This is a genomic window from uncultured Roseibium sp. (assembly GCF_947499295.1).
In the GTDB taxonomy this organism is placed as follows: domain Bacteria; phylum Pseudomonadota; class Alphaproteobacteria; order Rhizobiales; family Stappiaceae; genus Roseibium.
Genome location: NZ_CANMNP010000023.1, coordinates 1 through 57,671, shown reverse-complemented (window position 1 = coordinate 57,671; position 57,671 = coordinate 1). Strand labels below are relative to the sequence as shown.

The following is a 57,671-nucleotide window of genomic DNA, read 5'->3' as shown; positions in this document are numbered from 1 at the left end:
TTTGCGCAGCCATGCTGATTGCCCTCTACCAATATATGCAGCTCAGCCGCCGGCTTTCCCTTCAGGTGCCGTCCGGCCCGCGCAGGGTTGAGCTGAAGAACTGGATCCTGATCTCGTTGCCAATGTTGATGGTGGACGGATTTCTGCAGCTGATCACCAGTGCCGATGTCATCATGGTCAGCTTCTTCCAGGACCCTGACGAAGTCGCCATATATTTCGCAGCCTCAAGAACCCTGGCCCTGGTGCATTTTGTCTATTTCGCCGTCCGTGCCGCGTCGGCACACAGGTTCTCCGATTATACGCACAGGCAAGACCAGAAGGGCCTTGAAGACTATGTTCGCAAAGCCACGCATTGGACGTTCTGGCCTTCGCTTTTGGCTGGTGCAGGGCTTCTGCTCATCGCCCCGCTGCTGCTGGCCCTGTTCGGCAGCGGCTATGAAAGCGGCTATCAGCTGATTGCCATCTTGATGATCGGCGTGCTCGCACGTGCATCCGTAGGTCCTGCCGACGCGCTTTTGACCATGACCGGGCATCAGAAGAATTGCGCCGGTATTTATGCGGCAACATTTCTGCTCAATGTTCTTTTAAACCTCGCCCTCATCCCGCTTCTTGGCCTCGCCGGCGCTGCTGTCGCAACAAGTTGCGCAATTCTTTTTGAAGCATCAGCGCTTGCATTGGTTGCAAAACGTAAGCTGAATATCACGACATTTGTTCTTCCATTGCTTTTTCCGCCCAAGGACCGCCAGGTTGATCAGTGATCAAACAGCCGCACAGCAGTACGAGATCCTGGAGTTCGATCCGCTGAACGCAACAGTTCCGGTAGCGGATTGGCGGCAACTTGCTGGACTTTCAATCGATCCCAACCCGTTTTTCGGGCCTGAATTCCTAAAGCCATTTCTGGAGTACACGGACAACAGGTCAGTTCGCCTTGTCGTCGTCAGGGAGAAACAAAATCAACACTGGCTGGCAGCTGCACCAGTCGGGCGCCGCAGACTTGGCATCGCCTTTCCCGTCACTTCGACATGGGCCACCGAATATTCTCCGCTCGGAACACCGCTCTTGCACCCGGATGCCCCGCAAGACGTAATTGTGGCCTTTTTACACGCCATGAACGGCTCAAACGGCGTCCTCGCCTTCCCCTATCTCCCGTCCCGCTCTGCATCAGCCGACAGGCTGAAATCGGCAATGGCGGAACGCTATCGCTCGACAGCATGCGCGACCAGAGCAGCTCACGCACCCGGCGAGACCGGTAAGCAACAGCTTGAAGCAGCTTATAGCGGCAAACGGCGCAAGGAAATGCGCCGCCTCTTGCGCAGGCTTGACGACTTCGGCACGACACGTTTTTCCAGTTTGTCAGGTCACGAAGCCGTTCAGGGATTTGAGTCTTTTCTGCATCTTGAATCCAAGGGCTGGAAAGGTCGGGCGGGAACCGCACTTTTGAGCATACCTGAAACCGCAGCATTCGCGCGAGCGGCAATTGCGAACCGCGCGGCAGTAAATGGCGTTCGCATCGATCAGCTGTGGGCGGGCAATACACTTGTTGCCGCGCTTGTCCTCTTTGCGGAAGGCGGCGCTGTTTTTTCCTGGAAGATTGCTTTTGACGAGGAGTTTGGCAGGTATTCTCCAGGTGCTCAGATTGCGGTACATGCGTTTCGGGAAAACCTGAAATTGACTGGATTCAAAGGTGCAGATTCCCTTGCCATTCCAGGACACACCATGATTGAGCCGCTTTGGAGAGGGCGGCTTGAAACCTGCACTTTGCTTTTTTCAGGCGGTGCATTCAGCGCACAGCTTTGCGCTCTCTGTCAGGCGGATCTGGAACTGGAACAGCGGCTTCGACGCCTGATGAGGCAACTTAAGAAACGCGTGAAGTCCTGACCGATATCTCGTCGCGTGCCTGCTGACGTAATTTCCGGCGTATGACCTTTCCTGTGGTGGTCATCGGAAGTTCTTCCACAAATTCGATCTCACGCGGGTATTCGTGCGCAGACAACCTTTCGCGAACAAATCCGCGTATGTCGTCTTCAAGCTCCTCACCGCCTGCTGCGTCCGGTTTCAAAACGACATAGGCTTTGACGATCTCGGTGCGCAGCGGATCGGGCTTGCCAATAGCTGCCGCCAGCGCGATCGAAGGGTGCTTGATCAAACAATCCTCAATTTCCCCCGGGCCGATCCGGTAGCTTGCCGAGGTGATGATGTCATCGTCTCGCCCGACAAAATGAACATACCCTTCCCCATCCATCACACCCTGGTCACCGGTAATCATCCAGTCATCTATAAACTTGTCCCGGGTCGCCTCGGGCTTATTCCAATATTCGAGAAACATCACCGGATCAGGACGTTTGACGGCAATTTGCCCAAGCGATTCAGGCGGCAACTGCATGCCTTTGTCGTCGATAATGGCAACAGCGTGCCCGGGGATCGCCTTGCCGATGGCGCCGGAACGGCTGACACCGAGCTCTGCGACAGAGCCCAGAACCGCATTGCATTCGGTTTGTCCATAAAACTCGTTGACCGCAAACCCGAATTCTTCCTGAAACCAGTCATACGTTTCGCGACCAAGAGACTCGCCCGCAGAACCAACGCTTCGCCAGGCGAGGTTGAAGCGACGTTGTGGACTGTCAACGGCACGCAGCATTTTCAGTGCTGTTGGCGGAATGAAAGCATTGCGAACGCCTTCTCGTTCAAGCAGCTTAAACGCAAATTCGGGGTCGAATTTCCTGCTGGCATGAGACAGGACAGGAACGCCGAGTGTTAGTGCTGGAAACAACGCATTCAGCAAGCCACCGGCCCAGGCCCAATCCGCCGGTGTCCAAAGCAGATCGCCCTCGCGTCCCAGGAAATTCTGTGACAGCTCAATCCCTGGCATGTGCCCGAACAGGACCCGATGCCCATGCAACACACCTTTGGGCTGGCCGGTTGTTCCCGACGTATAGATCATCAGTGCGGGATCATTTGGTGTTGAGGCAACAGTTTCGAAGCGATCCGATGCCCTGGCCTGCAGATCGTCGAAACAACAGACCCCTGATTGTGGTCCGTCAGTGGAAACGACAAGGTCAAGCTCGGGAAGATCTTCACGGATTTGGGATAGTTTTTCGAGCCCTGCGGCATCGGTCACAAGCGCCTTTGCCCCGGCGTCCGACAAGCGGTATCGCAAGGCTTCCAAACCGAAAAGTGCTGCAAGCGGAACGGCAATTGCGCCGATCTTGTAGGCAGCAAGATGAGCGACTGCTGTTTCAGGAACCTGGGGCAATAGCAACGCCACCCTGTCGCCATGCCCGATACCCTTGGCGACAAGAGCATTGGCAAACCGGTTGGCGGCCTGATTGAGACGCTGGTGGCTCCAGTCCCGAACATCACCGTCTGCAAGCACTTGGCGAATGGCCAGACGCTCCGGATCTCTCTTGGCCCATGCGTCGCTGATGGCGGCAGCCATGTTGTAGGTTGCGGGCAAAGACCATTGAAAACGGGCGTTCAGCGTTTCGTAGTCGCCGGCAGGTTCCAGCATGCATGTTTTCCGGTGCTATTTTTTTAGGCAGCGGAGTGTAAGGCGATGAATGCTGCAGCGCAATAGAGCGAATTTCAACGGCGCGCCAACGGGTGTGCGCTCTCTACGAGTTCCCGCAGGCGCTCATCGAGGACGTGGGTATAAATCTGCGTCGTTGAGATATCGGCATGACCGAGAAGCTGTTGTACAACGCGCAGATCTGCACCGTTCTGCAGAAGATGTGAAGCAAAGGCATGACGCAGGACATGCGGGGAAACCTTTGCCGCCGGGAGACCGGCAGCAACCGCGAGGTCTTTGAGTTCCCTCGCGAAATGCTGACGTGTCAGGTGACCACTGTCACCGTGGGAGGGAAACAGCCAGGGACTTTTCTCGTAAGCGCCTTCTGCCGACCTCAAGGCCACATAGTCTTTCATGGCGGCCTGTGCGGCATGGGACAAGGGTACCAGACGCTCTTTGCCGCCTTTGCCGGTGATTTCGATGAGCCGCGCATCGCGAAGAGCTGCTGTTACCGGAAGCGAAACAAGTTCAGACACACGCAAACCAGTCGCGTAAAGAACTTCAATGAGCGTATAGAGGCGCTGTGCACGCAGACGGGCGGCCGAACTTTTCTGAGGCTTTGCAGCTCCCAGTTCGGCAGTTTCGATCAACCGGTCGACATCATCGACAGACAACACTTTGGGAAGGGTTGACCGTCGCTTGGGTGCTGACAACGTGCGGGTCGGATCGTCCTCACGAACACCTTCAGAATAGAGAAACTTGTAAAACTGCTTGAGGGCGGACAGTCTCCGCGCCTGTGATGTCTCGGCAAACCCTCGGCGGTTCAGGTCCCCAAGATAGGCTGAAATCTTGTCTGTGCCTGCGTCGGCAAGCTTCGTGCGGCCGAGAAAACCAGAGAAGTCTTCAAGGTCGCGGCGATAGCTTTCAAGCGTGTTTTCAGCCGCGCCACGCTCGGCTGCCAGCATTTCCAGAAACGTTTCGAGATCGAAACCGGTTGCCAAATCAGATCCTAACGGCCAAAGCCGTCCTTCTTGACGCGAACGGTGATTTCCCGCTCACGCGGGTCAACGAAATTCGCCAGCGCAAACACCGCGCCATAGCCGAGTGCACCCAGCAACAACAACACCAGCAGCAGGCGGGTCAGGGTTGGCACAAGCGGACTCCCGAGCAAAAAACGTGAATGCCATAGACGAATCGGTCACCGGATTGTTTCAAGAAGACATGGTTGAGCGCAAGTGATGACGCCAAGGTATCCGAAATGCGATCAGCCCGTGTCTTTTTTGGTGAATATGGTACAACGCCGCCATGACGAAGAATGACGAGACGCAGGACCCGGAAACGGGCCCTGAGTGGATAAACGCCAAAGACATCGATTTGGCCGGGCTCCTTCAAAAGCTCGGGCACCGCTCTATTGTTTTGGTTGGAATAATGGGCTGTGGCAAATCCACAGTTGGCAAGCGTCTTGCCCAGCGCCTTGGCCTTGAATTCATCGATGCTGATTCCGAAATAGAGCGTGCAGCAAACATGACGGTCTCAGAAATTTTTGCAGAACATGGCGAACCTTATTTCCGCAGTGGCGAAGAAAGGGTCATCGCGCGGATTTTGCGAGAAGGTCCCCAGGTTCTTGCCACCGGTGGCGGCGCTTTCATGAGCGATGCCACCCGCCAGGAAATTTCCGAACACGGGGTTTCGATCTGGCTGAAGGTAGACTTTGAGACGGTCATGGCGCGCGTTCGGCGCCGCTCAACGAGACCGCTGCTCCAAAATCCCGACCCTGAAGGCACCATGAGAGACCTTTTGGCGAAGCGCGAACCGGTTTATGCGCGCGCTGCGCTGACCGTCACATCCAAGGAAGTTCCGCACGAAACGGTGGTCGACCAGATCGTCATCACCTTGGCAGACTATCTTGATGTCGGCGACGCACAAAATGCCTCGGCAATGTCCTGAAACACAGAAATTCAAAGACAAAATGACAATGGAAGCAAACGTGGCTGAAGCAGCGGAAGCAGAGCGAACTCAAGTCAAAGTCGATCTTGGCGCCAGAAGCTACGATATCAAGATCGGTCGCGGCCTGTTGGATGCGGCCGGCTCTGAAATCGCAGCCGTCTTGCCCGGAGCTCGCCTCGCGGTGATTGTTGACGAGACCGTCGCGAAACTGCATCAGCCAGCGTTTTCCGAAAGCCTCAAGGCCGCAGGCCTTGAGCACACCGTGCTGACCGTGCCCAGCGGTGAAAGCAGCAAGTGCTTTCGGCAATTCGAACGCCTGTGTGACGAGGTCCTGGCGGCACGTCTGGAACGCGGCGATGGTATTGTCGCGCTCGGCGGCGGTGTCGTTGGCGACCTGACGGGCTTTGTTGCGTCTGCTGTCCGTCGCGGCATGACTTTCATCCAGGTACCCACGACGCTGCTGGCTCAGGTAGACAGCTCTGTCGGCGGCAAAACCGGCATAAACGCCCGCCATGGCAAAAACCTGATTGGCGCATTCCATCAACCCGCGTTGGTGCTTGCCGACACGGCTATTCTGGACACATTGCCGATCCGCGACTTTCGTGCAGGTTATGCGGAAGTCGCCAAATATGGCCTTCTCGGAGACGAACCTTTCTTTTGCTGGCTCGAAGCCAATTGGAAGGCGGTTTTTGCGGGGGGCCCCGAACGCGACGAAGCCGTCGCCCGGTCTTGCCAGGCCAAAGCCGATGTTGTGGCTGCTGATGAACTGGAAGCAGGACGGCGTGCGTTGCTCAATCTCGGCCACACTTTCGGCCACGCTCTGGAAGCCGCCGTTTCGTATGAAACCGAGCGTGTCGTTCACGGAGAAGGCGTCTCGATCGGCATGATGCTGGCGCACGAGTTTTCACAGAGGCTGCAGCTGATTGGCGAGGCCACTGTTGCGCGTGTCGAAAAACACCTGACCGATGTTGGGCTTCCGGTAACGTTGAAAGATGTTCCAGGCCAGCTGCCACCTGCAGAAACATTCATGGACATCATCGCTCAGGACAAAAAAGTCAGCCGCGGCGCACTCACGTTCATTCTGACCCGCGGTGTCGGTGAAGCCTTTGTTGAAAAAGGTGTCGATCCGGCACTGGTATCGGATTTTCTCAAGGAGAAACTTGAAACATGATGGAAACGTCTCTCTGGCTGGCGGTCGGCGCCATTCTGGTGCTTCTGTTCCTGTCCGGTTTCTTCTCCGGCTCCGAAACGGCGCTGACTGCGGCTTCGCGGGCGCGCATGCACCAGATCGAAAAGAACGGTGACTGGCGGGCCCGAGTGGCCAGCCGGCTGATTGCGAACAGGGAAAGGCTGATTGGCGCGCTGCTGCTTGGCAACAACCTGGTCAATATTCTGGCGTCCGCGCTCGCGACAAGTGTCTTCCTCTCGCTTTTCGGCGAAGCGGGCGTCGCTTTGGCGACCCTGGTCATGACGGCGCTGGTCCTTGTATTTGCAGAGGTTCTTCCGAAAACATGGGCCATCTCCAATCCGGAACGATTTGCCGTGATGGTTTCACCCATTGTGCGGGTGGTGGTTGCTGTCTTCGGACCTGTTGTTGCTGGCGTCGAGGTGATCGTCAGGATGATCTTGCGGGTTGTCGGCATCAATGTCGGAGCTGACACCTTCATCTTGTCCGCGCATGAAGAACTGCGTGGCGCCGTTGATCTTCAGCACATCGAAGGCGGCCTGGAAAAAGGCGAACGCGACCGGTTGGGCGGTCTCTTGGACCTAGCCGAACTGGAAGTGTCCGACGTCATGGTTCACAGGACCAACATGGCCGCCCTGAATGCTGACGAGGACCCTGCAAAGCTTGTCGAAGCCGCCCTAGCTTCGCCGTATACGAGGCTGCCTATCTGGCGCGGTGAAAGTGATAATTTTGTAGGCGTTCTTCATGCAAAGGATTTGCTGCGCGCATTGCACGCCACCGATAGCGGAACCGACGGCATCAACATTCTTGATATTGCCGCACCTGTATGGTTCGTGCCCGACACGACCAGCCTTCAGGATCAGTTGAACGCTTTCCTGCGGCACAAGTCGCACTTCTCTCTCGTCGTGGACGAGTATGGCGAGGTGATGGGCCTTGTGACCCTGGAAGACATTCTGGAAGAAATCGTTGGGGAAATCGCGGACGAACACGATGTGGAACTGGAAGGCTTGAGGCCTCAAGCTGACGGCTCGGTAATTGTCGACGGATCAGTGCCGATCCGTGACCTCAACCGTGCGGCTGACTGGAGCCTGCCTGACGATGAGGCGACCACGATCGCCGGTCTCGTCATTCATGAAGCGCGCATGATTCCGGAAGAACGTCAGATTTTCACGTTCCACGGTTTCAGGTTCACGGTCCTGCGCCGTGAGAAAAACCGGATCACACGCCTTCGCATCATGCCGCTTGGCCAGATACCTGGTATCAAGGCACCTGTTTCCGCACCAACGGCGCGGATCGAGGCATAGGTTGGACATGATTTTCGCAGTCGAATTGCCGCCCCATGGGCAGGCAGGCGGCTAAGGCTGGGCTGAGCGGCTAGCCGGCCACTCTTGCCGCACGCGGATCAGGTTCGCTGTCGGAACGGATCTCCAAAGCCAGAGCATGCACGCCGCTCGCCAGTTCATCTGCCAAAAGGTCATTTATTGCCCTGTGGCGCGCAACACGGTTCATGCCTTCGAAGGCGGCCGAGGCAATCTGAACCCTGAAGTGGGTTTCTCCGCCTTCACGCCACCCGCCATGGCCCTTGTGCTTGTCTGACTCGTCAATGACATTCAGAAATGAGGGGGAAAAGGCTGCCTGAAGCTTGTCGGCGATGATCTGTTTTGTACTCATATGCATTTATGTGACGCATGCGAATTCGAAGTTCAAGTCTTTGCTGGTTCGACCGGGCCTGATATGGTTTCGGGCTGCTCGACATCCGGGAACCAATGCAGGGAAAATAGCTTTGGATACCGGATCAATGAAACGACCGGCGGGTTGCCCGCCAACGCTCAGGCTTCAATATTTCGCACCATGAAACTGGATTCAAAAATTTTCGACGGTATCCGGGTCAAGCCGGACAAGGAGCGGGCGCAACAGGATCACCATCCGGCGTGCGACCACCCCGGCTGCAAGCGCCCCGGCACGCACCGGGCACCCAAGGGCCGCAATCGGGAGGGACAGTACTTTAATTTCTGTGTCGACCATGTCCGCGAGTACAACAAGTCCTACAATTATTTCAACGGCATGGGTGACGACGATGTCCGGAGCTATCAAAAGGATAGTCTGACGGGACATCGCCCGACCTGGAAAATGGGTGTGAATCGGCAGGCAGCAGATGGGCCGGACGGGTTCGACCCGAGGGAAGGCATGCGCTCCAACGCGCAACGCCGTGCAGAATCCATACGCCGTCCGCGCCAAAGAAAATTACTAACGCTTGAAAAACGCTCCCTGGATGTGCTCAATCTGCCATACACAGCCCGTGGCGATGAAATCAAAGCGCGCTATAAAGAGCTTGTTAAGTTGAACCATCCGGATGCCAATGGCGGTGACAGGTCTTCCGAAGACCGCCTGCGGGAGATCATTCAGGCCTACAACGTCCTGAAAAAAGCCGGTTTCCTTTAAGCCCGCAGGGTCCTGCAGGCTTTCCCCAAATGACCCTTCCCGACATTCGGGACAGCGGAGGACTGATGACTGAGACGACGACCGCGGCTATGGCCATGCCGGATACTGAAGTTTCCGTAAGTGAAGTTTTCGGCTTCAAGTCGAACCTCAAGGTACCGGCGTTTTCCGCTGCATCCGAGCATGTGCCCGAGCGCGATGAGGACTACCTGTTCGACCGGGCCACCACTTTGGCCATTCTGGCAGGCTTTGCACACAATCGGCGCGTCATGGTGACCGGCTATCACGGCACGGGCAAGTCAACCCATATCGAGCAGGTTGCAGCCCGTCTCAACTGGCCCTGTATCCGCGTCAACCTGGACAGCCACATCTCGCGTATCGACCTTGTCGGCAAGGATGCGATTGTCATCAAGGACGGTCTGCAGGTCACCGAGTTCAAGGACGGCATTCTGCCCTGGGCTTACCAGCATAATGTCGCGCTTGTGTTCGACGAATATGATGCCGGCCGCCCTGACGTGATGTTTGTGATTCAGCGAATTCTGGAATCGTCGGGCCGCTTGACCTTGCTCGATCAAAGCCGGGTTATCCGCCCGCACGCTGCCTTCCGTCTGTTTGCAACTGCAAATACTGTGGGTCTCGGTGACACCTCCGGCCTTTATCACGGCACCCAGCAGATCAACCAGGCTCAGATGGACCGGTGGTCCATTGTCACAACGCTGAACTACCTTCCGCATGACAATGAAGTCGACATCGTTCTGTCGAAGGCAAAGCATTTCCAGACAGACGAAGGCCGCACTATTGTCTCCAAAATGGTGCGTCTGGCGGACATGACCAGAAACGCATTCATCAATGGCGATCTGTCCACGGTGATGAGCCCGAGAACAGTCATCACCTGGGCGGAAAATGCCGAAATTTTCGGCGATGTCGGGTTTGCCTTCAGACTGACCTTCCTCAACAAATGCGACGACATGGAACAATCGCTGGTCGCGGAGTTCTATCAACGCTGTTTCGGTGAAGATCTGCCGGAATCTTCTGTAAATGTCGTCATGAGCTGAGGGTAGTATGGCGCCGAGGCCAGGACACAACACACTTCCGGGAAACAAGCCCGCACCAAGTACCGAACCGTTCAAGCAATCGGTCAGCGGCACCATGCGGGCCATTTCCGGTGAGTCGGAGCTGGAAGTCGTTTTTTCCGGTGACCGTCCGGGACTGTCCGGCATGTCCGCCCGGTTGCCGGAACCCTCTCGAAAGGTCAATGCCCACGAAGTGGCAGTAACGCGAGGCCTGTCGGATTCCATGGCATTGCGCATTGCCTGCCATGACAAGGCCGTTCACGCCAAGAACATGCCGCAGGGACCGGAAGCCCGGGCCATCTTCGAAGCCGTTGAGCAAGCACGCTGTGAGGCTGTTGGTGCGCGCCGGATGCAGGGTGTTGCCGACAACCTGGCAGTGATGCTGGATGACCGGTTCCGCAAATCAGGAGCCGCGGATGTTGCCAGCCGGGAAGATGCGCCGCTTCAAGACGCTCTGTCTCTCATCGTTCGCGAAAGGCTGACCGGTGCCAAGCCGCCGGAGAGCGCGGAAAAACTCGTCGATATGTGGCGCGGATGGGTTGAAGACAAAGCAGGCGGGGACTTGGATCGCCTGGAAGCGGAAGTCGAAGATCAGTCTCTCTTTGCCGCTCGTTTGCGGGACGTTTTGAAATCGCTCGATATGGCCGACGAGATTGGCGATACCGACGATGAAATGGACCCTGACCAAAACGAGGATGACGGCAACAACGACGAAGCCGAAACAGGAGACGACAGCGAGGAAAACACCGGCGAACAGGAATCCTCACCTCAGGACATGGACATGTCCAGCGAAGAGCAGGACAGCGGCGATACGGAAGCTGCCGAAGCCGACATGGACGACTTCGCCGAGCAGGATATGATCGAGGACTCCGAGGAGCCTGGAGAAAGCGAGAGGTCCGAGAGCCCGTTTTCCAACCGTCCCGAGACTGACTATCGTGTCTTTACCTTCCAGTTCGACGAAACGGTAACGGCGGAAGAGCTGTGCGATAGCGCTGAGCTTGATAGACTTCGCGGCTTTCTCGACAAACAGCTGACGCACTTGCAAGGAGCCGTGGCCCGACTTGCCAACCGCCTGCAACGCAAACTGATGGCCCAGCAGAGCCGTGCCTGGGACTTTGATCTGGAAGAGGGTCTTCTGGATACCGCACGCCTGACACGCGCGGTCACGGATCCGATGGCTCCGCTTGCGTTCAAACAGGAACGCGACACCAATTTCCGCGACACGGTGGTAACGCTGCTTCTGGACAATTCGGGATCCATGCGCGGACGACCCATAACAGTAGCTGCCACATGCGCCGATATTCTCGCGCGCACCTTGGAGCGCTGCGGCGTGAAGGTGGAAATCCTGGGCTTTACCACCAAGGCCTGGAAAGGTGGACAGTCGCGGGAAAGCTGGATTGGAGCCGGAAAACCACCGACACCCGGGCGCCTCAACGATCTGCGCCATATCATCTACAAATCCGCTGACGCTCCCTGGCGCCGTGCAAGGCGAAACCTGGGCCTGATGATGCGCGAAGGCCTGCTGAAGGAGAACATTGACGGCGAAGCGCTTCTCTGGGCCCATGACCGGCTTCTGGCCCGCCCGGAACAGCGCCGGATCCTCATGATGATTTCGGATGGCGCGCCGGTAGACGACACAACGCTGTCGGTCAATCCGGGCAACTATCTCGAGCGGCATCTGCGCTATGTGATCGAAGACATTGAAACCAGATCTCCGGTGGAGCTGATTGCCATCGGGATCGGGCACGATGTAACCCGCTATTACCGAAGGGCCGTCACCATTGTCGATGCCGAAGAACTTGCCGGGGCGATGACTGATCAGCTTGCTGATCTGTTTGACGACGAAGTCGACACCTCACTGCAGACCCGCGGCCGGCGCCGAGCTGGGCGGCGATAACACTTGAGCAAATGACGCAGGCACCGGGAAAACGTCGCAACATCAGAGGATGCCTAGTCGCGGCCGTGATGTTCCTGTGCACTTTGGTCACCTGGCAAGATCATGCACTCGCACAGCAATTGCTGTCGCAGGGCGAACCGGTAAAGGTTCGCACAAAGAACATCGAGACATTCCGGATCGGTCATGAAGACACCGAGTTCGGGAAGCTGACATTTCTTGGCGGACTGGAGCTTCTGGCGTCGGATCGGAAGATCGGCGGCCTCTCCGGCCTGATCAGTCTGGATGGCGGTGATCGCTTTCTGGCGGTGACCGACAATGGTCATTGGGTCACAGGCGCCATCGAACAGGCTCCGGACGGACGCCCACTCGACATCAAAGATGTCTCTTACGCCCAACTGCTCGGCCATGACGGCAAAACACTAACCGCGCGCTGGGGCCACGATACGGAAGCCCTGACACTTTCAGAGACTGGTCTTTATGTGACCGCTGAAACGCGCAATGCCATCTATCACTATCCCTGGCCGCTTGCCACCGGCAAGGAACATATGATCGGCGAGGTTGCCCTTGTCGACGAAATCAGGGGACTGCCGCGCAATGCGGGTCTGGAATCACTGGCAGCATCGCCTGCCGACAGCCCCCTGGCCGGAAAGCTGATTGCCATTGCGGAAACTTCTCCGAGCGATTTTCAGGACCTCAAGGGCTACATTGTCCGCCCCGATGGTACGGAACGTTTCAGCATCAATCGCGAGGATCGTTTCGATGCAACGGACGCAGCGTTTTTACCAAATGGTGATCTAGTGCTGATGGAGCGCCGCTTTAATCTGCGAGACCTGATCGGTCTGCGATTGCGGCGGTTTGAAGCCGCTTCGATTTTACCGGGCGCGAAACTCGAAGGTGAAATCCTGTTGGAAGCAGACTACGGCTATCAGATCGACAACATGGAAGCACTCAGCATTCACCAGAACGACAAGGGTGAAACTATTCTGACGCTTCTTTCCGACAACAACCGCTCCTTGCTGCAAAGAACGGTGTTCTTGCGGTTTCGACTGGATGACTAACCTGTTTGTTTCCTTCCATCTGACCCTTGTATGAATACAGAAATGAGTTCCTTGCATGCGCCAGGATGGCCGCATTCACCTCAATCTTCTGAGCGATCCTTCGACGTGCGATCCCGGTCATACATCGTCTTGAGTGGAAACTCAGGCAACCAGTTTTCCCGGCGAATGGTCCAGAGTTCATAGGTTGGCGTGAGCTGATCCGGTGCGTCCAGTGCACCCAGATTGACCTCGATCTCGTCCAATGTGCGGGAGTAAACGGACGAGCCGCATTCCGGGCAAAAGTAACGCCCAGCAAATTCTTTCACGTCTCCCTCGATGATCACTGCATCTTCCGGAAAGACCGCGGAAGCATGAAAGAGCGCGCCATGCTGCTTACGGCAGTCCATGCAGTGACACAGACCGACGCGATAGGGCTTCCCAGACGCGACAAAACGCACTTTGCCGCACAGACAACCGCCCTCAAACTTCTTCATGCTTTACATCCAATGGACCTGGTCAGGAAATGTTTAAACCTGCTGTGTTTCAGCCAGGAAAGCAATTGCGGCAACACCACAGCATTCAAGGCGGATCGCAAGTCAGCCTGAAACAAGAAATGGCGCCCGATTGAGCGCCATTTAAGAAGTAACAGTGTCCTGGTCGCCTCAGGCAGCAGATCCGTTGGGAACCGGCTGGAATAGACCAAGGACAATCCGGTAAGGTGCAAGCAAGGCAACTGCTACCAGCATCTTCACGAGGAAGTCTCCGGCTGCCAGCGACACCCACAACAGTGTCTGTGTTCCTTCGCTGATCCCGAGGAACGGAACCGGGAATGCCAAAGAACCGTTGTCCATGCCGAAGAACCCGTCAATGAAAGCAAAGCTAGCGGCGAAGGCGATACCAAAGAACAGGATGGTATCGATCATCGAGCCGATCAGCGACGAAGTGATCGGCGCTTTCCACCAAGCCATCCGGCGCAGGCGGTCAAAGATCGTCACGTCGAGCAACTGAGCCACCAGGAAGGCTGTACCGGACGCAATCAGGATGCGCGGCGTGGTGAAGGCTTCATCGGCTGTCCAGAAAAGCAGCGGAATGACGATTGCCAGAACAAAGCCGGAAATAACCACTCTGCGTGCGGCTGTTGGTCCGAAACGGCGATTGGTCAGGTCCGTCACCAAAAACGCAATTGGGTACGTGAACGCGCCCCAGGTCAGCGTATCGGCCAGATTGATACCACCGACGATTTGCTGCACGGGAAATTGAACGAGGTAGTTGGAGGCCACAACAACGAGCGCCATCGCGAGGATCGCGATGGCGTAATGGCCCACGGAGAAGCTCCGGGTGTCTGTCATTTTTATGCCCTAACGGGAATTAAGCGGCTACGGCTTCGGCCTGCTTGCGCTTGATGCTGGTTTTGATCTTGCGAGCAGCTGTTGAAAGCTCAGCATCGCTGGCTTTCAGAAGATATGCGTCAAGACCACCACGATGCTCAACGGAACGCAGTGCATGCGCACTGACCTTCAGCTTGAAGCTTTCGCCAAGCGTGTCGCTCAGCAGAGAGACATTGCACAGGTTCGGCAGGAACCGGCGGCGGGACTTGTTGTTCGCGTGAGAGACGTTGTTGCCCGTCATCACATCTTTGCCGGAGAGTTCGCAACGGCGTGCCATGATATCACCTTTTGTTTTCGTGGCTGGGCCGTTACTTGGAACCCAGCAAGTCCAAACCGGAACCGGCGCGGACCTTAGGTCCGGCGACATCGTCTCCGGCATTTCTCGGAAAAAGTTGCTCCGCTATAATGGCAGCGCGCGCGCAGGTCAAGAGATCTGAGGCCTAATGCGGAATTTCTCTGACTTAATTCGCAGAAGTGCCAAGCGTTAACCAGTGAGTTACCATAATTTAGAATGATTGATTTCGTTCTGCACGCTGATTTCATGCTATGGTTACCGTCGCGGAACACTTCAAGGCGCGGGGGCGCAATTTGCTGCCGTTTTGGCAGGCCGGAGGTTTTAAAGTGTTTGGTTTGACGTCTCTCGGGCGGCTGGTCGCCCTGCCGATGGTTGTTGGTGCACTGCTGGTCACACCTGCAGAAGCCAAGAAAACGAATATCGGCGGCCTTTATGCAATTTCGATTGCCGGCTTCAAGATCGGCAAGGGCACGCTCTCGCTGGCCATGAAAGGCAACGCCTATTCCGCCAAAGTCAGCCTTGCACCCGCCGGGATCGGAACTCTGTTCTCCACCGGCAAAGGAGGCGCTGAAGCGTCGGGATGGCTGGTCGGCTCGAAGGTTGTTCCCTCCAAGTACCGTATGGCTTCCCACGCTTCCAACATCGACTTCTACGTCAAGCTTAACCAGGGTTCAGGCCATATTCGTTCCTCGGACGTTGCGCCGCAATTCAAACCGAACGCCGAGCGCATCAAGGTCACTCGGCGCCATAAACGCAACGCGATTGACCCGCTGAGCGCAGCGCTGATGCCGGTCGGACGCGCAAAAGACAGTCTGGGCCCGAAAGCGTGCAGCAGGAAGCTTCCGATTTTCGATGGCTGGACCCGTTTCGACATCAAGCTGAGCTACCAGGGAACAAAGGAAGTTTCCGGACGCGGCTATGACGGGCCGGTTGTTGTCTGCAAGGCCCGCTGGGTTCCCATCGCAGGCCACCGTCCTTCGAAGGAATCGGTCAAGCGCATGGCTCGCGCCAACATGGAAATCTGGATCGCTCCGCTTGGGCGGGACAACGTTTTGATCCCGTATCGCATTTCCATGGACACTAAAAACGGGCGGCTCGTGGTTGAAGCGACAAAACTGAGCGTTGACGGCGCTGGCAGGGAACAGGCCGCGCGCCGCTGATCCGGTTCGGAATCGCAGACCAAATCGGTTCAATTCAAGGCTTCTTCTTGAAATAGGGTCTATTCGGAGCCCGGAACAACAGCCGAGGCTTGCGCCCCCTTGCGTCTCTTGTTACAGCCCTCCACGTTATGACAACATGGCGAATGCCGTGACCCGTCAATTATTTCCGGATCGACCGATTTTTAAGGCGGTGCCGGCTTGTTCAGGTAACCGAGTAAATGCACAGCTATTTGGAATTCGAAAAGCCCGTTGCAGACATTGAAGGCAAGATCCAGGAACTGAAGGCTCTCGCAGCTGAAGACGGTGAAGAAGTCAATGTCGACAGTGAAATCGAACGGCTGAAAACCAAATCGTCGCAGACGCTGCAGGACCTCTACACCAAGCTGACCCCCTGGCAGAAAACACTTGTTGCCAGGCACCCGGACCGCCCACACGCTGTCGACTATATCGCCGGACTGATTGAGGATTTCACTCCGCTCGCCGGAGATAGGAAATTCGCGGAAGACCACGCGCTGATTGCCGGGATCGGTCGTTTCCGCGGCCAGTCCGTTGCGGTGCTCGCGCAGGAAAAAGGCCACGATACGGAATCCCGCCTGAAGCACAATTTCGGCATGGTTCGCCCGGAAGGTTACCGCAAGGCCGTAAGGGTCATGGAAATGGCGGAACGCTTCGGCTTGCCGCTGGTGAGTTTCGTCGATACGTCCGGTGCGTATCCTGGCCGGGGCGCGGAAGAACGCGGTCAGTCTGAGGCCATAGCCAGATCGACGGACAAGGGTCTTGGCCTCAGCACCCCTTCCGTTGCCGTTGTTGTTGGGGAAGGCGGATCGGGCGGTGCAATAGCGATTGCAACGTCAAGCCGGGTGCTGATGCTCGAACATGCAATTTACTCCGTGATTTCGCCGGAAGGTGCAGCTTCGATCCTCTGGCGCGACAGCGCCAAGGCACAGGACGCTGCAACAGCGTTGAAAATCACGGCTCAGGATCTCAGGCAATTGGGCGTGATTGACGAAATTATCGGCGAACCTGTCGGCGGTGCGCACAGAGCACGCGAAATTGTGATCGACAACACCGGCAAGGCAATCGAGACTGCTTTGAAAAGCATGGCGGAACTTTCCGCTGAAGAATTACGCAAGCAGCGCCGCGAGAAATTCATCTCCATTGGCCGAACACTCGGCTGACAGGCCGTCAGGCATTCCATTGAAATTGTGAGTATTTTACTCGGTTTAAAGCGGCTTTCGGCCGCTTTCGCCTTGCTATGGCCAGAATTTACCCTCATTCAAGCCAAGTTGGGCACGTTTTTCATTTGGAGAAAAAGTTGTTCTGATCACCGGAATTTGCATCGCGAAGGCAATTCCGGTCCAGTAACCTATCGTCAACCATCATTCCCTAGCCTTTGCGCGGGGGCGAGACGCAGGAAATGCGACCTGACCGCGTAGGGCTTTCGCTAGGTTTGGGACGCTTTCCAACAAGTTTGGGATAGTAATAATGGTGTTTCGGCGTATTTTAAAATCGCCAGCAGCCCTGCTGCAGACAGAGCAACGCCGAAAGGGTCGCAAGGCCGTCAGGCTCGGGGCTGTCATACTCGCAGCAGGTTTTCTCGCAGCTTGCCAGGCAGATGAATTCAGCGCCGGTCCCAACAAGGCCAATCTGCCGGTCAGCGCTTCACTCAAGCGCAAGATGAACGATCTCAACATGAGTTCGACATCACCGATCATGATCCGGATCTTCAAGGAAGAGTCTCAGCTCGAGGTCTGGAAGCAGACAAAGTCAGGCAAATACAAACTTCTTGAAGACTTCGAAATCTGCAAGTGGTCGGGCAAACTCGGTCCGAAATTCAAAGAAGGTGACCGCCAGGCACCAGAAGGCTTCTACGAAATCACGCCTGCGCTGATGAACCCGAATTCCAGTTATCACCTGGCCTTCAATCTTGGCTACCCAAACCGGTATGACCAGTCTCACGGACGCACGGGATCGCACCTCATGGTGCATGGAGCCTGCTCCTCCCGTGGCTGCTACGCCATGACCGACGAGCAGGTACAGGATATCTATTCTCTCGCCCGCGACAGCTTTAAAGGTGGACAGCGCTCGTTCCAGGTCCAGGCATATCCGTTCCGCATGACACCGGAAAACATGGCGCGTCACCGGGACAGCGAGCATTTGGATTTCTGGAAAATGCTGAAGACCGGGTACGACCATTTCGAAGTTGCCAACGTGCCGCCGCAAGTTTCTGTCTGTGAAAAGAAATACGTCTTCGATGCGACCACGCTTGTTGAGGGCGTACCTTTCCGCGCTTCGGCCAAATGCCCCGAGTACCAGGTGAGCCCGCGCATAGCCTCGGCGGTTGCCTCTAAGCAGAAAAAAGACAACACCAAATTCCAGCAACTCGCAGCGCGCTACGATGCACGTGAAGAGCGTCAGAAGCGTTGGGAAGACCGTTCCAACCGCTTGGCGGAAGTCCTGGGAGGCGACGAAGCCACGCAGACCGCAGCAACGGAAGCTGGTGCAAATGCGGACGCAACAGCGGCGCAGCAAACGGCATCCACAAGTGCACCAGCCACCGCGGCCCCGGTGACCGATGCTCCATCAGGATCTACCGTTGAAACCGCCTTTGCTCCGCAGGAAGACAGTCGCGGCAGTTCTGTTGGCGGCTTCTTCAAGCGTTGGGTTCCCTTCGGCTCCAAAGCCTCGAATGAAGGTGCCAGCGTCGGTGCAATCAGCACGGAAGTCGTTCCAGCTTCCAAACCCTGACGTCACTACCCTTGGATTGTCACCTCTGATCAACTGAGAGGCGGCAATCCTTTCGACACGCCCATCTGAATGACAGACGGGTCATAGGCCTTGCGTGCAAACACGTCTCGAACCAGAGGTTCAAAACTCTCTAGTGGATCGTATTCATAGTCCGGGTCGAATGAACACTGATCCCAGCGTTCGCAGAAATCAGCACAGGCTTGAAAATGCATGTGGTCCTTGAAACGATCCCGCGCGTTTTCATCCCAGCCATAGTGACGGGCATAATAGATCATTTGAAAGATCCCATGATGCTCGACCACCCAGGCCACTTCGTCACGAACAAATGGACGGATGACTTCGGCTGAAAACCGATCGTGGTTCTGCGGTGCCAATCCATCGCCAACATCATGCAACAAAGCGCCGGCAATCCAGTCGATATCAGCACCTTCCCGACGCGCCCGAGTCGCGGACTGGAGCCCATGTTCAAGCCGCGTGATCTTGTAGCCTGAAAGCGTGTCTTCGCCCTGGCGTCGAAGTTCGGCGAAGATCCGGTCAGCGGTCAAGCCATGATACGGTTTTTCTGCCTCGGACAGCAGGTCATAGTCCTGCTTCGTGCCGTCTTTCATCTGCGTGAACGATACGGTTTTCATGGTTGATGCGTCTCCATAGTCTTCACAGGAGTGTGGGCAATCGAAACTCATCTTGTCCAGGGCAAATCCGGCGCAGGCAATCTCCAAAACGACCGGAGACCATAGTGGCAGACCTTATTTGGGCATCATGGCCCAGTAGTCGAAGTCGAGGATCACTTCATCCAGATATTTGCCGTCAGCGGTCTTGTCGGGAAAGTCTTCACAAGACCGGTTTTTGGTTGCAACAAGGCGAAGGCGCAAGGCACCAACATCAGTCCGTCCGTCGATATCCGACTTATCCAGTACTTCGGACCAGGCATAGACCGTGTCACCTGCCCCAAGCGGCCCGACATGACGACCGCCGTTGATGCCACTGATGTGGAATGCATTGGCAAGGCCATTGAAGGACAGTGCTCGAGCGATCGAAATCACGTGCCCTCCGTAGACCAGCCTGTGACCGAACCTGTTGTGGGCTTCCGTATGCAGGTTGAAATGCACCTTGGCCGTGTTCTGGTAAAGCCGAGTTGCCATCTGATGCTCGGCTTCCTCAACGGTCATTCCATCGACATGATCGATTTTTTCGCCGACTTCATAGTCGTCAAAGCGGAAGCCCGACCCCGATAGATCGTTGTCCCAGTTAGCTGCATCAAGCAGCGGCACAGCGGTTCCAAGCGACTGCGGATCCAACACTGCAGGCAATTCGGGCACGACGGCCTCGGGTGCGGGACTGCCTGCATCCCGCTTGGTGACCATCACCCAGCGAACGTAGTCCAGAACCTCTGTTCCAGTGGAAGTGTACCCGGTGGACCGCACATAAACGACGCCCGTTTTCCGGTTGGAATTTTCTTTCTTCCCGATGACTTCCGAAATGGTTGAGATTGTGTCTCCCGGATAAACAGGAGCCAGAAAACGTCCGCCCGCATAACCCAGATTGGCAACTGCATTGAGCGAGATGTCCGGAACGGTTTTGCCAAAGACAATGTGGAATGTCAGGAAATCATCGACCGGCGCCTGCGCATAGCCTAGCGACTTGGCAAAGGCATCGGAAGACTGGACTGCGAACCGGGAGCCGTAAAGCGCTGTATAGAGCGTCTGATCACCACTGGTAACAGTGCGCGGCGTTGCGTGGCGGATCACTTGTCCGACCTTAAAATCTTCGAAAAAATTGCCGCGATTGGTTTTGCTCACCTGCGCCTCCCGATTTCTGTGTTCTGCACGGGAATAAACCCTATTGCAGCGCACACTAGCAAGTACGACGATGTGCCAAGCCGGTCTCTGCACTCAACCAATGCACAGACGCATCCAAAAAAGCGCCCGTTCAACGCCGTTGGTTTCTGGCCCTTGCCGCGCGCCCGAGTTTCAAGAGCGCTTCGGACAGAACCGGCACACCAAGTGGATCGTTCAGCCTGGAGATCCGTGTCGCTTCGCTCAGAATGTCCATCGCTTTTTCAAGGTCCTTCAGCGCCCAGATCCGCAATTGTTGCGAAAATTTCGGCTTGCGACTGAAAAAAATAGGGGGGCGCTGGCCATCAATGACGGCCTGTGCACTTTTGCCCTGGTCCACATCGATACGCATACGGTGCAATTGCTGAAAATGCTTGAGTGCCTGATTGGCAATGACGGACGCTTTCGATCCTGCCTCGGCCAAACGCTCAAGACCATGATCCAGCAAGGCAAGATCGCCGGCAGCGGCAGCATCGATCAGTTCTGATGTTTCGAACGCGGAGGCATCACCGATAATGGCCTCAATGTCTTCACTGTCGATGCGGCCTTTGTGGAGTGCATATAGGCAGAGCTTCTTTAGCTCCCCCCGGCTTGCCATCCGGTCGCCCCCCAGCAGACTATGCAGAGAGGCGCGCGCTTCCCGCGTGATGGAGAGACCGGCTTCGCGGGTTTCCTCGTCGATCAAATGATCGATGCCACGATCGCTGTCCGCATAGCACGGCAAGGCGATAGCACGCTTGTGTGTCTCGACAAGTTTCCTGAGCCCCGCCCCTTTCTTGATGTCTCCGGCTTCGAGGACAACAAGGGTCTGCCAATCATCCAGTTTGAGAACCGGCTCAACAGCCGGATTGAGGTTTTTGCCGCTGGCGTCCTTGACCCAGACGATCCGGCGACCGCCGAAAAGCGGGACCGTCAGCACTTCATCAATGAGCCGATTGGGGTCTGCACTGATGTCCGCGGCGTCTATCTTGATCAGATTAAAAGGATCGCTATCCCCCTCAGAGGCTTTGTTGACAAGCCGCGTTGCCCGCTCGGAGACCAGTCCGGTGTCAGGCCCGAACACGAGCACGACCCCGCCCGCGTCAGGTGGATTGGCAACAAACCGATCGATTTCCGCAGCTTTCAGAACGGTCACGGTCGGAACACCTCTGCCAGAAAACTATTGCTGGCTTGCAAAATAGCCTGCAACACGGGCTGTTATGTCATCGGCAACCGACTTGGCAACCCGTTCCTGGGCATCCCGGTAGGCGCGCGTGTTGGCAAACCGTTGATCCGAAAAGTCGTAAGAAGCGGTCTTGAAGGCCCGGCCCGACATCAGCGTTTCATCTGTCGCCAGGTCGCTCAGGACGAAGGTCGAATTCATCGTGGTGTTATAGGCGGACGGAACATCCGCAAAACGTTCCACACCTACTTCAGAATTGCTGACGTCGATCAGCACCTTCAGCCTGTATTTCTTCGCCGGCGCGTCGCCGCCGCGCTCAAACCTGTAGGTCAGCTCGTTGTAAAGAACGCGCGAGGCATCGTTGTTGGCAAATTGCGCATCGATCGAAGCCAGATCGATGGCCGCCATTTCAGATGCGACCGGTGACGAAACCGACCCGAATTCTCCGGTGCTTGTGCCGTAAAGCGGGCGCACCTGACACCCGCTCACCAGGACCGCTGCTGCAAATCCAACGCAAAGTGCACCGCGCCGCCAAACGGCTCTCTTCTCGAAGGTGTTGTCAAACAACGACATTTACGATCCTTTGCGGCACAACAATGAGCTTCTTCGGCGAATTTCCGTCCAAAGCCCTGCGAACGAACTCAAGCGCCAGAGTAGCCGCTTCGACCTCTTCTTTGGAAGCGTCTTTTGCAATCGTCAGTTCGCCACGCCGTTTGCCATTCACCTGGATCGGATATGTGACACTGTCTTCAACCAACAGCTCACTCTCCGGTTCCGGCCATTTGGCCTCGGAAATCAGGTTGTCATGGCCAAGCGCAGACCAGCACTCTTCCGCCAGATGCGGCATCATGGGCGCCATCATCTGGACCAGGAAATCGGCAGCTTCCCGGATTGCGTAACGCGCTCCTCCATCGGCATCACCGTCGTTGAAGGTTTTGCTGATCGTGTTGACCAGCTCATAGAGACGGGCAACCGCCCGGTTGAAGCCGAGGCCTTCCAGGTCGTTCGAAACGGCGGCCAGTGTCTTGTGACTGGTCCGGCGCAGCTCAAGCGCCTTTCCGCTCACGTCGGGCGCGGTTCCGCCGCGAGGCTCGATCTCTTCCGAGATTTCGCCGATCAGACGCCAGACACGCTGGACAAAGCGCCATGCACCCTGAACTCCGTCTTCTGTCCAGATGACATCACGCTCCGGAGGACTGTCAGACAGCATGAACCAGCGGGCCGTATCCGCGCCGTATGTGTCAATGATGTCTGTCGGATCGACGGTGTTCCGTTTGGACTTCGACATTTTTTCAATCGAGCCGATGACAACCTCGTCCCCTGTATCAAGCAGGGTCGCCTGGCGTGAACCGTCGACTTCCTCGATCTTGATTTCCGCAGGAGCGATCCAGCGTCCGTTGGCACCTTCACCGAGACGATAGGTTTCGTGCGTGACCATGCCTTGCGTAAAGAGACCCTTGAATGGCTCTTTCAGATCGAGCGCACCAACTTTTTGCATCGCACGGGTAAAGAAACGCGAATAAAGCAAATGCAGAATCGCGTGTTCGATGCCGCCGATATACTGATCGACCGGCAACCATCCAGTCGCCGCAGCAGGGTCGGTTGGCTCACTGCAATCTGGCGCCGTGAACCGCGCGAAGTACCAGGAGCTGTCGACGAAGGTATCCATCGTGTCGGTTTCACGCTTGGCCGGTTTCCCGCATTTCGGACAGGAGGTATCGCGCCAGGTCGCATGTCGATCCAGTGGATTGCCCGGCTTGTCGAAATTGATGTCGTCCGGCAACTGAACAGGCAGGTTTTCATTCTTTTCCGGTACGACACCGCAGTCGTCACAGTGGATGACCGGGATCGGACACCCCCAATACCGCTGGCGTGAAATGCCCCAGTCGCGCAGGCGGAAGTTGACCTGACGCTCTGCCTGAGGCGATCCGTCAACGATGTCCGTCTCCAGTCGTTTCGCAACCGCTTCCTTGGCGTCTGCAATTGAAAGACCGTTCAGAAAGTCCGAATTGAAGATCGTGCCCTCATCGGTGAAGGCCTCGTTGCCGACATCAAAACTTGCCGGGTCTGCATCCTTCGGCAAGACGACCGGTTTGACCGGCAGCTCATATTTGCGCGCAAAATCCAGATCGCGTTGATCGTGTGCCGGGCAGGCAAAAATGGCGCCGGTTCCGTAGTCCATCAAAATGAAGTTGGCGACATAGACCGGCAACTCCAAAGACGCGTCCAGGGGATGCTTGACCCGAAGGCCGGTATCAATCCCCTTCTTCTCCGCTTTTTCAATGGCTTCTTCCGAAGTTCCGACCCTGCGGCATTCCTCGATGAATGCCTGCAGCTCCGGATTGCCTTCGGCCACCTTCAACGAGATCGGATGATCGGGCGAAAGCCCCATGAACGACGCCCCATACAAGGTGTCAGGCCGTGTGGTGAAAATCTCCAGCGTCTTGTCGCCTGTTGGCGCTGCATCGGTGAATTCAAAGCGCACACGAAGGCCTTCCGAACGGCCGATCCAGTTCTTCTGCATCAGGCGAACCTTGTCCGGCCAGCGGTCAAGCGTGTCGATCGCCTCCAACAGATCTTCCGAAAAATCAGAGATCTTGAAGAACCATTGGGTCAGCTCCCGCTGCTCAACCAGCGCACCCGATCTCCAGCCGCGGCCATCGATCACCTGCTCGTTCGCCAGTACCGTCATATCGACGGGATCCCAATTGACCTTGGCGTTCTTGCGGTAAACGAGACCTGCTTCCAGGAACCTCAGGAACAAGCGCTGCTGCTGCGTGTAATACGCCACATCACAGGTCGCAAATTCTCGGCTCCAGTCGAGCGAAAGACCCATGATCTTGAGCTGGTCGCGCATCGTGGCAATGTTTTCGTAGGTCCAATCTTTTGGATGAACCTTGTTCTGCATGGCTGCGTTTTCTGCAGGCATGCCAAAGGCGTCCCATCCCATCGGGTGCAGAACATTAAAGCCTTTCGCACGCTTGTAGCGGGCGACGACGTCTCCCATGGCGTAATTGCGCACATGGCCCATGTGAATGCGGCCGGACGGATAGGGGAACATTTCTAGGACATAATATTTGTCGCGCAGGTCGTCGTTATGCGTGACGAACACATCCTTGTCGTTCCAGACCTTTTGCCAGCGCGCTTCGACTTCGCGCGCGTTGTACCGTTCCGTTGCCATCAATTATGCCGTTTGTTCTTGCCGCCGGATCTGGCGGAATTTGTGAATGATTGACTGCCGGACTGTCACCAGAAATCCTGCCCGCGGTCAACATGTGTCAGGCGTTTGTGCCTGCTGAAGCCTGTTTATTGCGCAAAGCCGCATCCGTAAAGCGTTTGGAGGGGTGGATCAGGGACCTTTTCCGGTCAAAAGCGCACATGAAGTTGTTCTGCAGGAAGTGATACCGCTCGCAGACCGGGCCTTCGGCACTTAGGATTTAAGATGCCATTTGAAGCTGATTTCAAACATGGTTATGACAGACCGCATGGAGCCAATGTCAGAGACCGGAGTGTCTCTTTCGTCAGACCGTTTTCTCATGGAGAAATTGATGACCGATGCCGCTGAGCGCCTTGCCGCGACCCTGACCGACATCAGCAAGGCTGAGTCCGAATTCAGCCGGGCCTCAGGATCGGTCACATTGATTGCTGTTTCCAAAACATTCGACAGCGCATCAATTCGTCCGGTCCTGGACGCCGGCCAACGTGTCTTTGGCGAGAACCGGGTTCAGGAAGCGATGCAGAAATGGCCCGGACTGCGCGAAGATTTTGATGGGATCGAATTGCATCTGATCGGCCCCTTGCAGTCCAACAAGGCTAAAGAAGCGGTTGCCACATTCGACGTGATCCACACCGTGGACCGTCTGAAGATTGCGAAAGCGCTGAAATCGGAGATGGACAGGCAAGATCGCCAGCTGCCGTGCTTCATTCAGGTCAACACTGGCGAGGAACCGCAGAAGGCGGGAATTGCGCCTCAGGACGTTGACACATTCGTACGCGCTTGCCGCGACGGTGTCGGATTGAACATCGTCGGTCTCATGTGCATTCCACCCATTGATGAAGCTCCCGGTGAGCATTTTGCCCTTCTGGAGAAGATCGCTGCCCGCAACGCGATCAAAGGTCTCTCCATGGGCATGTCTTCGGACTACAAGACCGCGGTTGGCTTCGGCGCGACTCATGTTCGGGTCGGTTCGGCGATTTTCGGAGCGCGTGATTACCGTTAAGTGGCGTCAGGTGACGACAAACACGGCAAGAAAGCCTTTCTCAGTCGCGAAGCTGCCTGAAACTGTCAAAATTGACAGGAATTTGACCAACCAGTGACTGAATCGTTATGTCGGCCACAACAATGCCGCGACTTTTTCCTCAAGCGGCCCTTTGCCCGTCGCGATCCCACAGCAAAGTCCTCCCTGTTCCGGTTCGACGGGTCGCAGGGACCTGACGAATGGACGGAACACCAAGACCAAAACCAAACAGTTGGAGGTCATATCATGTCCAAACGTCTTACTGCCGCGATCCTCGTAGGTGCTTTCACCGTTTCTTCTGCGGCTCTTGCACAGGGCATGTCCTTTGAGGCAGTCGATAGCAACCAGGACGGTTTCGTGACTTTTGAAGAAATTACGGCTGCAAATCCGGCTATGTCGGAAGATCTTTTCAAAGCTGCGGACGCCAACCAGGACAGCATGCTGGATCCTGACGAGTTCGCAACAGTTCAGCCGTAACAACGGTTTCGGGCGGTTACCCCCCATAACTCCGCCAGCGCGGCGCAGCCGCCCGATCAAGACCATCGCCGGAGGTCACGCCGGCGGTGGTTTTTTGTGTTTGGCCAAACCATCGCCGTTTTCCGAACTGACTGAACGGCTCCACGATTGTTGCTTCCTGAATGGCTCAAGTGTTTGTTGAGTTATCGTAACGATTGTTCGGAACAGATTTCATTGACCCCAAATTGCAGCTTTGCCAGACTGGCCGGCGTATTTGGGAGGAAATCATGAAAACATTGAATTGGGCGCTCGGCGCCGCAATTGCGCTTGGTCTTTCTGCTGGCTCCGCTTTGGCAGCCGACACGACATTGCGGATTTCACTGCAGTTGCCGCTCACCAGCCATCTCGGCCAGAACCTGCTCCTCTTCAAGGAGGAAGTGGAAAAGAATTCAAACGGTGACATCGCGGTCGAGATTTATGATTCCGCCCAGCTTTACAAGGACAAGGAAGTCCCGGCGGCAGTTGGATCCGGTGCCATCGAGATGGGCGTCGCCTCACTCACCCGGTATGTCGGAGACGTTCCGGCGGTCGACATCTTCTATCAGCCGTTCCTGTTCGACACTGAAGACAAGGTTCGCGCGGCTGTCGCCCCCGGATCGGCTGTCCGGGGACCATTGGATGAGGCTATTCAAGACACAGGGTCGACCGTTCTGTGGTGGCAGGCCTATGGCGGCGCGATCATGCTGTCCAAAGAAACACCGATCAAAACACCTGAAGACATGAAGGGCAAAAAGGTTCGCGTATTCGGCAAGACCCTCGGCGACTTCGTCAAGGCTGCAGGTGGAGCACCGACACTGATCTCAGGTTCAGAGCAATATCTTGCGTACCAGCGGGGCACCGTTGATATCGGCATGACCGGTGTTTCCGGTGTGAAATCCAGAAAGCTCTGGGATGTGATGGACACGATAACCGTCACCAACAATGCGGACATTGAGTTCATTGTCGTCGTCAACACGGATTTCTGGAACGGGCTGCCGGATGAGCACAAGGCGATTGTGGAAGCTGCGGCGCTAACGGCAGAAAACGATGTTCGTGATCGCATGTCGCAGATCGAGGCGGACGCTTATAAGGCAGCTGAAGAAAACGGCATGACGGTTTATCGTCCCACTGCGGACGAAATTGCCGCCTGGAAAACCGTCAGTGAACCCGTCTATGAGGCCTATATCGAGAAAACCGGTGATCTGGGTCAAAAGGTCATGGATGCCGCGAAAAAACTCTGACCTTGCCAAAACGAGACTGTTTCAACCGATGATCGGCTTTACGCCGGTCATCGCACATGCTCGTTCTTCCATGTGACTGCCATCCGCCAGAACCGATTTCGCGGATCAGCGCCTGACCGCCGCCCATCCTGAGGGTTTCATGACCACCTTTTCTTCATTGCTGCGCGCCCTGGCGTGGATCGCCGCACTTTTGTTCTTTTGTGCCGGAGGGATGCTGACCTATGAAGTGGCCGCCCGATATCTCTTCATCGCGCCAACGATCTGGGCTGCCGAGCTTTCGCAGCTTTGCCTGATCTGGGGAACAATGCTGGCAATGCCCTGGCTGCTTCAATCCGGTCGTCACATCGCTGTCGATGCGATTACGGAGCGCCTTGGGCCCTTCGGGAAACGGCTTTGCTACGGCTTGTCGATGTTGGCCGTAGGTCTTTTCAGCGGAATTGTCACATGGTTCGGTGGCGACATTTTCTGGGATTCCTTTGAACGTGGCAGAACCACGGGGTCCATGCTCGATTTGCCGACATGGGTTGCCGAACTGGCAATCCCGGTTGGCTTCGCCCTCCTTTTTGTTCAAGCCTTGTTGGAAGTCTTGAAAGCGATGCGCGGCACAATGCCTGGGGCGGATGCGCCTTCATGACCACGATTTTGATCCTTGCGGCTCTCTTCAGCCTTCTTCTGATCCGCGTTCCGGTTGCCTTTGCCCTCGGCGGGCTGGGACTGGCTCTGCTTCTGTTTGGCGGCTTTTCACCGCTTATGGCTCCGCAAGCCATTCTCTCCACTCTGGATGGCTTCATTCTTTTGGCCGTACCGCTTTTCCTGTTGATGTCCAACATTCTGTTGAAAGGTGGGGTCGGCAAGGACCTCTTTGCAGCGGTTCATGCCTGGGTTGGACATTGGCCGGGCGGTCTGGCAGTGGCGACCATCATATCTTGTGGCATCTTCGCCGCGATATCCGGTTCGTCCGTGGCGACCGCAGCGACGATTGGCACGGTTGCCATCCCTGAAATGATCGAACGCGGATATCAGAAACGATTTGTCTATGGATTGTTGGCCGCCGGCGGCACGCTTGGCATTCTCATCCCGCCTTCCATTCCGATGATCGTTTATGGCTTCGTCACGGAGCAATCCGTCATTTCGCTATTTCTCGCCGGGATAGGCCCGGGCCTTCTTCTGCTCACGCTGTTCATCGTTTTCTCCATGATTTATGCGCGCTGGTTCGGCGGATTTGAAGCGGTCCCAGCGGCAGGTTGGGAAACGAGATTCTGGTCGTCACTGCGCGCACTCCCCTCGGTCCTGTTGGCTGCTTATGTGATCAGAGTGATCTATATCGGCGCTGCAACCCCGACCGAAGCTGCGGCGATCGGCCTTGCCGGTGCGCTTGTGATTACGCTCGCGATGCGGCGCTTAACCTGGTTGTCGTTCCGTGAAGCCATTTTCGACAGCATGATAACGACCGTGGCTATCCTGATGATCGTGGCTGGCGCAAAAGTTTTCGGCAAGGCGATCACGCTCTATCGGATACCCCAGGACATTTCGATGTTCATTAGCCAGAATTTCGACACCCCTCTGACTTTTATCCTGGTCGTCTCGGTTGTCCTGCTGATCATGGGTCTGGTGTTTGAAGCCCTGTCCATGGTTCTGATCATGACACCGGTCCTCTTGCCGGCAGCACTGATCCTTGGTTTTGACCCGATATGGTTCGGCGTCTACATGGTGGTGATGGTTGAGTGCGCATTGATCACGCCGCCTGTCGGCCTCAATCTTTATGTGATCCAGTCGGTCGCCAAATCCAAATTGTCAGAGGTCGCCCGCGGCGTGCTGCCGTTCCTGGGATTGATGCTGTTCAGCGTTGCCATCCTTTATTTCTGGCCGGCTCTGGCCCTTTATATACCCTTTAATTTCTGAGGTTCGAACCATGCCATCTCCGGCCGACACCCTCCGTACGCTTCTGGCGCAGGACAAGCTGCACGTGATGCCCTGCTGCTATGATGCACTATCGGCGAAACTGATCGAACAGGCTGATTTCGATCTGACATTCATGTCGGGATTTGCCGCCTCTGCAAGTCGGATCGGCCAACCCGATCTCGGCCTGATGTCTTATTCGGAAGTACTTGATCAGGCCCGAAATATTACCGATGCCGTTTCCATTCCGGTGATAGCCGACGGAGATGAAGGATACGGAAACGCCATGAATGTTCGCCGGACAGTCACCGGCTTTGCAAAGGCTGGCGCGGCAGCCGTCATGATCGAGGATCAGCTTGCGCCAAAGCGATGCGGCCACACGCCGGGAAAGGCAGTTGTATCGCGGCAGGAAGCTTATGACCGCATTCGGGCCGCCGTCGACGCCCGCGCGGACGGAGCCGACATTCTCATCCTGGCCCGCACCGACGCGCGCCACGAACATGAACTTGGTGAGGCCATTGAAAGAGCCCGCATGTTCAAAGAACTTGGAGCTGACATTCTCTTCGTCGAGGCACCCAAAACCGTTTCGGAGATGGAAACCATTTGCCGGGAGCTGCCGGGACCCAAAATGGCCAACATCGTGGAAGGCGGCGAAACGCCGGACCTGTCACACAAGGATTTGCAGGAAATCGGGTATGCCATCGCCGCCTATCCGCTGACGCTGATGGCCAGTGCGATGAAGGCAATGGTCGGCACATTGGAACGCCTGAAACTTGATCAGGATCGCTCGCCGGATCTCATGAGTTTCGCAGATCTGAGAGAACGCATCGGCTTCAACACTTACTACGAAGTGTCAGAGCAATACGACACGTCCAAAAGAGACAAATAGTCCGACAAGCCGGAAACTAGTTGTTTTTCTTCTGCTTGCCGAAAACATTGCCAAGAAGGCCCGCAGGCAGTCCGAAACCTTCTTCTACCGCTTTCAGAACCTCTTCGTCGTCAACATCACCCTCAATGACTTTTTGAACATTGATTTGCGTGTTTCCTCCGGTTGCCCGTTCTATAACCTTGTTCGCTGCATCGACCAGTTCCTGCGAGGGTTCCTTGTTGCCTTGCAAGATGGAAATCAACTCGCCACCGGTTTTCTGCAGTTGCTTATAGGCAGCTTCCGGGTTTTCCAGAATGCCTTTGATGTCCGGATAGATCCGCGGATCGTTCCAGGATCCTTCGATTACGATGGGCACGCCAAGGCCGGCCATTTTCTTGTCTTCGCCCTTTCGGCGCGGTTGAGGAGCTTGTCCTTCCAGCGTCGGGACAATCTTCGGCTCAACGCGCCAGGAAAGGCTTTGTTTCGGCATGTCGGTCGTGCCCTTGCCCGTCATATGCAAAAGCGGCCCCACCATCGCCAGGTCTTCGGTCTTGGCAACACCGTTGTTGATCTGGAAGGTCGCACCGAGTGAACTGAAATCGGTCTTTTCCGACGCGTTTTCCTGCCAGCCCAGCAAAGTTTCAATGGAAAGACCACGCACCATTTTGGGAATGTTGATCCCGCGGATCGCGCCGTCCATGAACTGATAGCTTGCGCTTCCATTAAGGCCTTGAACAAGCGCCTGCTCACTCGCCCCTTTGGAAGTGACATCCATATTGATGGTCGCCTTGCCTTCAATCCAGCTGAAATCAGCCGCATCACGCAACAAGGGGTAGGAATCGAGGCTGGTCAGTGCGAATTTCGCCGCGATATCAGGCGTGTCAGAAGACCCGTTGAGCTTGACCGTTCCGGTTCCCTTGCCATTGTAAAGCGACAGATTTTCCAGGTTTGCCGTCAGGAGACCGTTCGCTATGGTCGCGGAAAGTGCAGACTGATCGATCTTGATCTTGTCCCATCGGATTTCCTGCGTTGTTACCTTGAAGTCCGCATCGACAGCCCTCAACCCGGAAAAATCGATCGGCTCGTTGCTCCACCCACCATTTTTGCCAGTGTTACCTCCGCTATTGCCGCCACCGTTGCCGCCTGAGGATCCGGAAGAAGAAGCCTTTCCGCCCGATTGCGCGCTGCCGCCGAGATATGGGTCAAGAACCAGCGCCCCTAATGCGAGGCGGGCAGTCACCTTCGGCTTGCCGGCAAGTTCAATACGTCCATTTGCCTCGCCAGAAGTGCTGTCCAGTGTAAAACGGGTTTCCTCAAATGTGATTGTTTCGCCCTGAACACCGAAAATGCCGGATGCCTTGAAGGTTTTGAGCCCCCCTCCCGCACCAATCGGCTGTCCCATCCAGGCCATAAGGCCGCGCAGATCCGCAGTGTCCAGACGAACAGCGCCGTCAACTGCGCCCGTACGCGCAACCCATCCGTCAAAGCCCGCGCCAACGCGATTGCCTTTTATCGTCACCGAGACCGGCGCTTCGCCTCCGGCCAGAAGTTTGGCCGTATTAGCATTGCCGGTAAGCGTAAAGCCTTCACCACGCCAGGTCATTGCACCGCTGAGGGATATCGGCTTTTCCAGGCCCTGCATCTCAACATCCATGGCAAGGTTGGTCAGTCGATCTGCTTCCGGGTCACCGCCGACGGCAGACGCGAGGCCGAGACCGCCGATTTCACCCTCCGAAATCGAAACCGATCCGTTTATGTCGAGCCCTGCCACCAACTCCTCGCCGGTAAGACCGACCGTGTCAAACGCAAGATCAGCACTCAATTTTCCACTTGCCGGCAAATCCTGTCCGGAAAGCAACAGAAGATCCGCAATCGAACCATCCTTGAGCACAAGCCGACCGGAAAGTTCCGGCACAAGGCCGGAAAGGTCCGCGTCTGCGGCACCTCCAAGCGACAATTGACCGAGCGTAATGTGCAGATCAGCCAACGAAACCGCAGCTTCTGTGCCTGAAACCTTGGCGTCCATATTGAAGGCACCGGGATCCGTCGCCAGATCCTGACCAACGAGCGCGGCAAGGGCCTTGAGCGAAGGTCCGGACCCTTCAATCGCCAACTCGGCGCGTGCAGGTTCGATACCCGCCTCGCCTCCGACCGTGATCTTGTTATCAGCGGAAGATACAATGAGGTTGACCGGGACCTGATCACCTGAAACCAGTCCGAGCGGATTTGTCAGGGAACCTTCGACCCCAAGCGGAATCTCGTTGAAGACAAAACTGGAATTCAGGTCAACGACACCGGACAGGTCCGGAGCATTGAGAGAAAGGTTCAGGTCGGTAACCTTGATGGGCTCAGGCGTGGACAGATCTTTATAGGTTACCGTCCCGCCGGTGATCTCAAGGCTGTCGACACCAATACTTTTCAGATATCCCTCCGAAGGTGCTGAAGCACCGCCGTCAGCTTCTGCGGTTGCGTCCGTCTGCGCAGGCGCTTCAACCACTCTTGGGGCAGCTTGCTGATTGTCGGAATCAGCTTCAACTGCCAACGCGCGACGCGGTTCCCAGCTGGTCGTGCCGTTTGGTCCGATTTCGAGATAAATATCCGGTTGATCCAGCGAAATGCCTGTCACCTGTATGTTGCCGGACAGCAGTCCGCCCCAGGCCAAGCCAAATTCCATACGCTCGGCTTTGGCAAATTCAATGCCGTCTGCACCGGCTTCTCCGGAGAGGCCGATTTGCTCCGCAACCAGCGAGAACCCAGGGAACAGCGACAGGGAAACAGGACCATCCAGCCTAACCCGCCAGCCAAGGCGTTGGTCCACCTGTTCAACCACCTGGCGCTTGATCTCATCCTTGGGCAGGAACAGTGGTACGACCAATATGATGGTCACCAGCATGAATACCAGGCTGCCCAGTCCGATCAAAAGCCGTCGCATTAAAGTGCCTTTCATCTCCTCGAATCGGCCTCAATGTAGACCAATACGGCAACAAACATGCCTGATGAATTTGACAAAAGCAGGAATTGTCGCGGTTTCAAGGCCGATTGGCCTGATTTCGGTGCGAAATTAGGAAATAGAAGACATGTGATTGTCCCAGGAGTAACCTGGCGGCCGCGCGATTATTTCGGCTGGAGCGTCAAGCTCACCAACATAAGAAAGCGCACCATTGCCGTCTGAAATCAGGAATCCGGCCTGATCGATCGGTGCGACACCGCACCCGTCGGGAATGGGTTTTGCCCCCAGGAAAGCTGAAGTTGACGTGTCCCAGAAAAGCGTTTGACCACCACGCGGGGCAGACGTTGCGATCACACTGCCATCGTTGTTGGCGGTCACCGAACCGATGTAGTTTTCAAGCCCGGCAGCAACGGGTGTCGGGATTGCCGTTGGACGAGGCGGCTGGTCCCGTTCAACAACAACGACCAGCGGCGGTGTTTCACTTTCCGGCCCTTCGAACTGGCCGCCAACCCACACTCTACCGGCAGCGTCCATCGCCATATGACGCAATGAAACCTGGTGCAGGGAGCGCGGAAGCGTCTGCGAGGACAGAAGATCGCCGGTCTCAGCATCAAGAAAAACGATCGACGGCGCCATGCTATCGAGATTCAGCTTTTCGCGCGCCCTGTCCGGATGGGTTTCGATGCCACCATTTGCGACGATAAGCACGCGTCCATCGGCGCTCATAAGAATATCGTGAGGGCCAACCCCGAACGTATCGAGCTCTCCGATACGTTTTGGCTCGGCAGCACTCATATCGTAAACACCGACAACACCCCGAGCCGCATCAAAGTCGTTCTCAACCGAATAAAGCAACCGTCCGTCGGCCGAAAAACACCCGTGCCCATAAAAGTGCCGGCCTTTGGAGGCGGTCAGAACATAAGGTTCAACACGATCGAAAGGATGAATGACGACAGCAAATGCACCAGGTCGTCTTGCAAATGCAACCCAGCAGGACTTGTCCAGGGAAATTGCTACCCCGTGCCCTCTGGCCGGCAGGGAGACTTCAGCCAGTACCTGACCAAGGTCATCCAGAATGCCAATTCCGTAGGTTCCGTTAGACTTTCGGAAGGCGCTGGCAAAGAGCGGAACGCCCTCATTGGCCTGACGACTGATCAGGCTTTCTGCCAGTGTTGATTTTGCAAAAACCGGCGTTGCGGCGAGGCTGCCAAGTCCGGCCAAAAACTGGCGCCGGGAAAATGCCGTCTGCCTAGTCGCCGTCAAGCGCATTGAAGCCTCCAGCAAGATCCAACGCTCCGGCAAGCTCAAGAGCGACGGTGTCCCTGATTGACTTGACAGTTATGGCGAGGACGCTGACCAGCCTGTAGCTGTCCCCCTTTTTGAACGAATAGCGCAAAGGGGGGTCCAGCTGCGTCAGGATCTTATGAGCATTTCCAAACTCAAAGTTCAGCGTATCGAAAATCCACGTAAAATCCTGCGGCGTCAGTTTTTTCAAGTTCAGGCTTGATATCGACTGCTCAATCCCCTGCAACTCACTGGACAAGAACGTGACGCCATTGCCCGAACGCGAAAAAGGAAAGCGCCGGGGTTTGGCCTTTTCTTTAGAAGTCCCGAGCGCAGGCAAAAGATCCTGATCGCGCACAACAATCAGACCGGTGACCAACGCATTGAAAACGGACTCCATAGCCTCTTTGGAAGTCTTGAACCGCGCATCGCTGCCACCTGGTGTCAGCAAAGCTTCTGTGTAGCCGTCCGGATTTGCCCAACTCGCGTCAAGGGCAACTGCGATGGCGTGTGTGTTCTTTGCTATTGCGAGAGCATAGCCGCACGTAAATTCCGCGTCATCGTCCGGTTTACCCAGCCGCACCTTGCCAGACTTGTCAAAAGCGATCAGCTCCAGCGCTGTCAGGCCCTGAACCGCGACACTCTTCTTCGCAAGGCCAAGGGCATCAAGAGCGTCCTCGTCCTTTTGCGCATAAAGCTTGCGAAGCTGTCGTGATCCGATGCCGCGAGGATCAGGCATAAACGCCAGGCGGCTTAGCCTGTCCTGATCAAGAAGTGGCCCGAAGCGCAGGAATTGAATGCGCCCGAAGTCATGAACAGTTTCGGAAAACACCTTCTGGAACTCGCGGCCAGCAACTTCGTTTGGATCGAGACAGACAGTTTCGACCGCCTCAGGCAGTTTCTCGGTAGAGGAGACAAATTCTTGAAAAGCCGGCTGAATGTAGCCCGTGATCATATTTTCAAGATTTGGCTTATAGTCCTGCGCCAGTGCCGAAGCCGAAGCAGTCAGGACGATGGCCATCGCTACAATCAGGCGCATTACAGGGACTCCAAAAACCTGATCAGATATCGGCGATCATCCGGCGACAGGTTGATAACGTTGTTTCGCGCTTGCTCAGCCTCACCACCATGCCACAACACCGCCTCAAGCAGATTGCGCGCGCGACCGTCATGCAGGAACCGGGTGTGTTTGTTCACCGTTTCAGTCAAACCGATACCCCAAAGCGGCGGCGTGCGCCACTCCCGGCCGGTCGCGTCTCCAACGGGCCGGTGATCGGCAAGGTCTGGGCCCATGTCATGAAGCAACAGGTCGGTGTATGGCCAGATCAGCTGAAAGCGGTGAGCAGGATTTTCCGCAAGTCGACTGGTGACATATTTAGGCTGGTGGCAAGCAGTGCACCCGGATGCATAAAAAACTTCCTTGCCCTTGAGGACTTCCGGATCCTCGACATCCCGCCTTACCGGTACTGCGAGGTTTTCGGAATAGAAGGTCACGAGCTCCATAACCGGGTCCGGTGCTTCCGATGGACCAAGTTGAGCCTGTTCACCGTGCGGCATGGACCTGCACGCAGTCTGGACCTTGGTACAATCCCCGAAATTGTCGGGCTTGTCGGGTGTACTGATGCCAATATCACCGGCAAACGCCCCGGCAGTCTGGGCACGAATTGTCGGATTGGAGGCTTTCCAGCCGAACCTGCCGAGGGTCAACTCACCAGATTGCGGATCCCTCACCTGACTGAGTTTTCCTGATATTCCGTCGCCGTCCTCATCAGTCGGGTCGGCAAGCGCTTCAATATCTCCGGGGTGGATCGCCTGCAACAATCCGAGCCCAATCATCGGCGGAGCAACCCTGGGCGAAATCAATGTATCGGGATGCATGTCGCCATAGCCGAGGTCGCGGATCCTGTAGATCGGCCTTTGCAGCACGGCCGTTTCACCACCATTCAGAGATATCTCTATGTCTTCAAATTCAATATCGAACTTACCTTCACCGGACAAACCGGGCACGGCGAAAGCCTGAAACTGTCCGCCATATGTTGGCTCCGGAATGGAGAGAAGCAATTTCTCAGTAAGTGCCTGACGCTGTTCATCATCTTGCGGAGGTATCGACAATCTCAAAAACAGCGATACGGCCTCATCTCCCGGACGAGGCGGACGGCCGCGCCCGTCCTTCAGGTGGCAGCCCTGGCACGATCTGGCATTATAGAGAGGTCCCAAACCGTCTGAAGCCTGAGTAGAGGCTGGCGAAGAAGCCCAAAGTTTCTTGAAAAGCCCGTTTCCGACCTTGAACAGATGCTGCTCGTCAAATGTGAGATTTGAGTTGGAGTGAGAGAAGGCATCTCTGCTCGGTCGCCGTTTCGACGTACCCGCACCTCCCTGCATCTGTTCGAAGGATTCGGCTTTTTCGAAGTCCGTAGCCAGCCCAAGCACGCGTGCTGACTTTTGCCGGTCGGCTTCGGTAAGGTCGTCTCGATAAGTGAGGACGCCGGTGCCATAGGCCGGGTATGCAATGACCAAGAAAACAGAAACAGCGCCCAATGCGGCGCTCAGTTTGGGGACCAGTCCCATTATTCGCATCCTGATTGTGCCCGCGAGCCCCAATTCGCGGGTGCCGGCACCAGGCGGCTCAACGACCGCCTGGCACACCTTAAGACTTATTCGAAGACAGCGCCTGGATTGTCCAGGCTGTCTGAGCCTTCAAAGGCGATCTCATCAAGCTCAAGCACCTTCACCACGCGTTCGATGGACGTTGTCTGGTCAACAAGAGCATCAACAGCTGCCTGCACCACAGCGTTGCCTTCCTCGTTACCCTCACCGATCATTTGATCGTAGGCTTCACCGCCTTCAGCACGGGTCTTCATGGCCTCAAATGCGGCCAGCGTTGCATCAAGCTTGGTTTTCATTTCTTCCGCAAGCGCAGGGTCTTTTTCCGCAACAAGTTCGGCCAGAGAAGCACCGGAGACATTGTTGCCGAGTGGGCTTGCGTATTCACCAAAATAGACATTTCGGATCCCGACCACATCATTGTAGTGCGACATATGCGTGTTGTCGGAAAAACAATCATGCTCTTCTTCCGGGTCGTGAAGCATCAAGCCAAGCTTCATCCGTTCACCGGCCAGTTCGCCATAGGAAAGCGACCCCATACCGGTCAAAATCGTTGCCAGTCCGCCAGTTTCGCCCTTGCCACCAAGTTCCTCGCGCGCGGCACCACCTGGAGCCCAAGCAGCTGTCATTTCTTCCAAATCGGAGATCAACAGATCGGTGACAGCCTTGAGATACTGAACACGGCGCTCGCAATTGTCGCCGGTGCAGTTTGCTGTATCGAAATCGGTTGCCGGCCGGCTGCCCGCTCCAGCGTCAGTTCCGTTCAGGTCCTGGCCCCAAAGCAGGAATTCGATCGCGTGATATCCGGTGGCAACATTGGCCTCCACTTCACCAGCTTCCTGGAGTGTGTTGGCCAAAAGATCGGCAGTGATCTCAGTCGCATCGACAGTTTCACCACCGACTTTCAGGGTCGGATTTGCGATGACATTCGCGGCGTAAAAATCATTCTCTTCAGATTCATCACCATAGGACGCATCGACGTAGTCGATCAGGCCTTCATCCAATGGCCAGGCGTTTACCTTGCCTTCCCAATCGTCGACGATGGCGTTGCCAAACCGATAGGCTTCGGTCTGCTGATACGGATTGCGGGCCTCGATCCACGCAGTACGGGCAGCTTCCAGATTTGCTTCGGTCGGCTCTGCAATCAATTGATCGATTGCGCTTCTCAACGTCTTGGCGGTTTCAAGTGAGTCAGCATATTTCTGCTGGGCAATGTCGCCATAGGTCGACAAAACATCCGCCGGCGCTGCGGACAATGCCGGCGTGGCAATAAGTGCTGTTGCGGCCAAAAAGCCAAACTTAAAAGATTTCATTGTTCCATCCCGGTGTCTGCAGGCCTGCAGAAAAGAGAGTTTGTGGCAGGCCTATTCCGAAAATTTTGGCGGTCAGCGAGTGCTGTGCAGATCGTACGGAAACCATTTTATGAGGCAAAAAGTCAAGATAAAAATACTAAAAAATCAATACTTTAGAACAATTCCAAAAAGTTGACTGGGAAGTGTAAGTTTAACTACGCATATATAAGCCATAAATCAGACATCAATCCTTTGATGCTAGTGAGGGAATGGTATAGCAATAAAAATAGACCGGATCGGACGCCGGAAAACGGGAAGAAAACAAGATGCTCAATGCACTGAAAAGCTTTGTACGGGAACTTACCTTTGGTGATAGCGGTGAAAAGACTTTCGCCGAAGACGACAAGCGACTTGCAGCTGCCGCACTCCTGTTTCATCTGATCGACATTGATGGCGTTATTGAAGAGAGCGAAAGCCAGAAACTTCGGCAGATACTCCAGAACCACTACGAACTGTCGGACAAGGAAACGACTGAACTCATTTCAGCAGCCAAGCAACGAGATGAGGAAGCCGTCGATCTTTATGGCTTCACATCGGTTCTCAAACGCACTGCGGATGAAGACGAGCGCCTCGCGATCGTCGAGATGATGTGGGAGATCGTCTATGCGGACGGTCACGTCCATGAATTTGAAGACAACACGATCTGGCGCGTTGCGGAACTTCTGGGCGTCTCAACCCGTGATCGCATGACGCTTCGCCACAAGGTTGCGCAAACCGCGCCGGAAGCCGACGAAACCAGCTGACGCCTTGCTGGAAGCAACGCCAGCTGTTCATTACTGACAGGCGATGTCCTACGGGACTCGATTTCCGAGATCACCTGCCTCATATTAAAGGCATGAAATTTCAGTCAAGTCAGGGCAGCCGCCCCAAAATTCTGATCATTCTGCACCAGGAGCATTCTTCACCAGGCCGGGTCGGTCAGGAATTGGTGAAACGGGGATTTGCGCTGGACATCCGCAAGCCAAGGTTTGGCGACAGCTTGCCCGACACAATGGATGGGCACGCAGGCGCGGTCATATTTGGCGGGCCAATGAGTGCCAACGACCCGGATGCGTTTGTCCATAAGGAGATTGACTGGATCAGCGTTCCGCTTGCTGAACAAAAGCCATTCCTCGGCATTTGTCTCGGTGCGCAAATGATGGTGAAAAATCTTGGCGGCAGCGTGTCCGGACATCGCGACGATCTGGTCGAAATTGGATATTACCCACTACGGGCGACCGAGCTCGGCCAGGCGCTCATGAGCTGGCCAGGAAAGGTCTATCAGTGGCATCGCGAGGGGTTCAGCCTGCCGCGCGGAGCGGAATTGCTCGCAACCAGCCCGACCTATACCAACCAGGCAATTCGTGTCGGACCGGCAGCCTATGGCATTCAGTTTCATCCTGAGCTTACGCATCAGATGATGGTTCGCTGGACCACCAAAGGCGCTCCCCGCATGGAACTCCCCGGAGCCCAACAACGCCGCGATCACTTCGCAGGCCGACTGGTCTATGACCCAGCAGTAAAAAGATGGCTCGACAGCTTTCTGGATCAATGGATCGGGTCCGCTGCAATGCCGAAGGTTCACTCGGCACTGAAAGCAGCCGAATGACCACGAAGTCGTTTCATAACCGATAGTCAGATCGGTACATCAAGACACGGAATGCATCGCTTACTCAAGCGGCTCGATCTCGCCGGGCCGCCACGTTTTTTCAAACCAGGCCTTCTCTGGCCCATAAAGCCGCAGGATCGTGAACCAGCCCTTTCCGGGGATCGTCTCGATCCAGTTCTGTTCATTTCCAGAAGGTGCTTGTGGACCAAAATAGAGCGTTACCGATCCATCCTTATTTGCAAGCAGCTTGTCGCGCTTGTTGTTTTTGCTCGGAAAGGGCTGGCCTGTTTGCAGTTCTGAACGCGTTTGCGGGTCGTAGGCGACCACCGACCAGAAATCCTTGGCCGGCACATTAGACGGAATATCAAGCTTGTAGGTCTTGGAGCCGTCCAGAAAGTCCCCCGATACGTCGGTAACGTTGAGCGCATATTGTGAGCCCTTGCCGGGCAGTTTCAGCACCATAGCGGGCGTGTTCACTGTTGCCATGTAAAAGAACATGGTTCTGGCATCCAGATACCGCCCCCCATTGCCCTTGTCCCGAAGCCACTGCCAGTCGCCGCCAATAAACGCGGTGTACCATCCGCTATCGTCATAAAGATAAGCGCTCTTGTCGCGCGGCTTCAGCCAGATGGACCTGGCCATTGCGTTGCCGACCGCAACCGCCTCGATCAACAGTTGCTTCATCCGTGGGTCCGGATCGAACGGCTTTCCTTTTTCGATACCGATTGCTGCGGCAAGCCCCCGAAGTTCCGGATCGAAGGTGGAGATGGGTTCCCGGTCGATCACTGCATGCAGTTCATTGTAAAATTCGAATGTGTTGGCGTGGATTGTGTTGAAGACCTTTTTGGAGGCATTGATGAACACCATTTCCGGCGGCGTTGCCTTGTCTTTCAACGGGTAGATCTTCAACCCGTCCCTATAGGACTGTACCGCGACATCCGTTTTTCCGTCGACCAGAAATCCGCGGGCGATAAACCAGTTGATATAGCTGGTCGACTTTGACACGAAGTAGGTTTCACCATCGACCTCGACTTCATAGCCACCGACCGGAGGATCGAGTTCCCCTTCGTAGTCGGGCGGAAGTATCAGATACCTTCCACCTTCCCCCTTGTCCGGGCCGGGGACACCCATATCGGTCACAAAACGAAAATAGGCATCGTTTACAGTTGTCGGACCCTGTCCCTTGGGCACTTCGATAACCACAGGGCCGTCGCGCTGAAGGTCCAGGATCGCCGTGCCATAAACTGTGTCTGTATTGCCAGTCAGGAACAACGGATTTGAATCCATCAGTTGTTCAAAAACGGCAATCTTGTTGGATGCGTCCAGCCCGATCTCAAGCAGACCACGGCGGATCCCCTCAATCGAGGTTGCCGGAATGAAGTTCAAAAACACTTCAGCACCGCGCATGAAATCGAGAACATCGAACATAAGGGTACTGGTCTCAGGTGTCGGCCTGCCGTCGATGAACTTGAGGGTGCCGAAACGGGTCTCGACTTCGTCCGGCGTCAAGATGTCTTCAGGGATCGGCGTATTGTATCCCGGTGGATTGACGGTTTTGTCCGATGCCAAACCCGGCTGACCGAGACAAAGACAAGCGGCAAACAAAAGACCAGTTCGTTTCATCATTCCCTCCCGGAAGTCACACAGGCATCGCACTCGGCAGCCTTTGAACAACTGGAAGACGAAACAGAAAATGAATCAAGCTGGTGATTTTGCCGGTGGAGCGTCATCGCTCCACCGATGGGTCAACTCATAAAGGCTACCTGATACGCGCGTCTTCGACCGGATAACCAAGACCGCCTTGCTCGCCAAAGTTTTCCAGGTGACATTCACTGCATGCGGTCATGACATTGACCGCTTGAGGGGCACCATTCGGCGCAACCATCATGTAGTACCAGTCACCGGTCTCCTGTGACGTACCCGCGCTTACCTTTTCCATCAGAAACAGTGGGCCCTTGCTGACTTTGCCGTCATCGTCGATCGCAAAGGATTCCTTGGCGATCTTTGTGCCAGCCGGAACCTGAACATCCTCCGGCTTGTATTTCAGATATTCATCCGCACCGATCGCATTCACGTAGGTGACAAGAAACCGCCCCCCATGAAATCCGGGTGCTGCGGGGAAGGCACTTGCTTTTGTCCAGCCCGGATAGTCTTTGACAAAGTCTTCGGAGATCCAGCGTTTCGGGCCTTCTTGATATCCCGCTTGCAGATCGGCTTTCAAACAATCATAGACGCTCTCGGCTTCGCCGCCGCTGAGTTCATAGCCAGGTTTGTCAACATCGCAGGCAGCATGCGCTGTCGCGGAAATCAAAAGTGTTGCAAAAACTCCTCCCAGATAAATCGGTAGCTTCTTCATTTCTCTCTCCCATTGTCGCCAGCCCCGCGTGGAGCTGAAGGAAAGAAGCTTCCGGTCCAGAAAGGCGCACGCACAATTCACATGACCGGTGTCGGCACGTGAAAAGCCGTGAGCCTGAAGTTTTTCGGCTTACATGACAGTTGGTTATGGAGCGGATCGCAGGAACTTGCGATCCGCTCAAGTCTGCTCGATCAGCCTTCGAACACCACCAGGAGGTCCTTGGCGTCGATTTGAGCGCCGGGCGACACCAGGATTTCGGCAACTTTGCCATCACGCTCGGCATGCAGTGCCGTTTCCATTTTCATGGCTTCGATAGACACCAGAACGTCGCCCGCCTTCACGTCCTGACCCGCGGCAATGGCGACGGTTGAAATGACGCCTGGCATCGGCGCTCCGACGTGCGCTGCATTGCCGTCTTCAGCTTTGCGCATTGCAGCGGCACCTGATGCACCATGCGCCCGGTCCGGAACCTTGACATTTCTCGGTTGCCCATTGAGTTCGAAGAAGACTTTCTTCTCACCCTTTTCGTCCGTCTCGCCGATCGCCTGACAGCGCACTACCAAAGTTTTGCCCGGCTCCAGGTCGACAAGAACTTCGTCACCGGCTTCAAGCCCGTAGAAATAGACCGGCGTCGGCAATACCGAAGTCGGGCCATATTGCTGGAAGGCATTGTCGAAGTCGGTGAACACCTTCGGATACATCAGATAAGACGCGAGCTCAGTGTCATCCAAGTCGCGGCCTGTCTTGTCAGCGGCGGCCTGGCGCTCTGCATCAAGATCCGCTTCTGCCAGCAAAGACCCGGGCCGCACATTGATCGGAGTTTCACCCTTCAGCACCTTTTGCTGAAGGGCTTCCGGCCAGCCGCCTGGCGACTGTCCGAGATCCCCATGCAGCATCTTCACAACGCTGTCCGGGAAGGCGACATCCTTCCCAGGGTCTTCGACATCCTTCACGCTAAGATTCTGGCTAACCATCATCAATGCCATATCGCCGACGACCTTGGAGGACGGTGTGACCTTGACAATATCACCGAACATCTGGTTGGCATCGGCGTAGGCCTGTGCAACTTCGTGCCAGCGGGTTTCAAGACCGAGCGACCGCGCCTGCTCTTTCAGGTTGGTGAACTGCCCCCCCGGCATTTCGTGAAGATAGACTTCTGAGGCTCCGAAACGCAGGTCACTTTCAAAGGCCCGGTACTGAGTCCGGACGGCTTCCCAGTAGAATGAAATCTGGCGGATGGTCTTGGCATCGAGCCCCGTGTCGCGCTCGCTACCGCGCAGTGCTTCGACAATGGAACCAAGACAAGGCTGCGACGTCAGGCCTGAAAGGGCATCCATCGCTGCATCGACCGCATCGGCGCCTGCTTCGACCGCCGCCAGTATCGTCGCAGCGGCGATGCCCGATGTATCATGCGTGTGGAAATGGATCGGCAGATCGACTTCCTGTTTTAAGGTCTTGATCAGAAGTTTTGCGGCTTCCGGTTTGCACAGGCCCGCCATGTCCTTGATACCAAGAATATGCGCTCCTGCTGCTTCCAGCTCCTTGGCAAGACCGACATAATATTTGAGATCATATTTCGGACGGGCGCTGTCCAGCATGTCGCCGGTGTAGCAAAGAACGCCTTCACACAGTTTTCCCGATTCCTGCACCGCGTCCATCGAGACACGCATGTTTTCGACCCAGTTCAGGCAATCGAAGACGCGGAAAAGATCGATGCCGTTTTCGGCTGCCTGCTTGACGAAGTAGCGAACCACATTGTCCGGGTAGTTTGTGTAGCCGACCCCGTTGGAACCGCGCAGCAGCATCTGGAGCAGGATATTCGGCGCTCTTTCGCGGATCTGATGCAAACGCTCCCAGGGGCTTTCGGTGAGAAAGCGCATGGCAACATCGAAAGTCGCACCACCCCAGCACTCCAGAGAGAACAAGTTTGGCAAACCGGTTGCGTAGGCATCGGCCACATTGACGATATCGTGGCTGCGCATGCGAGTGGCCAGCAGTGACTGGTGCCCGTCGCGCATCGTCGTGTCGGTTATCAGCGCGCGCTTTTCCGCCTTCATCCAGTCGGCGAAACCCTTCGCACCCAGTTCATCGAGCAATTGCCGGGTTCCAGCCGGTTTGCCGTCGCCAAAATCAGGAACGATTGGCGCAGACGCATCCTTGGGCGGCCTCTCGCGGTTCTTAGTTTCCGGATGCCCGTTGACGGAAACGTCGGCAATATAGGTCAGGAGTTTGGTTGCCCGATCCTGCCGTTTCGTCTGCTCAAAGAGAGCAGGCGTGTCGTCGATGAATCTCGTTGTATAGGCATTGGCCTTGAAATCATCGTGTCCGATGATGTTTTCAAGAAAGACCAGGTTCGTGGCAACGCCGCGGATCCGGAACTCGCGCAGCGCGCGGTCCATGCGTTTGCGCGCATCTTCGGCCGTGGGTGCCCAGGCCGTAACCTTTTCCAGCAGCGGATCATAGAAACGTGTGATCACCGCACCGGAATAAGCTGTCCCGCCATCCAGGCGAATGCCAAATCCAGTGGCGCCTCGATAAGCCGTGATGCGCCCGTAGTCCGGAATGAAATTCTGTTCCGGATCTTCGGTCGTAATCCGGCACTGCAGTGCGTGACCGTTGAGACGGATCATTTCCTGCGGCGGGACACCGCTCTCCGGCGAACCGATCTTGTAACCGTCCGCAATGTGGATCTGCGCCTGCACGATGTCGATGCCGGTGACTTCTTCCGTCACCGTATGCTCAACCTGGACACGCGGATTGACTTCGATGAAATAGATGGCGCCCGTATCAGCGTCCATCAGGAATTCGACCGTACCTGCACCGCGATAGTTGACTGCGCGACCTATCTTCAGACCGTATTCGCAAAGTTCCTGCCGTTTGGCCTCGTCGAGATATGGAGCCGGAGCCCGCTCAACGACTTTCTGATGCCGGCGCTGAATGGAACAATCACGCTCGAACAGATGCACAACGGATTCGCCATCGCCGAGGATCTGCACTTCCACATGCCGGGCGCGCTGAACCAGCTTTTCAAGATAGATCTCGTCCTTGCCGAAGGCGGCCATTGCTTCGCGCTTTGCGGCCAGAACTTCCTTTTCCAGCGTCGCTTCGTCGGGGATCACCCGCATCCCGCGTCCGCCGCCACCCCAGGAGGCTTTCAACATGACGGGATAGCCGATGCTCTCTGCCTGGCGCCGGATTTCATCCATTTCATCTGGCAGTGGATCAGTCGCCGGCATGACCGGAACACCGGCTTCAATCGCAAGATTACGGGCAGCGACCTTGTTGCCCAGACGGCGCATGGTGTCGGATCTGGGTCCGACAAAGGTAATTCCCGCAGCTTCACAGGCGTCAACGAATTCCGGGCTTTCGGAAAGAAGACCGTATCCTGGATGGATTGCATCCGCCCCGGAAAGCTTGGCAACACGTATGATCTCGTCGATGGACAGGTAGGCCTCGATGGGGCCAAGCCCCTTTCCGACCTGGTAGGCCTCGTCGGCCTTGAAGCGGTGCAGCGCCAACTTGTCCTGTTCCGCATAGATCGCAACGGTTTTCAGACCAAGCTCATTGGCCGCCCGAAACACCCGGATCGCAATCTCGGATCTGTTCGCAACGAGAATTTTTGCAATTGCCAAACGCCCTCTCCCCTAACTTTGAGCCAAATTTCAGCCACTTTCGGCAAGATTTCTACTTTGGTAGGAGGCGCTTGAAAAGGGGCAGAAGGTATGTCCTTTTTTTAAGCCGGAGAAAATTTTTGCGCCTGCACCGCTAACTCATAGAAAATGAACACTAATCCGGCCTAAGTCTCCGACGGATTACCGTTTTCGATTTATTTGCAGTGCAGCAAAACGGTAGCCATTTTCCTGCACTTGCAAAATTTTTGAGCGCATTTTTCAACTCTGAACCAAATTGAGACACTGTTCTGAACACCAGGTTGACTGCCTTTTGTCGGCGCCCGGGATATCGGTTCAAAAATCCGCTCTGCCGCATGCTAACCTACCAAATCTGGTACGAACAAACCCGCAACTTTTCTGAATCAGCGATTCGTCCAGGCTTCGTTCACCCTGTGTCCAAAGGTAAACGGACGAGCCTCCAAGGTTATTCCGGCAATTTTCGGAATTTTAATTCTTGACAGCGATTCGCTCCAAATCACTCTCATTGATAGATTTTGACTCAAACTATTGACCAGATTCAGGATTTTGTACCCAATAGGACTAAAGAGTCTACATCTCGTAGGGAACAAATCCTGAATCAACGAGAGTCCGCGATTCGGTTTCGGTTTGTTCCAGAGTCGTTCTCCACAAGAATTTTTCAATTGAAAAAAGAGACGTTTTTGACCATTTGGATAGGGACACAACGCGCGGCGCCGTGCTAGATACGCTCCACCATATTTAGGGCCCATTCCAATGGCGTCCTTTAGAGCGCCTTGCCAAAGAAAGCCAACCAAAACCACTTCCATGCCACGCCCCCAACCACTGCCGCTGCCGCCGCAAGCCCGGTCCCGTACTGTCACGGCCGTGCTCGGACCGACGAACACCGGCAAGACTCACCTCGCAATAGAACGCATGCTGGCGCAGTCCTCAGGTCTGATCGGCCTGCCATTGCGCCTTCTGGCGCGCGAGGTCTATGGGCGCGTGGCGGACCGAGCCGGCAAAGACGCCGTTGCCCTGGTCACGGGTGAAGAAAAGATCATTCCGGATAATCCGCGGTTCTGGGTCTCGACGGTCGAGGCGATGCCGCTGGATCTTAAAACCGAGTTTGTCGCTATAGATGAGGTGCAGCTCGCCGGAAATCTGGATCGGGGGCACGTTTTCACCGACCGTATCCTGAATTTGCGCGGCATGTCGGAAACCCTGTTGCTGGGTTCGGCGACGGCGCGACCTTTGCTGGAAAGGCTTCTGCCGGGTCTCAATGTCGTGACCCGGCCGCGTATGTCCATTCTGGAATATGCGGGCTCCAAAAAGGTGTCCCGTCTGCCGGCCCGGTCCGCGATCGTCGCATTTTCCTCCGACGAAGTTTATTCGATCGCTGAACTCATCCGCCGGCAACGTGGCGGTGCTGCCGTCGTCCTTGGCTCACTGAGCCCAAGAACCCGGAATGCCCAGGTTGACCTTTTCCAGAATGGCGATGTCGATCACCTCGTTGCCACAGATGCCATCGGCATGGGCCTCAACCTCGATGTCCACCACATCGCCTTTGCAGGCAACAGGAAATATGACGGATACCAGTATCGGCAATTGACGGCTTCTGAGATGGGTCAGATCGCCGGGCGCGCCGGAAGGCACACCAAAGACGGCACCTTCGGTGTCACCGGTCGGGTCGACCCGTTGCCTGACGAACTCGTCGAACAGATTGAAAGTCATCAGTTCGGAAGCCTGAAAGTGCTGCAATGGCGCAACAGTTCTCTGGATTTTTCTTCCATCGGCTCGCTTCGGAAAACCCTGGATGCAGTGCCGAAAGAAGAGGGTCTCGCCAGGGCACCCACCGGCGATGACATCACGGCGCTTGAACATTTATTGCGCGACAACGCAATATCTGACATGGCAAAGGGTGAAAAAGCGGTCGAATTGTTATGGGATGTGTGTCAGGTCCCAGATTATCGCAAGATTGCACCCGCGAACCACGCCGACCTTTTGAACACCATTTACAGCCATTTGATGCGGCACGATGTCATTGCTGACGATTGGTTCACGCGTCAATTGGCCTTCGCAGACCGCACAGATGGTGATATCGACACACTCGCAAACCGGATTGCTCACATCCGGACCTGGACTTATGTCGCGAATCGTCCTGACTGGCTGGCCGATCCGGCTCACTGGCAAGGTGTGGCAAGCGGCATAGAAGACAAGTTATCTGACGCCCTTCACGAGCGGCTGACACAGCGTTTCGTGGATCGGCGGACAAGTGTATTGATGCGACGTTTGAGAGAGAACGCAATGCTGGAAGCAGAAATTACATCGAGTGGCGATGTGCTCGTTGAAGGTCAGCACATCGGAAATCTGCTTGGCTTCCGCTTTGCTCCCGATGCGGCGGCCGAGGGCCCGGATGGGAAGACCGTGCGCGCAGCCGCACAGAAGGCACTGACGACCGAGATCGAGTCTCGCGCCGAAAAGCTCGGCAAGTCGGAAAATACCGATTTTGTGCTGACATCAGATGGCACCATCCGCTGGCGGGGCGAACCGGTCGCCAAATTGGTTGCCGATGAAGACCTGCTTGCGCCGACGGCATTGCTGCTGGCGGACGACCATTTGTCAGGTCCGACAAGGGAAGCTGTCCAGAGCCGCATCGACCTTTGGGTCAAGGCGCAGATTGACACGTTGCTGAAACCGCTCGTGGACTTGAAAAACGGTGAAGATCTGGAAGGTCTTGCGCGCGGCATTGCCTTCCGCATCGTTGAGGGTCTCGGCATTCTTGAACGCCAGGAAGCGGCAGACGAGATCAGGCAACTCGATCAGGACATGCGCGCCTCATTGCGCAAGCATGGCATTCGTTTTGGTGCATACACCGTTTTCGTACCCGCACTATTGAAACCGGCCCCCAGCCAACTGCTGGCACAGCTATGGGCGCTGAAGCACGGCTCGCTTGACATGAATGGCATGGCCGAGTTGCCACAGTTGTCCGCATCGGGCCGCACTTCCATTCCGGTTGATGAAAGCATCGACAAGGCGCTTTACAAGGTTGTCGGGTTCAGGGTCTGCGGTCCTCGGGCCGTGCGTGTCGACATTCTGGAACGCCTGGCAGACCTGATCCGGCCATTGATCGCCTGGAAGCCGCTTGATGCGGAGGTTGCGCCGCCGGAAGGGGCAATCGAAACCGGTGGAGGCTTCACCGTAACTGTTGCAATGACGTCTCTGCTCGGATGCGCTGGTGAGGACTTTTCCTCGGTTCTGAAATCGCTCGGCTACCGTGTTGAAACAAAGGAAGTGCAGCGTCCGGTCACTGCAAAGGCAGCAGTCGACGGGTCTGAAGCGACGGCAGTACCGAGCACCGTCGAGGACGCGTCCACCGCAGAAACGCCGGAAGAGCCCGCGCAGCCCGCCGCAGACCAAGATGAAGCCAACGCTTCGGACGTGGCAGAAACGCCGGTTGCTGCTGCCGACGGCAGTGCAGACACACAGGCTGTTGATGTCCCCGCTGCGGAAACGGAACCTGCCGGTGAAGAGCAATCAGAAGGTCTGACTGCGGAACCGGCAGCGCCATCGGCGGAGGCAGAAGCTGCTGAAGGCAACGCCCAGTCTGACACTGTCCAGACACCGGGTGCGTCGACAGAGGCGGCAGCGGACGGTGAAGCGACCAAAAGTGACCCGGAAACGGAAACCGTCACCATCGAAATCTGGCGTCCAGGCCGGCATGATCGCCGTCCTCGCGGCCGCAACGACCAACGGCGTGGTGGAGACCGCAAATCCCCCGGACCGAAAGGCGGACACGGCGATAAACGCCACGCCAAGGGTGCCGGAAAAGGCGGACCGAACCGAAACAAGGGTGGACATGGCGGAAAGGGCCATGACGGTGGCCACCGGCGCGACAAGACGCCAAAAGACAAGCCTATCGATCCAAATTCGCCCTTCGCAGCTCTGATGGCCTTGAAGGAAAACCTGGACAGCAAGGACAAGAAGTAATTCCGGACACCGGTGAATTTTCTGCTTCGGGCAGCCTGCGCATCGACAAGTGGCTCTGGTACGCCAGGGTCACGAAGTCCCGGTCTCTTGCACAAAAACTGGCGACCTCCGGCCATATCCGGGTCAATAAGGATAAAATTGCTTCTGCAAGCAAGACCGTTAAGCCCGGGGACGTCCTGACCATCGCGCAGGAACGTAGAGTACTTGTTCTCAAGATCATCGCACTTGGCAAACGGCGCGGCCCTTATGAGGAAGCGCGGAAGCTCTACGAAGATTTGTCGCCTCCGCCACCTCCAAAGACTGACCCTCCTGCGCAGCCACCTGGCCAAAGGGAAGCCGGGTCAGGCCGACCGACCAAACGAGATCGCCGCAAGATGGATGCATTTCGCAGCGATAGCTGACACCGAATGCGCCCAACCGCCAAAAAACGAAAAATCTTTCTCCTTCTTCACCAAAATGCGTCATCGTGGGCGCTTGCGCCCATCATCCAAAAACGATACCCAACGCCCTGAAGTAGATTTAATGTGCGGCTCCTGATAGATGAGCTTCACATATGACCGCCGCGACATAAGAGGGATGCTGTCCGAACGTCCTGATTTGGTTGCCGGCTTATATGAGGATACCGATGACCTACGTCGTCACAGACAATTGCATCAAGTGCAAATACACCGACTGTGTTGAAGTGTGCCCGGTGGACTGCTTCTATGAGGGTGAGAACTTCCTCGTCATTAATCCGGACGAGTGCATCGATTGCGGCGTGTGCGAGCCCGAGTGCCCAGCGGAAGCCATTCTTCCTGATACGGAACCGGGATTGGAAAAGTGGATTGAGGTCAATGCCGAGTATTCGGAGAAGTGGCCAAACATAACCGAAAAGAAAGAACCGCTGCCCGACGCAGCTGAATACGACGGCAAAGAAAATAAATTCGAGAAGTTTTTCTCGCCAAACCCGCCGTCTTGATTCGATAAACTTATGCGTGCGGCGCACTGCCGCATGCGTCAGCTATACTTACTTAATTTGTGATTCTTATAAGAAATTCAAACACCTGACTGATGGCTTCAGTGAGGTGCTATGTGTCATTTGCACATCAAAAAAGCACAACGCTTTAATTTTCCACAAAAGTATGTTACCTTTAGTGGATAGTCGCCAACCACGAGACCAACCCCAAAAACGGAGTCTTCCCAATCTGTTCCGGCTCACAGTCACCGGACAGAGCAAGATCCCGGCAGCTCATGTGTGTGAATAAGGTTCTAGAGTGGAAATAGACGACTGACCAGCCCTGACACGCCGCATATCAACAGGCGTTCCGCAAAGGATCGCTCGGCGGGGTACGTGTCGCATAAAAAAGAGGATCGCACAGCGATCCATCACCGGCCCATGGGGCCGATCAACTGCGCAGGAGAAAATATAAGTATGGCAACGAACACCAAAAAGACCGCGCAGCGTCAAGGATTCAAGACCGGCGAGTACATCGTTTATCCGGCGCATGGCGTCGGCCAGATTACCGCAATTGAAGAGCAAAACGTGGCAGGTCACTCTTTGGAGTTGCTCGTTATCCTTTTTGAACAGGACAAGATGACACTGCGCGTGCCGGTCGCAAAGATCACGTCTGTGGGTATGCGCAAGCTGGGTGATCCGGCAGCGGTCAAGAAAGCTCTGGAGACTGTTCAGGGCCGCCCGCGCGTAAAGCGCACAATGTGGAGCCGTCGTGCGCAGGAATATGAAGCAAAGATCAATTCCGGCGATCTGATCTCGATTTCCGAGGTTGTACGCGACCTTTTCCGCTCTGAAAACCAGCCGGAACAGTCTTACTCCGAGCGCCAGCTGTACGAAGCTGCGCTGGACCGTATGGCGCGTGAGATCGCAGCCGTGAACAAATGCTCTGAAACCGAGGCGATCAAGCAGATCGAGCAAAACCTGGCAAAGTCACCGAGCCGGATTAAAGCCGCCGCTGCTGCTGAAGCCGGCTCGGATGATGACGAAGACAAGGAAGAAGCTGCCTAACCGCAGCAATCCTCCTCAAAGAATGAAATTGGCAAGGCCCGGATTTGTCCGGGCCTTTTCTTTTTGAAGCACCTGCTCGCGGGCTTATCACGGAGAAGTGCACAAAATCTGCCTCGGTGACATTCGTAAGTGATCTAACCTGCACTTATGTACGTAGTATCCCCGATAACAGCGTCGGAGCGTCAGCGATGTCCATGAGCGAAAAACGTCAGCTAGTTCAAGCAGCAATGAAAGCACCTTACCTGACACGTGAGGAAGAGCTCGAATTGGCTTTTCGATGGCGAGACGATCGGGATGAAAAAGCGCTTGAAAAACTCTCGCTTTCTCACATGCGCCTTGTGATTGCAGTTGCCTCCAGGTTCCGCAACTTCGGCCTTAACCTGGGCGACCTGATTCAAGAAGGACATGTCGGCCTCCTTGAAGCAGCCGCTCGCTTCGAGCCTGAGCGGGAAGTTCGCTTTTCGACCTACGCGACATGGTGGATCCGCGCCTCCATTCAGGACTATATCCTGCGCAATTGGTCAATTGTCCGGGGCGGAACCTCGTCTACGCAAAAAGCGCTGTTCTTCAATCTGCGCAGGCTCCGTGCCAAATTGTCCGGCAAACAGACCCCGCTCACCGACAGCGAGTTGCATCAGAAGATCGCAGACGCAATCGGCGTGAAACAATCCGACGTGGCGCTCATGAATGCGCGCCTGTCCGGCCCGGACACATCCTTGAACGCCCCTGTGACGGACACTGAAGGGTCCAGCGCCGACAGGCAGGACTTCCTTGTCTCCGACGCTCCCCTTCCAGATGAAATCGTCACTGGCAGCATCGATTCAGAGCGCCGAAGCAGATGGTTGAGTTCTGCGCTGAAGGTACTGAGCGAACGCGAACTCAAGATCGTTCGCGAACGTCGTCTCTCCGAAGAAGGAGCAACCCTTGAATCGCTTGGCACCAAGCTCGGCATTTCCAAGGAACGCGTCAGGCAGATCGAAAGCCGGGCAATGGAGAAGCTGAGATCAGCGCTTCTGGCAGAGCAGCCCGATCAGGCGGTTTACAGCGCCTGACATCCAATCGACGATATTCGAGATTTTGACACTTCAAACAACTTGAGCCGGGAGCCTTGCACTGCCCGGCTCTTTCTTTAATCGACCACCAACTTAACGGCAGTGCCGGTTGGTATCGCTTTGTTGGGGCTGAGATCGTTCAAAATGGAGAAGAACTCAAGCCGCCTGGACGGCTCGACCCCGCTCATGCCGATCGCAAGCTTGCGCGGTGTGTCTCCGGGTTGAGACTTCACAACCTTGATCCGCAATGAACGCAGACGCGCCCGCTCTGTTGGTGTCAGTTGCTTGAAGCTGTCGATAGTGGCACGGAAATCTTCATCAAACGCCTGATTGGGCGATCTGCTGGCGAATATGAACCGATAGCCCGTACGCCCGATACGCAAAACAGCTATCCGGAAAGACCAGCCCTGCGTAATTGCAGCGCCGGTGACACCGGGCAGACCGTTGATCGTGGTCTCCCGAACGCTTTCGGGAAGCAGCCCATTGATCCAACCGGACTTCATATAGTCCACCAGGCTGGAATACCCGCTGACATCCGCGCCGTCGAAGCGGATCGCTGTTCCCGACCCGTTGCTGGCCAACACGGCTTCGGGAGAGTTTTCAAGAATATAGCCCTGCGGTACTGTGAATCCGATGCCGAGGGCCTTGTGCAGGAATGAGCGTCCGCGCACGAACCCTTCCAGAGGATCATCACCGAAAAGCATGCCATTGATTTGGCCGAGATACCGATCTCGGTCACGCTCGCCAATTCCCGGAGCACCGATCTGCCTTGCCGCGCGCACCGCAATCTGCAACCGCTCAGGTGTTGAAGGGTGAGACGACAGAAAATCGGGCGCGGAAGACGCAGACCTGTCAGCGGATTGATAGCGGGCAAAGGCTGCCATTGAGCGCAGGAAACGCGCCGCCGCATAGGGATCGAAACCGGCTTTCGCGAGCGTTTTGACGCCGATTGCGTCGGCTTCCAGTTCCTGCACCTGGCTGAAGCGGGCAAACGACAGTTGAGAGGAAATGATCGCTTTGCGGGCTTCCTCTGAATCTTGCACCACGTCGTTCAGGATCCGGTTGGCAAGCTGTTTGGCCTCCGCTCTCTGCTGCCGTTTGATGGCGTGGTTCGCTGTCACATGCGCCATTTCATGCGCAAGAACCGCAGCGACCTCAGACGTGTCATTGGCTAGGGCCAGAAGGCCGCGCGTCACATAGAGGTATCCGCCTGGAAGAGCAAAGGCGTTGATCGCCGGTGAATTCAGGATGGTGATCTTGTAGCTCTGGGACGGATCATCCGAAGCGGCGACAAGTCGGCCAACAACGCTCGCCACAGCACGCTCGGCCCCTGCGTCATTATAGACACCGCCATAGGTCGCGACGACACGCGGATGTTCCTTGGCACCGATATCGGCTGACAGGTTTGGCCTGAGTGTTCCAGGGGCAACGGTGCTGACGTTCGGACCATCACCAAGGAACTGACAAGACGCGACAACGAGCGCAAGACACCCCGCCCGAAGGGCACGCAGCCAACCTCGGTCAGACCGGAGCCCGGTCTTTGCCTTCGCTCCAAACCATGCAGAGCGTGCAATACTTGTCACTATTCTGGCCGTCACTTACTGACCTTTTTTGTCCGGCTCATACAGACGCCCTCAACCGCAACAGCACAAGCCAAATCGTTCATCTTCCAATCTCGACGCCACCGTTCAATTGAGCGGGACAGGCTCCAATACCACCAATTGCTCCGGGAGATGGAGTGCAATATGCGGCCCGTCCTTTTCCTGCAGTGTGCCGCGCAGTTCAACGACACGGCCTTTGAGCGCCTCCACGTCCCAGCCCGTTTGGGCAAGCGTTGCGTTGAAGGCTTCCTCATCCGAGACCTTCAACGTGGCTGTAAAATCCGTTTTCCAGTAATTTCCGAAATTCAGATAGCGGGTTGTGCGGGTTTTTCCAAGGGAAACAACACGGCCGCGCGCAATTACGTAATGTCCGCTCATGCCCTCGAACGTCTTTGGTGCGTTGGTTGAAAACACGACTTGCGGAGCATTTGCCCGCCAAAGGCCGAATTCCGACCTGCGAGCGTCGCGCTCCAATCCTCTCAGCGCTTCCGCACAAAGGCCGTTTGAGTGCTGAGGCGCATAAAAGGCGTCACCCTTACCAAGCAATTCTGCTTGAAGAAGGGAGACCCCGTGCGCGCCGGACCGTACGATCCAGGCCGGAACCAGACCCCAGCGATTGGCAGGGCCAAGCGGGACCGCTTCCAAATCTTCGCGCTGCCCGATTGAGGCGGATGGGGCTCGGTCCTCAGCAGAGGACATACCGCTTCCAAAGCGAAGCTCACTGGCAAAAAAGCGCACACCCGATTTGGCGTGAAAATGCCTGTCCTGAGCGTCATATCTGACAGGAATGGGAGAACTCGACCCGGCAATACAGGGCTGCGCCGCAGCCTGTCTTTCATACAAAGAGTTCTCAGCAGAGGCAGCGGCGGACGATAGCAACATTGCAGAGGCTGCAACAGCGGCCCAAATTCCGGCTCGAACTCTGGCACGAAGGTGGCATTCCCTTAGAAACGCGGCACTTTCCCTTAAGCTGGACACAGACCGCCCTCACCTCCGACCTGAAATGAACCTCTTTCTCTAAAACGAACAGATTGCCCCCGTCCTTGCCACTTCTCGCATTTGCTCATGGCTGCACGACCGGAGACAGTGAGAAAGCGGTCACGACTGCGGTTCCTGCTAAGGGGCGAATAAGGCAAGTCCAAGACAGGCATGACAAAAAGCGACCACACGAGACCAGACCCGCACTGACATCGTCCAAAACACCAGACTTGAAATACCGCACGTCCAACGCTCTCGCCAACCATCTAAAATCATGCTAAGCGACCCTATCAAAGGCCCCGTAGCTCAGCAGGATAGAGCATCAGATTCCTAATCTGAGGGTCACAGGTTCGAATCCTGTCGGGGTCACCATATTTTTCAATGACTTAAGTAATTTCAGCTTTTTTGCGAACTTCCTGTGTAAGCACATTGTAAGCACCAGGCTCGAATTCGAAATCTTACGTTCTTGTTGATGTGTCCCTACAGATCCTGACTGTCAGCCTTACATTTTCAATATAATAATAAGGTGCCGTCAGTGTCGTCAGAAGTCGTCAGAGCTTTAGGTTTTCAAGGCCTTACAGCCCGGCACAATGCCGTCAGGTCTCGTCAGAAGTTGTCAGAACGAGCAGAAAGAAATTCATCGAATTCTGGCAACTGTGATGAGGTCGAGGATATTAGCTATTTATTTTCAACGAGTTACCAGGGTTGCTAATTTGTTTTTGTAAGCGAGGGCTGAAATTCGGCTGCTGGTAAAAAAAATCTTCGCGTGAGATCCCCCACCGGCCCGCGACCAAGAGACTTGGGAAGATTTGACCCCCCCTTTGCTTTTGAGATCACCTTTGCAAAAAACATCAACATAAACAACAACATGCAACGAAATTCGCGAACCTCATAGCCCAATGCCCCAGGGCGCGAATTTACCCGTGGGCAAAGGTTCCGCAGAAGGACCCGAGATCGTATTAGCCTTCCTCGCGCTACTTAGCTTCACTCGACGTTTTTGACAGGCATAGCATTAGTAGTTGAACTGGCGAGCACATGCACAAAACGCTTGTTAAGTGAAAGATTTGCAATATTCAAAACACCCGCTCGCAACTACTACAACTTGCAACAGTGCCGAAGTCGAACGTAGAGGGGTACGGGGTGGACAAACTGATCGCAGCCCAGATTTTGTATCAATATTGATCGTGGTCGCGGGCCATCTTTTCGCAAAACTCATAGCGAATGAACTGATATTTACTTGTCCATTTTCAAATCCGGATCACCCACGGCCGCGTCAGCAGCAGTTGGTAATTGGAGTTTTGCAAGGCGCTCCGCGATGCCCCATCTTTTTACCCTAAGCTCATTAGCTAAGCTTTCCTTCGCGATCTGCTGAAGCGCATTGTTTGCTTTACGCATTATTTCAATATGGTTGGGATTAGGATTCGCCAAGTTGTTGTACTGAGTGAACCCTCTTCGCATCAACTCAAAATCATCGCCTTTGTGATACTTGAGAACGCGAACATATTCGCTAATAGGCAGCGCTGCCAAAGGCACCAATACATCTTCATTGTAGCCTTTTTCGGCTAGAAGTAAGAACAATTCTTCTACGGGAATATTTGCTTTTTGACGTTCTTTTAGCGCAGATATTTTTTCCTTTATATCGTCATCGACTCGATGCCCAAACATTTCAATGTCGCCGAAATTATAGGCGTCCGCATCTCCACTCCGGGCCGCGAGAAAAGCATCAAGAAGTGCATCCCCATCTTTATTTCGATTAAACTCACGAAATAAACTTACGACTGGAATGACATCACCTAGATGTTCAGTCCCGGCATTTGATGGATCGGATTAAGTCTGAAACGATCAGGTTCTGAAGTCCATATCTTGCAAATGTAT

Annotated in this window: 48 protein-coding genes and 1 tRNA gene (1 of these 49 running past the window's edge); 26 read left to right on the top strand and 23 right to left on the bottom strand. The window is 55.6% G+C overall.

Annotation, left to right across the window (positions count from 1 at the left end; translation table 11 throughout):
- A protein-coding gene (locus Q0835_RS26455) for a lipopolysaccharide biosynthesis protein (protein ID WP_298965926.1) crosses the window boundary here: on the top strand, positions 1–758 show its 3' portion. Its footprint begins 667 nt before the window's first position; 758 of the gene's 1,425 nt are visible here — the last part of the coding sequence; the start codon falls outside the window, past its left edge; its stop codon occupies positions 756–758.
- Complete coding sequence (locus Q0835_RS26450; protein ID WP_298965922.1) at positions 748–1,878, top strand: GNAT family N-acetyltransferase; 1,131 nt, start codon at positions 748–750, stop codon at positions 1,876–1,878. The genes Q0835_RS26455 and Q0835_RS26450 overlap by 11 nt, the downstream gene beginning before the upstream one ends.
- Here the strand turns inward: Q0835_RS26450 and Q0835_RS26445 are convergent.
- From Q0835_RS26445 to Q0835_RS26435, 3 genes are all read right to left on the bottom strand, one after another.
- Positions 1,856–3,508, bottom strand: coding sequence for an AMP-binding protein (locus Q0835_RS26445; RefSeq protein WP_298965920.1), 1,653 nt, complete (start codon positions 3,506–3,508; stop codon positions 1,856–1,858). The two genes, Q0835_RS26450 and Q0835_RS26445, sit on opposite strands and share 23 nt — an antisense overlap.
- Before the next feature lie 74 nt (positions 3,509–3,582).
- Positions 3,583–4,506, bottom strand: a complete 924-nt coding sequence (xerD, locus tag Q0835_RS26440; RefSeq protein WP_298817431.1) for a site-specific tyrosine recombinase XerD — start codon at positions 4,504–4,506, stop codon at positions 3,583–3,585.
- An 8-nt stretch (positions 4,507–4,514) separates the two neighbouring features.
- Positions 4,515–4,658, bottom strand: a complete 144-nt coding sequence (locus Q0835_RS26435; protein ID WP_173005876.1) for a hypothetical protein — start codon at positions 4,656–4,658, stop codon at positions 4,515–4,517.
- Positions 4,659–4,810: 152 nt separating this feature from the next.
- On the opposite strand from Q0835_RS26435, the gene Q0835_RS26430 reads away from it, so the two are divergent.
- The 3 genes from Q0835_RS26430 to Q0835_RS26420 are packed head-to-tail and all read left to right on the top strand — an operon-like array spanning position 4,811 to position 7,942.
- Complete coding sequence (locus tag Q0835_RS26430; protein WP_298817434.1) at positions 4,811–5,452, top strand: shikimate kinase; 642 nt, start codon at positions 4,811–4,813, stop codon at positions 5,450–5,452.
- Between the two features lie 28 nt (positions 5,453–5,480).
- Positions 5,481–6,623: a 3-dehydroquinate synthase gene (gene aroB / locus Q0835_RS26425; protein ID WP_298965938.1), complete on the top strand. Its 1,143-nt coding sequence runs from the start codon at positions 5,481–5,483 to the stop codon at positions 6,621–6,623.
- On the top strand, positions 6,620–7,942 hold the full coding sequence (locus tag Q0835_RS26420; RefSeq protein ID WP_298965917.1) for an HlyC/CorC family transporter: 1,323 nt from the start codon (positions 6,620–6,622) through the stop codon (positions 7,940–7,942). The genes aroB and Q0835_RS26420 overlap by 4 nt, the downstream gene beginning before the upstream one ends.
- Before the next feature lie 70 nt (positions 7,943–8,012).
- Here Q0835_RS26420 and Q0835_RS26415 read toward each other — a convergent pair whose 3' ends face one another.
- Positions 8,013–8,309: a BolA family protein gene (locus tag Q0835_RS26415; RefSeq protein WP_298965935.1), complete on the bottom strand. Its 297-nt coding sequence runs from the start codon at positions 8,307–8,309 to the stop codon at positions 8,013–8,015.
- A gap of 180 nt (positions 8,310–8,489) precedes the next feature.
- Here Q0835_RS26415 and Q0835_RS26410 point away from each other — a divergent pair, with 180 nt between their 5' ends.
- From Q0835_RS26410 to Q0835_RS26395, 4 genes are all read left to right on the top strand, one after another.
- Entirely contained in the window at positions 8,490–9,080 is a 591-nt protein-coding gene (locus tag Q0835_RS26410; RefSeq protein ID WP_298817438.1) for a DnaJ domain-containing protein, read from the top strand.
- 65 nt (positions 9,081–9,145) lie between these two features.
- On the top strand, positions 9,146–10,132 hold the full coding sequence (gene cobS / locus Q0835_RS26405; RefSeq protein WP_298817440.1) for a cobaltochelatase subunit CobS: 987 nt from the start codon (positions 9,146–9,148) through the stop codon (positions 10,130–10,132).
- Between the two features lie 7 nt (positions 10,133–10,139).
- Positions 10,140–12,047 (top strand): cobaltochelatase subunit CobT, encoded by a 1,908-nt coding sequence (gene cobT / locus Q0835_RS26400; protein ID WP_298965915.1) that lies wholly within the window; start codon positions 10,140–10,142, stop codon positions 12,045–12,047.
- Between the two features lie 11 nt (positions 12,048–12,058).
- Positions 12,059–13,105 carry an esterase-like activity of phytase family protein gene (locus Q0835_RS26395; RefSeq protein ID WP_298965913.1) on the top strand — a complete coding sequence of 349 codons (1,047 nt, stop codon included), beginning with the start codon at positions 12,059–12,061 and terminating at the stop codon, positions 13,103–13,105.
- 80 nt (positions 13,106–13,185) lie between these two features.
- Here the strand turns inward: Q0835_RS26395 and Q0835_RS26390 are convergent, their stop codons facing one another.
- The 3 genes from Q0835_RS26390 to rpmB form a co-directional block, all read right to left on the bottom strand.
- A complete protein-coding gene (locus Q0835_RS26390; protein WP_298965910.1) occupies positions 13,186–13,578 on the bottom strand; it encodes a GFA family protein in 393 nt (130 codons plus the stop codon).
- Between the two features lie 168 nt (positions 13,579–13,746).
- Complete coding sequence (locus Q0835_RS26385) at positions 13,747–14,433, bottom strand: queuosine precursor transporter (protein WP_298965908.1); 687 nt, start codon at positions 14,431–14,433, stop codon at positions 13,747–13,749.
- 19 nt (positions 14,434–14,452) lie between these two features.
- On the bottom strand, positions 14,453–14,749 hold the full coding sequence (rpmB, locus tag Q0835_RS26380) for a 50S ribosomal protein L28 (RefSeq protein ID WP_298817449.1): 297 nt from the start codon (positions 14,747–14,749) through the stop codon (positions 14,453–14,455).
- Positions 14,750–15,093: 344 nt separating this feature from the next.
- Between rpmB and Q0835_RS26375 the strand changes: the two genes are divergently transcribed.
- The 3 genes from Q0835_RS26375 (at position 15,094) to Q0835_RS26365 (ending at position 18,675) form a co-directional block, all read left to right on the top strand.
- Positions 15,094–15,927, top strand: a complete 834-nt coding sequence (locus tag Q0835_RS26375) for a DUF3108 domain-containing protein (protein ID WP_298965906.1) — start codon at positions 15,094–15,096, stop codon at positions 15,925–15,927.
- Positions 15,928–16,145: 218 nt separating this feature from the next.
- Positions 16,146–17,105, top strand: a complete 960-nt coding sequence (locus tag Q0835_RS26370; RefSeq protein ID WP_298817453.1) for an acetyl-CoA carboxylase carboxyltransferase subunit alpha — start codon at positions 16,146–16,148, stop codon at positions 17,103–17,105.
- 307 nt (positions 17,106–17,412) lie between these two features.
- Positions 17,413–18,675: a murein L,D-transpeptidase family protein gene (locus Q0835_RS26365; RefSeq protein ID WP_298965903.1), complete on the top strand. Its 1,263-nt coding sequence runs from the start codon at positions 17,413–17,415 to the stop codon at positions 18,673–18,675.
- Positions 18,676–18,704: 29 nt separating this feature from the next.
- Here Q0835_RS26365 and Q0835_RS26360 read toward each other — a convergent pair whose 3' ends face one another.
- The 5 genes from Q0835_RS26360 to leuS all read right to left on the bottom strand — a co-directional run bounded on the left by Q0835_RS26360 (position 18,705) and on the right by leuS (position 24,853).
- A complete protein-coding gene (locus Q0835_RS26360) occupies positions 18,705–19,307 on the bottom strand; it encodes an HD domain-containing protein (RefSeq protein WP_298965900.1) in 603 nt (200 codons plus the stop codon).
- 114 nt (positions 19,308–19,421) lie between these two features.
- Complete coding sequence (locus Q0835_RS26355; protein ID WP_298965898.1) at positions 19,422–20,474, bottom strand: MaoC family dehydratase; 1,053 nt, start codon at positions 20,472–20,474, stop codon at positions 19,422–19,424.
- 130 nt (positions 20,475–20,604) lie between these two features.
- Complete coding sequence (gene holA / locus Q0835_RS26350; RefSeq protein WP_298965895.1) at positions 20,605–21,645, bottom strand: DNA polymerase III subunit delta; 1,041 nt, start codon at positions 21,643–21,645, stop codon at positions 20,605–20,607.
- Positions 21,646–21,669: 24 nt separating this feature from the next.
- Positions 21,670–22,245, bottom strand: coding sequence for a hypothetical protein (locus tag Q0835_RS26345; RefSeq protein ID WP_298965892.1), 576 nt, complete (start codon positions 22,243–22,245; stop codon positions 21,670–21,672).
- Positions 22,232–24,853 carry a leucine--tRNA ligase gene (gene leuS, locus Q0835_RS26340; RefSeq protein ID WP_298965890.1) on the bottom strand — a complete coding sequence of 874 codons (2,622 nt, stop codon included), beginning with the start codon at positions 24,851–24,853 and terminating at the stop codon, positions 22,232–22,234. Before leuS ends, Q0835_RS26345 begins: the two co-directional genes overlap by 14 nt.
- 367 nt (positions 24,854–25,220) lie before the next feature.
- On the opposite strand from leuS, the gene Q0835_RS26335 reads away from it, so the two are divergent.
- From Q0835_RS26335 to Q0835_RS26310, 6 genes are all read left to right on the top strand, one after another.
- Positions 25,221–25,892 (top strand): YggS family pyridoxal phosphate-dependent enzyme, encoded by a 672-nt coding sequence (locus Q0835_RS26335; protein ID WP_298965887.1) that lies wholly within the window; start codon positions 25,221–25,223, stop codon positions 25,890–25,892.
- Between the two features lie 264 nt (positions 25,893–26,156).
- Positions 26,157–26,387 (top strand): hypothetical protein, encoded by a 231-nt coding sequence (locus tag Q0835_RS26330; RefSeq protein WP_298965883.1) that lies wholly within the window; start codon positions 26,157–26,159, stop codon positions 26,385–26,387.
- Between the two features lie 266 nt (positions 26,388–26,653).
- Positions 26,654–27,646: a TRAP transporter substrate-binding protein DctP gene (gene dctP / locus Q0835_RS26325; protein ID WP_298965880.1), complete on the top strand. Its 993-nt coding sequence runs from the start codon at positions 26,654–26,656 to the stop codon at positions 27,644–27,646.
- 139 nt (positions 27,647–27,785) lie between these two features.
- Complete coding sequence (locus Q0835_RS26320) at positions 27,786–28,280, top strand: TRAP transporter small permease (RefSeq protein ID WP_298965877.1); 495 nt, start codon at positions 27,786–27,788, stop codon at positions 28,278–28,280.
- Positions 28,277–29,548: a TRAP transporter large permease gene (locus Q0835_RS26315; RefSeq protein WP_298965874.1), complete on the top strand. Its 1,272-nt coding sequence runs from the start codon at positions 28,277–28,279 to the stop codon at positions 29,546–29,548. Before Q0835_RS26320 ends, Q0835_RS26315 begins: the two co-directional genes overlap by 4 nt.
- Positions 29,549–29,558: 10 nt before the next feature.
- Complete coding sequence (locus Q0835_RS26310) at positions 29,559–30,434, top strand: isocitrate lyase/PEP mutase family protein (protein ID WP_298965872.1); 876 nt, start codon at positions 29,559–29,561, stop codon at positions 30,432–30,434.
- 16 nt (positions 30,435–30,450) lie between these two features.
- On the opposite strand, the gene Q0835_RS26305 is transcribed toward Q0835_RS26310, so the two are convergent.
- The 5 genes from Q0835_RS26305 to Q0835_RS26285 all read right to left on the bottom strand — a co-directional run bounded on the left by Q0835_RS26305 (position 30,451) and on the right by Q0835_RS26285 (position 38,564).
- A complete protein-coding gene (locus tag Q0835_RS26305; protein ID WP_298965869.1) occupies positions 30,451–33,345 on the bottom strand; it encodes an AsmA family protein in 2,895 nt (964 codons plus the stop codon).
- Positions 33,346–33,474: 129 nt separating this feature from the next.
- Complete coding sequence (locus tag Q0835_RS26300) at positions 33,475–34,632, bottom strand: DUF1513 domain-containing protein (protein ID WP_298965865.1); 1,158 nt, start codon at positions 34,630–34,632, stop codon at positions 33,475–33,477.
- Positions 34,613–35,686 carry an imelysin family protein gene (locus Q0835_RS26295; protein ID WP_298965863.1) on the bottom strand — a complete coding sequence of 358 codons (1,074 nt, stop codon included), beginning with the start codon at positions 35,684–35,686 and terminating at the stop codon, positions 34,613–34,615. Before Q0835_RS26295 ends, Q0835_RS26300 begins: the two co-directional genes overlap by 20 nt.
- Entirely contained in the window at positions 35,686–37,215 is a 1,530-nt protein-coding gene (locus Q0835_RS26290) for a di-heme oxidoredictase family protein (RefSeq protein WP_298965860.1), read from the bottom strand. The genes Q0835_RS26295 and Q0835_RS26290 overlap by 1 nt, the downstream gene beginning before the upstream one ends.
- A gap of 86 nt (positions 37,216–37,301) precedes the next feature.
- Positions 37,302–38,564, bottom strand: a complete 1,263-nt coding sequence (locus Q0835_RS26285) for an imelysin family protein (RefSeq protein ID WP_298965857.1) — start codon at positions 38,562–38,564, stop codon at positions 37,302–37,304.
- Positions 38,565–38,869: 305 nt separating this feature from the next.
- On the opposite strand from Q0835_RS26285, the gene Q0835_RS26280 reads away from it, so the two are divergent.
- Both Q0835_RS26280 and Q0835_RS26275 read left to right on the top strand, forming a co-directional pair.
- Entirely contained in the window at positions 38,870–39,346 is a 477-nt protein-coding gene (locus Q0835_RS26280) for a TerB family tellurite resistance protein (protein WP_152499544.1), read from the top strand.
- Between the two features lie 92 nt (positions 39,347–39,438).
- Positions 39,439–40,191, top strand: a complete 753-nt coding sequence (locus Q0835_RS26275; protein WP_298965855.1) for a glutamine amidotransferase — start codon at positions 39,439–39,441, stop codon at positions 40,189–40,191.
- Positions 40,192–40,251: 60 nt separating this feature from the next.
- Here Q0835_RS26275 and Q0835_RS26270 read toward each other — a convergent pair whose 3' ends face one another.
- From Q0835_RS26270 to pyc, 3 genes are all read right to left on the bottom strand, one after another.
- Complete coding sequence (locus Q0835_RS26270; protein WP_298965853.1) at positions 40,252–41,814, bottom strand: DUF1254 domain-containing protein; 1,563 nt, start codon at positions 41,812–41,814, stop codon at positions 40,252–40,254.
- A 136-nt stretch (positions 41,815–41,950) separates the two neighbouring features.
- Positions 41,951–42,547 (bottom strand): cytochrome P460 family protein, encoded by a 597-nt coding sequence (locus Q0835_RS26265; protein WP_298965850.1) that lies wholly within the window; start codon positions 42,545–42,547, stop codon positions 41,951–41,953.
- A gap of 191 nt (positions 42,548–42,738) precedes the next feature.
- Complete coding sequence (pyc, locus tag Q0835_RS26260) at positions 42,739–46,179, bottom strand: pyruvate carboxylase (RefSeq protein ID WP_298965848.1); 3,441 nt, start codon at positions 46,177–46,179, stop codon at positions 42,739–42,741.
- Between the two features lie 822 nt (positions 46,180–47,001).
- On the opposite strand from pyc, the gene Q0835_RS26255 reads away from it, so the two are divergent.
- The 5 genes from Q0835_RS26255 (at position 47,002) to Q0835_RS26235 (ending at position 53,217) form a co-directional block, all read left to right on the top strand.
- A complete protein-coding gene (locus Q0835_RS26255; RefSeq protein WP_298965846.1) occupies positions 47,002–50,163 on the top strand; it encodes a helicase-related protein in 3,162 nt (1,053 codons plus the stop codon).
- A gap of 35 nt (positions 50,164–50,198) precedes the next feature.
- Positions 50,199–50,564, top strand: coding sequence for an RNA-binding S4 domain-containing protein (locus Q0835_RS26250; protein ID WP_298965932.1), 366 nt, complete (start codon positions 50,199–50,201; stop codon positions 50,562–50,564).
- A 224-nt stretch (positions 50,565–50,788) separates the two neighbouring features.
- Positions 50,789–51,121: a ferredoxin FdxA gene (gene fdxA / locus Q0835_RS26245; RefSeq protein WP_152499537.1), complete on the top strand. Its 333-nt coding sequence runs from the start codon at positions 50,789–50,791 to the stop codon at positions 51,119–51,121.
- 453 nt (positions 51,122–51,574) lie between these two features.
- Positions 51,575–52,165 carry a CarD family transcriptional regulator gene (locus Q0835_RS26240; protein WP_298817504.1) on the top strand — a complete coding sequence of 197 codons (591 nt, stop codon included), beginning with the start codon at positions 51,575–51,577 and terminating at the stop codon, positions 52,163–52,165.
- 194 nt (positions 52,166–52,359) lie between these two features.
- On the top strand, positions 52,360–53,217 hold the full coding sequence (locus tag Q0835_RS26235; protein WP_298817641.1) for an RNA polymerase factor sigma-32: 858 nt from the start codon (positions 52,360–52,362) through the stop codon (positions 53,215–53,217).
- A 77-nt stretch (positions 53,218–53,294) separates the two neighbouring features.
- On the opposite strand, the gene Q0835_RS26230 is transcribed toward Q0835_RS26235, so the two are convergent.
- Positions 53,295–54,800, bottom strand: coding sequence for a M48 family metalloprotease (locus Q0835_RS26230; RefSeq protein ID WP_298965844.1), 1,506 nt, complete (start codon positions 54,798–54,800; stop codon positions 53,295–53,297).
- A 105-nt stretch (positions 54,801–54,905) separates the two neighbouring features.
- Positions 54,906–55,517 (bottom strand): hypothetical protein, encoded by a 612-nt coding sequence (locus Q0835_RS26225; RefSeq protein WP_298965842.1) that lies wholly within the window; start codon positions 55,515–55,517, stop codon positions 54,906–54,908.
- A gap of 574 nt (positions 55,518–56,091) precedes the next feature.
- Between Q0835_RS26225 and Q0835_RS26220 the strand changes: the two genes are divergently transcribed.
- Positions 56,092–56,168: transfer RNA gene (locus Q0835_RS26220), tRNA-Arg, on the top strand.
- 861 nt (positions 56,169–57,029) lie between these two features.
- On the opposite strand, the gene Q0835_RS26215 is transcribed toward Q0835_RS26220, so the two are convergent.
- On the bottom strand, positions 57,030–57,461 hold the full coding sequence (locus tag Q0835_RS26215; RefSeq protein WP_298965840.1) for a hypothetical protein: 432 nt from the start codon (positions 57,459–57,461) through the stop codon (positions 57,030–57,032).
- Positions 57,462–57,671 lie beyond the last annotated feature (210 nt).

What these genes read in the sequence shown, in the direction of transcription:
- Q0835_RS26445 (WP_298965920.1), bottom strand. Translation starts at nt 3,508, where the DNA reads ATGCTGGAACCTGCCGGCGACTACGAAACGCTGAACGCCCGTTTTCAA.
- Q0835_RS26430 (WP_298817434.1), top strand. Translation starts at nt 4,811, where the DNA reads ATGACGAAGAATGACGAGACGCAGGACCCGGAAACGGGCCCTGAGTGG.
- aroB (WP_298965938.1), top strand. Translation starts at nt 5,481, where the DNA reads ATGGAAGCAAACGTGGCTGAAGCAGCGGAAGCAGAGCGAACTCAAGTC.
- Q0835_RS26420 (WP_298965917.1), top strand. Translation starts at nt 6,620, where the DNA reads ATGATGGAAACGTCTCTCTGGCTGGCGGTCGGCGCCATTCTGGTGCTT.
- Q0835_RS26415 (WP_298965935.1), bottom strand. Translation starts at nt 8,309, where the DNA reads ATGAGTACAAAACAGATCATCGCCGACAAGCTTCAGGCAGCCTTTTCC.
- Q0835_RS26410 (WP_298817438.1), top strand. Translation starts at nt 8,490, where the DNA reads ATGAAACTGGATTCAAAAATTTTCGACGGTATCCGGGTCAAGCCGGAC.
- cobS (WP_298817440.1), top strand. Translation starts at nt 9,146, where the DNA reads ATGACTGAGACGACGACCGCGGCTATGGCCATGCCGGATACTGAAGTT.
- cobT (WP_298965915.1), top strand. Translation starts at nt 10,140, where the DNA reads ATGGCGCCGAGGCCAGGACACAACACACTTCCGGGAAACAAGCCCGCA.
- Q0835_RS26395 (WP_298965913.1), top strand. Translation starts at nt 12,059, where the DNA reads ATGACGCAGGCACCGGGAAAACGTCGCAACATCAGAGGATGCCTAGTC.
- Q0835_RS26390 (WP_298965910.1), bottom strand. Translation starts at nt 13,578, where the DNA reads ATGAAGAAGTTTGAGGGCGGTTGTCTGTGCGGCAAAGTGCGTTTTGTC.
- Q0835_RS26385 (WP_298965908.1), bottom strand. Translation starts at nt 14,433, where the DNA reads ATGACAGACACCCGGAGCTTCTCCGTGGGCCATTACGCCATCGCGATC.
- rpmB (WP_298817449.1), bottom strand. Translation starts at nt 14,749, where the DNA reads ATGGCACGCCGTTGCGAACTCTCCGGCAAAGATGTGATGACGGGCAAC.
- Q0835_RS26370 (WP_298817453.1), top strand. Translation starts at nt 16,146, where the DNA reads ATGCACAGCTATTTGGAATTCGAAAAGCCCGTTGCAGACATTGAAGGC.
- Q0835_RS26365 (WP_298965903.1), top strand. Translation starts at nt 17,413, where the DNA reads ATGGTGTTTCGGCGTATTTTAAAATCGCCAGCAGCCCTGCTGCAGACA.
- Q0835_RS26360 (WP_298965900.1), bottom strand. Translation starts at nt 19,307, where the DNA reads ATGAAAACCGTATCGTTCACGCAGATGAAAGACGGCACGAAGCAGGAC.
- Q0835_RS26345 (WP_298965892.1), bottom strand. Translation starts at nt 22,245, where the DNA reads ATGTCGTTGTTTGACAACACCTTCGAGAAGAGAGCCGTTTGGCGGCGC.
- leuS (WP_298965890.1), bottom strand. Translation starts at nt 24,853, where the DNA reads ATGGCAACGGAACGGTACAACGCGCGCGAAGTCGAAGCGCGCTGGCAA.
- Q0835_RS26335 (WP_298965887.1), top strand. Translation starts at nt 25,221, where the DNA reads ATGACCGATGCCGCTGAGCGCCTTGCCGCGACCCTGACCGACATCAGC.
- Q0835_RS26330 (WP_298965883.1), top strand. Translation starts at nt 26,157, where the DNA reads ATGTCCAAACGTCTTACTGCCGCGATCCTCGTAGGTGCTTTCACCGTT.
- dctP (WP_298965880.1), top strand. Translation starts at nt 26,654, where the DNA reads ATGAAAACATTGAATTGGGCGCTCGGCGCCGCAATTGCGCTTGGTCTT.
- Q0835_RS26320 (WP_298965877.1), top strand. Translation starts at nt 27,786, where the DNA reads ATGACCACCTTTTCTTCATTGCTGCGCGCCCTGGCGTGGATCGCCGCA.
- Q0835_RS26315 (WP_298965874.1), top strand. Translation starts at nt 28,277, where the DNA reads ATGACCACGATTTTGATCCTTGCGGCTCTCTTCAGCCTTCTTCTGATC.
- Q0835_RS26310 (WP_298965872.1), top strand. Translation starts at nt 29,559, where the DNA reads ATGCCATCTCCGGCCGACACCCTCCGTACGCTTCTGGCGCAGGACAAG.
- Q0835_RS26305 (WP_298965869.1), bottom strand. Translation starts at nt 33,345, where the DNA reads ATGCGACGGCTTTTGATCGGACTGGGCAGCCTGGTATTCATGCTGGTG.
- Q0835_RS26300 (WP_298965865.1), bottom strand. Translation starts at nt 34,632, where the DNA reads ATGCGCTTGACGGCGACTAGGCAGACGGCATTTTCCCGGCGCCAGTTT.
- Q0835_RS26295 (WP_298965863.1), bottom strand. Translation starts at nt 35,686, where the DNA reads ATGCGCCTGATTGTAGCGATGGCCATCGTCCTGACTGCTTCGGCTTCG.
- Q0835_RS26290 (WP_298965860.1), bottom strand. Translation starts at nt 37,215, where the DNA reads ATGGGACTGGTCCCCAAACTGAGCGCCGCATTGGGCGCTGTTTCTGTT.
- Q0835_RS26285 (WP_298965857.1), bottom strand. Translation starts at nt 38,564, where the DNA reads ATGAAATCTTTTAAGTTTGGCTTTTTGGCCGCAACAGCACTTATTGCC.
- Q0835_RS26280 (WP_152499544.1), top strand. Translation starts at nt 38,870, where the DNA reads ATGCTCAATGCACTGAAAAGCTTTGTACGGGAACTTACCTTTGGTGAT.
- Q0835_RS26275 (WP_298965855.1), top strand. Translation starts at nt 39,439, where the DNA reads ATGAAATTTCAGTCAAGTCAGGGCAGCCGCCCCAAAATTCTGATCATT.
- Q0835_RS26270 (WP_298965853.1), bottom strand. Translation starts at nt 41,814, where the DNA reads ATGAAACGAACTGGTCTTTTGTTTGCCGCTTGTCTTTGTCTCGGTCAG.
- Q0835_RS26265 (WP_298965850.1), bottom strand. Translation starts at nt 42,547, where the DNA reads ATGAAGAAGCTACCGATTTATCTGGGAGGAGTTTTTGCAACACTTTTG.
- Q0835_RS26255 (WP_298965846.1), top strand. Translation starts at nt 47,002, where the DNA reads ATGCCACGCCCCCAACCACTGCCGCTGCCGCCGCAAGCCCGGTCCCGT.
- fdxA (WP_152499537.1), top strand. Translation starts at nt 50,789, where the DNA reads ATGACCTACGTCGTCACAGACAATTGCATCAAGTGCAAATACACCGAC.
- Q0835_RS26240 (WP_298817504.1), top strand. Translation starts at nt 51,575, where the DNA reads ATGGCAACGAACACCAAAAAGACCGCGCAGCGTCAAGGATTCAAGACC.
- Q0835_RS26235 (WP_298817641.1), top strand. Translation starts at nt 52,360, where the DNA reads ATGAGCGAAAAACGTCAGCTAGTTCAAGCAGCAATGAAAGCACCTTAC.
- Q0835_RS26225 (WP_298965842.1), bottom strand. Translation starts at nt 55,517, where the DNA reads ATGTCCTCTGCTGAGGACCGAGCCCCATCCGCCTCAATCGGGCAGCGC.
- Q0835_RS26215 (WP_298965840.1), bottom strand. Translation starts at nt 57,461, where the DNA reads ATGTTTGGGCATCGAGTCGATGACGATATAAAGGAAAAAATATCTGCG.